At 58.8% G+C, this 57671-nt stretch carries 29 protein-coding genes and 13 pseudogenes (2 of these 42 cut by a window edge); 24 read left to right on the top strand and 18 right to left on the bottom strand.

The genetic code is table 11. From position 1 onward, the window contains the following. Positions 1-151 (bottom strand): annotated as a pseudogene (locus AB3L03_RS11725) (transposase); its annotated part reaches 128 nt to the left of the window's first position; the annotation flags it as partial. Between the two features lie 71 nt (positions 152-222). Here AB3L03_RS11725 and AB3L03_RS11720 point away from each other — a divergent pair. Beyond that, positions 223-1221 (top strand): IS110 family transposase, encoded by a 999-nt coding sequence (locus AB3L03_RS11720; protein WP_368509039.1) that lies wholly within the window; start codon positions 223-225, stop codon positions 1219-1221. Positions 1222-1478: 257 nt separating this feature from the next. On the opposite strand, the pseudogene AB3L03_RS11715 reads toward AB3L03_RS11720, so the two are convergent. Continuing rightward, positions 1479-2370, bottom strand: a pseudogene (locus AB3L03_RS11715) (IS3 family transposase); the annotation flags it as partial. A gap of 246 nt (positions 2371-2616) precedes the next feature. Continuing rightward, positions 2617-2832, bottom strand: coding sequence for a hypothetical protein (locus AB3L03_RS11710; RefSeq protein ID WP_368508629.1), 216 nt, complete (start codon positions 2830-2832; stop codon positions 2617-2619). A 1057-nt stretch (positions 2833-3889) separates the two neighbouring features. Between AB3L03_RS11710 and AB3L03_RS11705 the strand changes: the two genes are divergently transcribed. Beyond that, on the top strand, positions 3890-6973 hold the full coding sequence (locus AB3L03_RS11705; RefSeq protein WP_368508628.1) for an amidohydrolase family protein: 3084 nt from the start codon (positions 3890-3892) through the stop codon (positions 6971-6973). A 1092-nt stretch (positions 6974-8065) separates the two neighbouring features. On the opposite strand, the gene AB3L03_RS11700 is transcribed toward AB3L03_RS11705, so the two are convergent. Together AB3L03_RS11700 and AB3L03_RS11695 are read right to left on the bottom strand one after the other, a co-directional pair. After that, complete coding sequence (locus AB3L03_RS11700) at positions 8066-8491, bottom strand: cytochrome c (RefSeq protein ID WP_368508627.1); 426 nt, start codon at positions 8489-8491, stop codon at positions 8066-8068. A 7-nt stretch (positions 8492-8498) separates the two neighbouring features. Continuing rightward, the gene (locus AB3L03_RS11695) at positions 8499-10094 is read right to left on the bottom strand and encodes an NAD(P)/FAD-dependent oxidoreductase (protein WP_368509038.1); all 1596 of its coding nucleotides are present in this window, start codon (positions 10092-10094) and stop codon (positions 8499-8501) included. A 1931-nt stretch (positions 10095-12025) separates the two neighbouring features. On the opposite strand from AB3L03_RS11695, the gene AB3L03_RS11690 reads away from it, so the two are divergent. The 5 genes and pseudogenes from AB3L03_RS11690 to AB3L03_RS11670 form a co-directional block, all read left to right on the top strand. Further along, the gene (locus AB3L03_RS11690; RefSeq protein ID WP_368508626.1) at positions 12026-13111 is read left to right on the top strand and encodes an acyltransferase family protein; all 1086 of its coding nucleotides are present in this window, start codon (positions 12026-12028) and stop codon (positions 13109-13111) included. Positions 13112-13459: 348 nt separating this feature from the next. Next, positions 13460-13787: pseudogene (locus AB3L03_RS11685) on the top strand (transposase); the annotation flags it as partial. Positions 13788-15121: 1334 nt separating this feature from the next. Next, positions 15122-15307, top strand: a pseudogene (locus AB3L03_RS11680) (response regulator transcription factor); the annotation flags it as partial. A gap of 317 nt (positions 15308-15624) precedes the next feature. After that, positions 15625-16602 (top strand): annotated as a pseudogene (gene istA, locus AB3L03_RS11675) (IS21 family transposase); the annotation flags it as partial. Next, positions 16602-17171: pseudogene (locus AB3L03_RS11670) on the top strand (ATP-binding protein); the annotation flags it as partial. The pseudogenes istA and AB3L03_RS11670, both read left to right, overlap by 1 nt. An 11-nt stretch (positions 17172-17182) precedes the next feature. On the opposite strand, the pseudogene AB3L03_RS11665 reads toward AB3L03_RS11670, so the two are convergent. Then, a pseudogene (locus AB3L03_RS11665) lies at positions 17183-18171 on the bottom strand (IS3 family transposase); the annotation flags it as partial. Positions 18172-18259: 88 nt separating this feature from the next. Here AB3L03_RS11665 and AB3L03_RS11660 point away from each other — a divergent pair. Genes AB3L03_RS11660 through AB3L03_RS11650 form a run of 3 tightly spaced genes read left to right on the top strand, consistent with a single transcriptional unit; the run spans position 18260 to position 20715 of the window. Then, on the top strand, positions 18260-18661 hold the full coding sequence (locus AB3L03_RS11660; RefSeq protein WP_085357272.1) for a transposase: 402 nt from the start codon (positions 18260-18262) through the stop codon (positions 18659-18661). After that, complete coding sequence (tnpB, locus tag AB3L03_RS11655; RefSeq protein WP_085357271.1) at positions 18658-19005, top strand: IS66 family insertion sequence element accessory protein TnpB; 348 nt, start codon at positions 18658-18660, stop codon at positions 19003-19005. The genes AB3L03_RS11660 and tnpB overlap by 4 nt, the downstream gene beginning before the upstream one ends. A 45-nt stretch (positions 19006-19050) precedes the next feature. Further along, positions 19051-20715, top strand: coding sequence for an IS66 family transposase (locus AB3L03_RS11650; RefSeq protein WP_085357270.1), 1665 nt, complete (start codon positions 19051-19053; stop codon positions 20713-20715). A 78-nt stretch (positions 20716-20793) separates the two neighbouring features. Here the strand turns inward: AB3L03_RS11650 and AB3L03_RS11645 are convergent. Further along, positions 20794-20997, bottom strand: a pseudogene (locus tag AB3L03_RS11645) (transposase); the annotation flags it as partial. 65 nt (positions 20998-21062) lie between these two features. On the opposite strand from AB3L03_RS11645, the pseudogene AB3L03_RS11640 reads away from it, so the two are divergent. Next, positions 21063-21418: pseudogene (locus AB3L03_RS11640) on the top strand (ATP-binding protein); the annotation flags it as partial. Between the two features lie 1134 nt (positions 21419-22552). On the opposite strand, the gene AB3L03_RS11635 reads toward AB3L03_RS11640, so the two are convergent. The 10 genes and pseudogenes from AB3L03_RS11635 to AB3L03_RS11590 form a co-directional block, all read right to left on the bottom strand. Next, positions 22553-23179: a transglycosylase domain-containing protein gene (locus tag AB3L03_RS11635; RefSeq protein ID WP_368508625.1), complete on the bottom strand. Its 627-nt coding sequence runs from the start codon at positions 23177-23179 to the stop codon at positions 22553-22555. A 1274-nt stretch (positions 23180-24453) separates the two neighbouring features. After that, complete coding sequence (locus AB3L03_RS11630) at positions 24454-24681, bottom strand: hypothetical protein (RefSeq protein WP_368508624.1); 228 nt, start codon at positions 24679-24681, stop codon at positions 24454-24456. Positions 24682-27183: 2502 nt separating this feature from the next. Beyond that, positions 27184-28377, bottom strand: a pseudogene (nodC, locus tag AB3L03_RS11625) (chitooligosaccharide synthase NodC); the annotation flags it as partial. A 14-nt stretch (positions 28378-28391) separates the two neighbouring features. Continuing rightward, positions 28392-28708, bottom strand: a pseudogene (locus tag AB3L03_RS11620) (chitooligosaccharide deacetylase NodB); the annotation flags it as partial. Between the two features lie 956 nt (positions 28709-29664). Next, a complete protein-coding gene (locus AB3L03_RS11615) occupies positions 29665-30009 on the bottom strand; it encodes a hypothetical protein (protein WP_368508623.1) in 345 nt (114 codons plus the stop codon). Between the two features lie 1229 nt (positions 30010-31238). After that, entirely contained in the window at positions 31239-32273 is a 1035-nt protein-coding gene (locus AB3L03_RS11610) for an LLM class flavin-dependent oxidoreductase (protein ID WP_368508622.1), read from the bottom strand. Between the two features lie 214 nt (positions 32274-32487). After that, positions 32488-33564: a histidinol-phosphate transaminase gene (hisC, locus tag AB3L03_RS11605; protein ID WP_368509037.1), complete on the bottom strand. Its 1077-nt coding sequence runs from the start codon at positions 33562-33564 to the stop codon at positions 32488-32490. A gap of 671 nt (positions 33565-34235) precedes the next feature. Then, positions 34236-35348, bottom strand: a complete 1113-nt coding sequence (locus tag AB3L03_RS11600) for a branched-chain amino acid ABC transporter substrate-binding protein (protein ID WP_085383209.1) — start codon at positions 35346-35348, stop codon at positions 34236-34238. 651 nt (positions 35349-35999) lie between these two features. Then, entirely contained in the window at positions 36000-36719 is a 720-nt protein-coding gene (locus AB3L03_RS11595) for a MerR family transcriptional regulator (protein WP_368508621.1), read from the bottom strand. Positions 36720-39326: 2607 nt separating this feature from the next. Beyond that, positions 39327-40271, bottom strand: a complete 945-nt coding sequence (locus tag AB3L03_RS11590) for a LysR family transcriptional regulator (protein ID WP_007605762.1) — start codon at positions 40269-40271, stop codon at positions 39327-39329. Positions 40272-40736: 465 nt separating this feature from the next. On the opposite strand from AB3L03_RS11590, the gene AB3L03_RS11585 reads away from it, so the two are divergent. The 13 genes and pseudogenes from AB3L03_RS11585 to AB3L03_RS11525 all read left to right on the top strand — a co-directional run bounded on the left by AB3L03_RS11585 (position 40737) and on the right by AB3L03_RS11525 (position 56177). Then, on the top strand, positions 40737-41129 hold the full coding sequence (locus AB3L03_RS11585; protein ID WP_368508620.1) for a response regulator transcription factor: 393 nt from the start codon (positions 40737-40739) through the stop codon (positions 41127-41129). Continuing rightward, complete coding sequence (locus tag AB3L03_RS11580; RefSeq protein WP_085383207.1) at positions 41126-41758, top strand: NodA family N-acyltransferase; 633 nt, start codon at positions 41126-41128, stop codon at positions 41756-41758. Before AB3L03_RS11585 ends, AB3L03_RS11580 begins: the two co-directional genes overlap by 4 nt. Continuing rightward, positions 41755-42414, top strand: a complete 660-nt coding sequence (gene nodB, locus AB3L03_RS11575) for a chitooligosaccharide deacetylase NodB (RefSeq protein ID WP_085383206.1) — start codon at positions 41755-41757, stop codon at positions 42412-42414. Before AB3L03_RS11580 ends, nodB begins: the two co-directional genes overlap by 4 nt. Before the next feature lie 14 nt (positions 42415-42428). Next, on the top strand, positions 42429-43787 hold the full coding sequence (gene nodC, locus AB3L03_RS11570; protein WP_368508619.1) for a chitooligosaccharide synthase NodC: 1359 nt from the start codon (positions 42429-42431) through the stop codon (positions 43785-43787). A 23-nt stretch (positions 43788-43810) separates the two neighbouring features. Further along, complete coding sequence (gene nodS / locus AB3L03_RS11565; RefSeq protein WP_085383599.1) at positions 43811-44440, top strand: nodulation methyltransferase NodS; 630 nt, start codon at positions 43811-43813, stop codon at positions 44438-44440. An 11-nt stretch (positions 44441-44451) separates the two neighbouring features. Beyond that, positions 44452-46164, top strand: coding sequence for a nodulation protein NodU (gene nodU / locus AB3L03_RS11560; protein ID WP_368508618.1), 1713 nt, complete (start codon positions 44452-44454; stop codon positions 46162-46164). A gap of 4 nt (positions 46165-46168) precedes the next feature. Then, on the top strand, positions 46169-47083 hold the full coding sequence (gene nodI, locus AB3L03_RS11555; RefSeq protein ID WP_007605792.1) for a nodulation factor ABC transporter ATP-binding protein NodI: 915 nt from the start codon (positions 46169-46171) through the stop codon (positions 47081-47083). A 3-nt stretch (positions 47084-47086) separates the two neighbouring features. Continuing rightward, a complete protein-coding gene (locus AB3L03_RS11550; protein WP_085359115.1) occupies positions 47087-47875 on the top strand; it encodes an ABC transporter permease in 789 nt (262 codons plus the stop codon). A 198-nt stretch (positions 47876-48073) separates the two neighbouring features. Further along, positions 48074-50087, top strand: a pseudogene (locus AB3L03_RS11545) (carbamoyltransferase). A 120-nt stretch (positions 50088-50207) separates the two neighbouring features. Next, the gene (locus AB3L03_RS11540; RefSeq protein ID WP_368509036.1) at positions 50208-51227 is read left to right on the top strand and encodes a nodulation protein NodZ; all 1020 of its coding nucleotides are present in this window, start codon (positions 50208-50210) and stop codon (positions 51225-51227) included. Between the two features lie 886 nt (positions 51228-52113). Next, a pseudogene (locus AB3L03_RS11535) lies at positions 52114-52880 on the top strand (SDR family NAD(P)-dependent oxidoreductase). 246 nt (positions 52881-53126) lie between these two features. After that, the gene (gene nifA / locus AB3L03_RS11530) at positions 53127-54881 is read left to right on the top strand and encodes a nif-specific transcriptional activator NifA (RefSeq protein WP_368508617.1); all 1755 of its coding nucleotides are present in this window, start codon (positions 53127-53129) and stop codon (positions 54879-54881) included. A gap of 438 nt (positions 54882-55319) precedes the next feature. After that, positions 55320-56177: a nitrogen fixation protein FixA gene (locus AB3L03_RS11525; RefSeq protein WP_368508616.1), complete on the top strand. Its 858-nt coding sequence runs from the start codon at positions 55320-55322 to the stop codon at positions 56175-56177. 620 nt (positions 56178-56797) lie between these two features. Here the strand turns inward: AB3L03_RS11525 and AB3L03_RS11520 are convergent. Beyond that, positions 56798-57671 carry the 3' portion of an MFS transporter gene (locus AB3L03_RS11520; RefSeq protein WP_368508615.1) on the bottom strand. It continues 443 nt past the right edge of the window, so the window shows 874 of its 1317 coding nt (coding positions 444-1317); its start codon lies off the right edge, out of view; it ends in the stop codon at positions 56798-56800.

Genomic DNA, 57671 nt, shown 5'->3' with positions numbered 1-57671 from the left:
TCATCGCGAACTCGGACGGGGTTCTCCATCCGAGCTGCGAGTGCGGTCGCGTATCGTTGTAGTCGGCGCGCCAGCATCCAAGCGCGACGCGGGCTTGTGCCAGTGACGTGAACAACGTCTCGTTCAACAGCTCAACCCGCAGCCGACCGTTGATGGGGAAGACGGCCCCGCTCCCTCGGCGCCGGCGCTATGCTGGCGATATCTGTCTTAACAGGAGCAATCATCATGGAACCCGTGACAATTGGCTTGGATATCGCGAAGCACGTATTTCACGTTCATGCGGTTGACGCTCAAGGTCGAGTGACCAGCCGCCAACGCCTCCGGCGCGGTGAGATCGCGGCCCCGCCTGGTTGGGATAGAGGCTTGCGCCACCGCCCTTACTGGGCGCGCGAGATTCAACGGTTTGGACATGATGTGAGATTAATACCGCCAGCATATGTGAAGCCCTATGTGCGGCGGGGAGCAAAGAACGATGCCGCTGATGCCGCCGCAATCTGTGAAGCAGTTAGCCGCCCGAATATGAGGTTTGTTCCCATCAAAAGCGTTGAGAACCAAGGCTTCTTGATGGTTCACCGTGCAAGAGGCCTGCTGGTCGGCCAGAGAACCATGACGGCCTGCGCTATTCGAGCTCACTTTGCGGAGTTCGGAATCATTGTTGGACAGGGCCGGCAAAGGGTGGATGGTCTAGTGGATTTGTTGGATGACGAGGAACTCGCGCTACCTGCCACTGCCCGTATGTCCCTGGCTGTTCCTGTGAACCAACTGAAGGAATTGGACCGGCAGGTCGACGTTATCGAGCGTGAGCTGGCTCAGATCCAGAGAGTAAATCCGATGGCGAGGCTGCCGTCCTCGATTCCCGGCGTTGGTCCCATAACGGCCACGGCCGTCGCCGCGACGGTGCCGGACCCGACCATGTTCCGCTCCGGGCAAGGATTCGCGGCTTGGCTGGGCCTGACGCCTAAGCAGAATTCCACCGTCGGGAAGGACCGGCTCGGCCGCATAGCAGGGCGTTCCTATCTCCGGCACTTGCTTGTCATCGGGGCGCGCAACGTCGTTCGGTATCCAAAGGCACGGTCCCGCGTCGGAGGTGGCTGGATCGAAGATCTGCTCGAACGGCGTCGGCCCATGGTCGTCGCTATCGCCGTCGCCAACAAGTTGGCTCGGATCATCTGGGCGATGATGACGACCGGTGAGTTCTATCGGGCTAAGGCTGCTGGATGAACTGCTTAGCAGGCTGGCCACTTTAAGATGTGAGGGCAAACGGCAGCATGATGGAAACCGGCGGCGCTGGGGATCGAGAAAGCCCGAAGAGCTTTAAGCGCAACAAGCGCGACCCGTTGATGAGGCCTCGATCCGCGATCGCCATCAGGGCCAGCGGCCAAGTTATCGGTCGCAATGACAGGCCGTATACATGAACGCACCCGACCGATCTCCAAAACGCTGTCGAAATCTCTTGCGCCCGCGGGGCGTCTATACATGAAGCTCTCGATGAAGGCGTTCTGCATGGCTTGCCCGGTGCGATGTACTGCCACGCGACCGCTCTGGTCTGCTTATGCCAGAATGGCGTGGCTGGTGAGCTCGCTGCCGTTGTCGCTGACCCATGCTGAGGTTGCCACGCTCGATCATCAGCCGGTCCAGTTCCCGCGCCACGCGGATGCCGGAGAGCGAGGTGTCGGCCACCAGTGCCAGGCACTCGCGGGTACAATCATCGACGACGGTCAGGATGCAGAAGCGGCGGCCGCAGGTCAGTTGGTCCGACACAAAGTCGAGTGACCACCGGTCGTTCGGCATCATCGGAATCAGCATCGGCGCCCTGGTCCCGATCGCCCGCTTGCGGTCGCCGCGGCGGCGCACCGTCAGCTTCTCTTCCCGAAAGAGAAGAGCTTCTTATGGTTGACCAGATACCCCTCCCGCCTGAGCAGAACATGCAGCCGCCGATAGCCGAAGCGGCGGCGCTCCTGGTAATCACCCTCATGCGCTGGCGAATGCTCGCATCGTCAGCCCGGGTCGTCTGATATCTTCATGCGGCAGCAGCCGATGGCCTTACGCGCCCGCCTTGGGCATCCACCAGATGGGCGACAGCTTTCCGCTTCCCCGCGGGCGTCGCCACTTCTTTCCCAAGAGATCCTCCAGCGCTGCATTATCAAGCGTGGCGTCAGCCAGCAGCCGCTCGAGCTTCGTGTTCTCGTCCTCGAGCGACCGCAGCCGCTTGGCCTCGGAGATGTGCATCCCACCGAGTTTAGCCTTCCATTTGTAGATACTGGCATCGCTAACACCATGCTTGCGGCAGAGATCGGCGACCGAGACCCCGGTCTCGTGCTCCTTCAAAATCCCCATGATCTGTTCTTCCGTAAACCGCTTGCGCTCCATGCTCTGGTCCTCGTCTTGGGCCAGACGAACTTCAAAGTGGATTAAGCCCAACGGGCAAGGTCAGCCGCACAGATCGGCAACCGAAACGCCGGCCTCAAGCTCCCGATAGGAGCTGCTCTTCGCTAAAACCTCTCATGCCGCGGTTCTCTTCATCGGCCAAAGCGTTCAACATGGCCAAACCCTAGGCACACTTTGTTTCTCGTCGGACCGGACTCAAATCGTTATGAGCGCAAACGGGTTGAAGGATTAGAAGATGTCGAGCTCGATCTCTTCCGCCAGCTCGACAATACCTCCTGAAACTTGACCAATGCTGCGCGCGTATTTTAATGCTTGGGCGCGGTTCACGAACACTCCGCCAAAACTGCCATTCTGGTCGCGAGCAACCCAGGTGCCTTGGCGATTCCTGCCAAGAAGGACCCTGCCCGCCGCAGGGATGCGCGAAGGAATTTCACCCAACTTCATTTTCTGTCCAGGAATGTGAAATTGTGCTCTGCTCTTCACCCGAGTGCAAATCTTTGCGTGTTTTTTTCATCGCGGGTGAGCTTGCTAGACACTGGACCAGCATCTCCAAATTGGGGGCATTATCAGTGCGCTTCGGCGGTCGGCGAAACTAAGGACCCGGTGGCCCCTGCCGCCGTTACAGCGGCCTGCGTGCAGCGATTCACCTGCAGCGATGATCATCTTACGGCGTGGTCCCATTCCAAAGCGTCCTAACCTCTTTCGTGAGTGCGGCCAGTTTCGCCCAATCGGTCGAAGTCGCCGCTCTATGGCCATCAGGAAGGGGCCTCCTTACGGGCAGGTTGTCCCGGCAACCGATAGTCGCAACAAGCGCATCGCATATTGCTGTGTCTTGTATCAACTGTTTCGGTCGGTAGTTGACTGACGGCTAATTGTGCGCGTCGCCATGGATCTGCAACAGGCAGGCAAGGGATGACGGCCACGTAACCGTTAAGCAACTACGTGGTGCCAACAGGGGGAGCGAACACGCAGGCTTGGGTGACACGTATGACGCTGAACTGATGCGTTGGACGAGTGCGCGCGTTGGCGAGGCCTGGCGACCTGTTGTCATAACGTTTGGGGGATCCTGGTATTTAGAGAGGCTGACATTCTATAGAAAACGTCCGGCAGCGTCATTGGGAAGTGGACTGGCCCGATATCTGCTTGGCCTGGGCGCAACAAACGCAGGAGAAGTTCTATGCCAGAGGAGCCCAGAGCACTTGGCCAATTGTTTCGCGCTCACCTGATCGGAAGCGGTGGTATTTTGCCGAAGAGCAGCGTGAGCAATACGGGTGCTTCTTGGAGCCGCCCCAGCCATCGAATGTCATCAGGGGCGAAAGCTCCGAGAGATGTGGCTGCCTCCCGTCTTCGTTGATGCCGAACGACTAAAGCTCTTGGGGCGCAGTAGTCCATTCAAAGCCACGATAGAACGGCACACCAGGAAGAAGGTTGTTGTGTAATGACGATAAACTCGCGGCGCGCTATCAGTCGTCGTAAATTATTGTTGATGGGGGGCGGTGCGATGCTGGCCCCTTATGGCGCTTCTCTAGTCCCCACGTTCCATTCTAGGGCCGAACACTACGCGACCGTTGCCGAGGGAACGAACATCTCTGCTGCCGTTTCGCCGGACGGGCGTAAGATCGCATTCGACCTGGCCGGGAGCCTCTGGCTTGTTGGCATCGAGGGCGGCGTCGCGCGGCGGTTGACTGATGATTTCGGCGAGGTCGCGCAACCGCACTGGTGTCCAGACGGGAAGGAGATCGTTTTTCAGTGCTATCGCGACGGAAACTGGCATCTCTGGACAATCTCTGCCGATGGGACCGCGTTGAGGCAGCTTACGCGTGGTCCGCACGATCATCGTGAGCCAAGCTACTCTCCGGATGGTCGACGCATCGCATTCTCGTCGGATCGCGGCATGGGCTACGGCATCTACGCTTTTGACCGGGATACGGGCGCGGTGGAATCGTTGGTTGATTCCGCGAGCGAGGAGACCGACCCGGCCTGGTCCCCAGACGGACGAACGATTGCGTTCGTCACCAACCGGTCATTACTGGAGGTGATGGACGAGTTGGGTAACCGGACCACTCTTGTCTCCGTTCACAGCTCAACAGACATTCTCAAACAAAAGGAGATCCACGCTCCCTCCTGGTCTCCCGACGGGGATCTCATCTACCTTATCCTGAACAAGGGGGCGGCGCAGTTGCATGGGCCCCGCGGTATTATCGTGCAAGGCGAAGACATTTTTCCTTTTCGGGCGTCGTGGTTGCCGACTGGCGAGTTCGTATACACGTCGGGGGGCAAGATCCAGCGGCGCGCCCTGAAAACCATGCAGTCTTCCGTTATTGAGTTCTCCGCGCAGCTTCCAATCGTCAAGCCGAAGTACAAGAAAGTGCGCCGGGACTTCGATTCGGTCGCATCACGCCCGGTCCTCGGAATCGGCAGCCCGGCCTTGTCGCCCGATGCCCGCAATATCGCGTTCCGCGCTCTCAACGATATCTGGACGATGACGATAGGAGACCGGCCGCGCCGCGTTTGCGGCGACGGATTCCATAAATCCGATCCGGCATGGTCGCCTGACGGGCACTGGCTGTCTTATTCAAGTGACCGCGGCGGCAAGCTAGATATCTGGTTGCGCGACCTGCGCACCGGCGAGGATCGCCAACTCACACACTTGTCCGATGCTGCGTTATCCGGTTCATGGTCGCAGGACGGCAGATTGATCGCTTTTTTGGATCAGGCCGGCAACCTTTATACGATTGAGATCGAGAGCGGCACTGTTCAGAAAGTCTATGGTCCTTTATGGGAACCGGGCAGGCCAAGTTGGGGGCCTGATGGGCGGACAATCGCCCTTGCAGCATTCAAACCTTACTCTACTAGCTATCGAGAGGGGCTGAGTGAAATCCTGACCGTCGATCGGATAACCGGTGAGGTCGAATACCAGTCCGCTCTTCCACACCGATCACTCAGTACGCGCGGCGACGACGGACCTGTGTGGTCACCTGACGGGACGAAGGTCGCTTTCGTGCTGGCCAGTCTGCTGTGGATCGCTCCGGTCAATGCCCGATGCAGGCTGACCGGCCCGCCACGTGTGATCAATGCGGAGGTTACGGACGCGCCGACGTGGAGCGGTGACTCCAAAACCTTGCTTTATCTATGTAATGGAAGTTTGCGGTTGCTTGCGGCCGACGGGGGAGAGCCGCAAAGCGTGCCGCTTTCGTTGCATTGGGCAATGGCCAAACCCGCGGGCCGGACAGTACTCCGCGTCGCACGCTTATGGGATGGCCGCAGTCCGGACCTTCGGGAGAATGTCGACATCCTCATCGACTGCAACAAGATCACCGGTATTGTGTCCCAGAGCGGCGATGCTTATGGCGACGCCAAAATCGTCGATGCTCCTCGGTCCACAGCCATGCCTGGGTTGATGGACATGCACACCCATCGCCAAATGCAGGGCTATTCATATGGCGACCGGCAAGGCCGGTTGTGGCTTTCTCTGGGGATCACGACGACCCGCTCCGTCGGCTCGCCCGCTTATCACATGGTGGAGGACAGGGAATCCATCGACTCCGGGGCACGGGTGGGTCCGCGTCATTTTGCGACGGGGGAGGCGATCGACGGGTCCAGGATATTCTACAATTTCATGCGCCCGGTCACCGAGCAGGGACAGATCGCCCTCGAGTTGCAACGCGCGGAAGCCTTGTCGTACGATCTCGTCAAAACCTATGTCCGATTGGCGCCCGAGACGCAACGCGATGTCATTGCCTGGGCGCATGCCCGCGGTCTGCATGTCACGTCGCACTACCAGTATCCCGCCGCGGCTTTCGGCGCCGACGGGATGGAGCATCTTGGCGCCACCAGCCGGCTCGGTTACTCGCGAACCATGAGTCGATTGGGAGTCGCCTATCAGGACGTCATCGAGATATTCGTGCAGAGCGGCATCGCGTGTACGCCGACCATCTTCACCGCAAACGCATTGCTGGGCGAGAATCGTTCGTGGATCGATGACGTCCGGATTAAAACGTTTTATCCCGCGTGGGAGTATGCGCGACTCAAAGAACGTGCTAGACTGATGGCAGGTCCAAATGGGCTGACCACGATGGCCGAACTCGAACGCAATGTCGCGCAAGTCAAGAGGCTGTTGCGCGATGGCGCCCGAATCATCACTGGGACCGACGCACCGATCGATTTCCCTGCCATCAGCTTACATCTCAATCTGCAGGCGATGGTTCGCTATGGTGTGAGTCCATATGAAGCGCTGTTGACGGCAACCCGCTATCCTGGCGAATTTCTGGGCCAACCCTTGGGGACGATTGCCAAGGGGGCCCTTGCCGACATCGTCCTCGTCGATGGAAATCCGCTGCTGCATATCGAGGATGCCGCAAATGTCAGGCGTGTGGTCAAGAACGGTGAGGTTTCGAGCATCGAGGATCTGCTCGCGCCCTTCGTTGCAACGCAAGTTCACCAGCACGGAAGTAACACGATTTTGCCGCCAGTTCGGACCAGCGTGAATGACGCGCGTTTCTGGTGGCACGGGCAGGAATTCGTTGAAAACAGCAGGGCATGTTGCTGCTGTACGGCGATGCCGCGGTTTCGCTGCACGGATTAAGGCTCGAATTCTTGCGGAATTGACGAGTTGGAGCGGCAGTCCGATTGAGGCGACTGAACGTCACGCCGTAGGCTCACGGAGTCGTGGTCCCTGCAATGAGGCTTCCCGCGACTGAAAGCTTGCCAGCATATCCGCAGCATTCGTCACGGTCACGGTTCGGCAGCGACCGCCCCGGATGGGGGCGGTCGCTCAAAGGCGCACCTTGCGGCCCTTGTGGACCAGCTTGCGCTTCCGTGGTTCGGCCTCTCTCACTAACATCCCGCAGATGGGGAAAGGAGGGCCTTTTCATAAACCGGAACCGACCACACGTATGCGCAGGCGAGGATCGGTATAGGAAAGAACCTTTCCACCTTCTCGGCTCGTCGGCTTTATAGCTCTGCTGACGTTGTTCGGCGTTTCAAGCTGCCGCCGAGAGACTGCTGCAGTCCTTCGAAGACCATCTCGAAATCCCGTGAGGATGAAGCCTCAGAGCGCGGTCCATGAATTCGGCGGACTCGTCCTCAGCACTCCTTCCGGAGGCGCAGTTCCCACAGCTTCTTCAACTTGCTGTTGTGTTCGATCTGCTTCAATCCCGTGCTGTCCGTCGGCGGCTATTATATTTTATCCAGCCGACGCGTCGTGCCGCAGATTCCGAAGGTGCGGCGGATCTCCGCAACTGAAATCTGATATCCCGCCTGCTGTAAAGGCGACGGGGGATCTACAGATTCGAGAATTTCGAGGTTTAATGGCCTTGCTCCTCCCACGGCGATCATAGCTGCAAGGCTTTCACTCTGGCTCAAGGTTCCCGGAGCAGACTAGCCAACAGCCGCGGCGTAGTTGGTCCGCCACTCGGCTATGAAGACGTTGGAACCCCAGCCCCCCATAGTGAACGTCGTAGTGGCCGGTGCTTCTGAATGGTCTGCCCGACTTACGTCCTGCGCAAAACTGGGCCCTGGATTCTAGCGAAGGTTCCAGAGGGGGCCGTGTGAGCCGAATGACGGTTTGCAAGAAGCAGCCACAATCCGCTCCCGAATCTGGTCGACTGGTCTCTGACGGCTAGCCCTCTCAGTACCCGCGAGCGGGAGAACGTCGCTTTATCGTTCTCTTTCCGCCTCACCTTCGCGCCGCTTGCACGTCACTTGCCATGACTGCATCAGAGTAGCTGTTTCCGAAATGGGTGCGGAGGTAGTTCACGACTGCCGCGATCTGGTCGTCGTCCATCATTCCGCCGAAGGAGGGCATACCGCGGCGGCCGTTGAGGACGACATCGATCGCATAAAAGCTCGCGTCGAGATTGCGGTTGGCGACTAGCGACGGATAGCTGGCGGCACCGCTCGCCCCCATCGCATCGATCATGTGGCAACCGCGGCACACATTAATATATAGCTGCTCGCCAGTCGTCTCGCCAAAGCGATCGCTGGAGGAAAAATAGTAGGTTTTTGGCGCCTTGGGATCGTTTTGCTCGAGCAGGGGATGCGACGACCGCAACAACAGCGCCGCTATGGCTGCGAAGATGACATGCTTAAAGCGCCGACGCATCTTCGCCTCATGGCTTGACCACCCGCTCATGCAGCCGCGCGATGGCATCAAGTGAGGAGAGGATTGCGCCCTCCTGCCAAGCCGGCAATGCCGACGCGTGCTCGCCAGCGAGCAAAATGCGCCCGTCGATCCCACATAGATTGCTATAATGCTGCTTGCGGGTCTCCTCCGACCAGTGGCCGCTACACCCAAGCGTGAATGGCACCCGGTGCCAGGCAACCGCGATGCCGTTCTCGAACTCCGTCCGGTATTGAGGATGGATGACGGCGCCGAACTCGACCGCGCGCGCCACGCGCTCATCCGGCGGCATGGCGGTGAACTCGAAGGCATTGGCGTCCTCGAAAAGATAAGCACCGAGCAAGATGCCGCGGCCGGACTTGTTGTAGTCGGTGTTAGGATAGCCGATCTCACGGATTGGCAAATCCGTGTAGCTGATCCCCCCGTAGATCGCGTCGTCCTCCTCCCAGAATCGGCGTTTAAATTGCAGCCCGACTTTTACCGATGCCCCATAAGGCACGGCATCTATAGCCGCCTTCATCGCGGCACCGACATTGATCGGCAATTGGCTCAGGATCGACAACGGGATCGCGCACAGGCACCAATCGGCAGTGACCTTTTGCAACTGCGTGGGATTATTGGCGTCCACATAGGTCACGGTAACGCCGCTATCGTTCTGCCAAATTTCTGTGACCTTTGCATTATAGCGGATGAGTTCGCCGAGTTCGCGCGCGAACGCCTTGCCGATCATATCCATGCCGCCGACCGGCTGGAACATTGTGGTCTGCAATTCGTACCTCGCGAAATTCCAAAAATAGCGCCACAGTTGCGACTTCAGGATATCCGAGAGCGCTACCGGTTCGCTCGGAAGGGGAGTCGCGGACAGCCCTCCGCCGGGCGGTTTGGCGTAGCCGCGATATCCGGAGGCAATCAGGCCCTCTCTGTATTTGTAATTGTGATCAAGCGCGCCCCACGATTTCAATGCAAGCAGCAGGATTTCCTTGTCCTTCACGGAAACCGCCTGATCCAAGTCGCCCTGGTTTGCAACTTTCGCAAGCAGTTCCGAAATCTGGCCCTGGAAATCTGCCTTTACTGCGCGGATTCGCTGCGGCGCCCCACCGAAAGCGCCCGAGGCGTGTAGATACGCGTTGTGATTGACCTGGACAAAGGGCTCGAGCGCAACGCCAAGCCTCTTGCAATAATCCAACAGCGCGCGGTGATGATAGGGAATCCGCCATGGCCCCGGATCGAGATGAAGGCCCTTCTCGAAGGCGCAGGTCTGCTTGAAGCCGCCGAGTTCAACAAAACTATCGCCACCGCGCAGGGTCCAGTTTCGCCCGCCGGGGCGATCGTTAAACTCCAGCACCAGGACCTTGTAGCCGGCCTGACGGAGCTCCAGTGCCGCCGTCATGCCGGCAAGGCCCGCACCAATAACGAGCACAGAAGCGCCTTTGGCATCACCGTCCAGGTGGATCGGCCCTGTGTAACGAGATTCAGAGGCAACGCCAAGGGCCGTCATCGTTTGGTACATCGCGGCGCTGCCGGCCACGGTACCAATCAACGAGAGCAGATCGCGTCGTCGCACGGTGAGAGGCTCGTTCTGCATAGGCATTCGATCGCCCCAAAACGGCTCAGGCCGCGTCTGCCAACGAAACGCGAGGCTGCTCCGCATTAGGTATGATGTTGACGGGAAGTTCTTGCTGATGGCCGTGTTGATTCGCAGCTTGTAACTCGCGCTGCAAACGGACGTTCGTTTGGCAGGCGGCTATCGCTGGAAGATCAGCGGCGGGGCATAACTGGCTGCAATAATGGCCGTGCGGCAAAAGCGCATCGGAGTTGTTGGGTGCGACGCCTGGCGGCAAACATCGAGTCGACGCTGAAGGGGCCGATCCAAATTGTTGAGAGCCATAGATAGGCGTCCGGCGCCTCACTGAACGTGGCATAGCGTCCTCCTGGTTTGCGTCGAAGACAAAAGCAGGATTTGCGCCACCGAAAGGCGCGACAGGCGGACAGCTCCATATGAGAGCAATGTGGCGGTTCACACGGAGTGGCGTGTTTCCAGACGCGGGCAGCGTCTGCTCTCCAACGAGATACGGTGCGTCCGAAATGCGGTGCCGCCTCTTACAATCGACTGGGTCGACGCGGTTTGTAAGCAGCCCACTCTGTTTGATAGGTTGGATGAAGCGAAGCGGGCGGCACCCGGAATTCAGTTCTCTTTCTCCTTCCGTTGGCGTGTCAGTTTTCCGGCCACTGTTCGATCCCTGCGTTGGCGTGCGTTAAGTGCTTGGGCAGGGTCAAATATCCTCGCGGCAGATCGTGTCGTGCAGCAAAGAAGCGGAAGGCAAGCTCCACCTTAGCCTAAAGGAGTGTCGTCTGGAGTTTCTCAATTGTTAATGAGCGTTTTGACTCATCACCTATCCATTCATTCCCGCTCTCCATGTTCACAGGCGTACTTTAATCCGGGGTCCGTTCTTCAACCTGAATTGCCCTGTTTCATCGCTGTCAGACCGAAGGAGACGCCGTTTGAACAGCCTGCCTCTCCGTCACACAAACCCAACGTACAGCTTTCCCGTATCCGGCTTTCGTGAAACAACTTTCGCGATCGAAGCGACGACGGTCTACGAGATGCCGCAGCTTGGAGTCCTTGCAACTGGTTGGTGGGATATGCCCCGCCACGCTCAGGGAGGTTCATGATCCCTTGTCCGGTTTCCCACAGCGGTACGACGACTGTCGCATTCAAAACACCCCCGCCGTTTGCGACTGTCGGAATACGTCTTAAATGGCATTGGCACGGCTGTTGCTTTTCAGAGAGGCATCAACGCTGACCGAGGTCAGATGCATTCAATGTGGGGTTGGAGTTCCGCCCGCTTTGCGAAGAAGCCAACCCGCAACAAGGGAGATCTCGGCCGCAATCGACGATCCCGTCCCACAACTGAACCGGCTCTTTGCATGGGGCGACCGTGAGGAAGATGCTTCATGCCTTTGCTATCTGTATGGGCTCCAAACGGCAAGGAGTTGTAGATCGTTAAGCATTTTCACTCCCTAAGCCGCTGAAGGTGGTTCTGACTTTTGCGTCTGTCTGCGTCTGGGAACTCGCAGTCGTCGAGCGCGAAGCCGATGCCCATCGCAACCAGCGTCACCACGATGCACGCGTGCGCGGTGTGTACGACAAAGGCGCGATCATTCAAAACGAACTCGTCCTCGGAGAGTACAGAAGTTGATAAGGTTGTCAGGATCGGTCGGTGGACCTTTGCGCAAGCGAGCACGTCCTTGGCGGACCATCGGAGGGAGTGCCAGAGCCGCGCGAAGTACGCATCACGAGCGCTAGATAGGTTGATCGATATGTCGATCCGGCCTCGCCAGGCACTGATCTATTGCCTGCCGGATGTTCGAAATGCTTCGCCGCGATCCGGAATTCGCGCATCGTACCGGCTTTGCCACGTCAATTATCCATGCATTCCACCGATGTACAACGACGGCAGGGCAAAAAGCATCACGGGGGATCGGCGAGTTATGAACAGATGATTACCTTTTTGCTTGGGCAACAAGACGATCTCGGCTCAACTGATGCGAGCGGAGAATCGGCCATCGGGTTTTGATTATCTTCGGCTTTTTCTGGCGATCAGCGTCATAGCCGTCCATAGCATATCAATATGCTACGGCATGCAGATTCATCTGGAGATGTGGGGTGGTCCGCTGCACCCAATCTTGAAATTTATTGTTCCATGCTTCTTTGCAATGAGTGGATTCCTCGTCGCGGGAAGTCTGGAACGTAACACAGTCTCTGCATTTCTGACCCTCAGATTTCTACGAATTGTTCCGGGCCTTTCCGTTGAGACGCTAATTTCCGCACTGCTATTGGGCGCGCTGTTAACGTCGCTGTCTCTAACAGACTATTTTTCCCATGAAGAATTCTGGCGCTACATGGCCAGTATCGTAGGCTGGGTGCACATCTACCTTCCCGGCGTTTTCGAGAACCGATCTTCTCCGAACTATGTGAACGGGTCAATTTGGACTATTCCTTTTGAATTGGAATGCTATGCTGCAATGGCAGCTTTGGGAGTAGCTGGGGTCGCCAAGAGACCGATCCTTTTCACGAGCGTAGCCATTCTTGCGATGCTCGCTTTGTCCGCAAAGGGAATGACGTCCCCCAGTTACGGCGTTAGCCACGGAGAGATGGTCCTCCCCTTCATGTTCGGAGTTGCAATCTATCTACTCCGGAACATGCTGCCGTTCTCGTTTCCTCTATTCGTTCTGAGCTTAACACTGTCCTTAGGGCTCTTCTACTTCAGAGTGATATCTTACCTCGAGGCACCATTCGTCGCCTACTCAGCAACTTACGTCGGACTACTGAATCCAAGGCGAGTGCTTCTGGTGCGTGGCGCCGATTACTCATACGGCATCTATATCTACGCCTTTCCTTTTCAACAGGCAGCCTTTGAATTGCTTCCAGGCGGGACTTTCTGGCTTTTGAACATCGCCTATGGCGTCGTCTCTTCAGGTGCAGCCGCGTATCTCTCCTGGACTTTTGTTGAGAAAAGAGTTCTGGAACAGCGCGCAGCCGTGCTATCGCGCCTCGCAAAATTCATAGAGTGGCTTCGTTTGCGTTTCGGGGTTCTGTAAATGCCCTTGGCAGTTTATCTTTCCGAAGATACTCGGCAGTGGTCCACCGCCGTGACTGCTCTGGATCGCACAAAACCGTAACCGTCGCCACGTTGCTCATTTGTTTGCAATTCAATGAGCAAATCATTTCTTCCTCGAGCACAGTCTCCGGGAAGGCCGACGTCACCGGAGACCTTTACGGTGTCCCTGGTCAGCCATCCAGTCGAGTTCCGCAAGGACATCGATGGCCTTGTCGCGGTTGTGCGCGGTGCCGGCTCTGTTCCGGTCGAGGCCGGGTTTTGTGTGTTCCGGGCTGACCGTGCCCCCGGATGTTATGCAGTTCTGAGTTGGTCCCGAGAGTTTGGATTAGATAAATGACAAGTGAAGAAGTTTCTCGCCCGCCCGATCGAGGGCGACTGGCTGCATCTGTGGATCCACGCCACCTACGTGATGGTGCGCCAGAATGGGGCACATCATATCTGTCGCGTTGATCATTGCGGTCGGCTTCGACAGCGACGGCCGGCGCGAAGTGCTCCGCATGGATATCGGTCCTACCGAAGCCGAGACGTTCTGGACCGCGTTCCTGCGCAAGCTCACCAGGCGCGGCGTCAAGCTCGTCGTCTCCGACGCCCACGAAGAGATCAAGGTGACCGCCATCAGAGTGCTGAACGAGAGTTGGCAGCGCTGCCGCGTCCATTTACGCGCAACGCTCTGCCGCAAGCCGGCAGCGCGTCATCTCCGTCTTTCGGCGATGCCGTCGGCGGGCTGCACGGGTCTCTGCAGTTCTGATTGCGCTCATCCACGGCGGAAAAGGGGACAAGGGCAGTTCATTGATCTGCCGCAGATCGAGTACATGCCTCCCGCTTTTAGCATCATGGCTCACCGCTCACTCGATCGAAGGTAAGGCGCCGCCAATTTATGGTAATGGACACACTCATCTCAAATGCGGATCTAGGGGCCCCGGAGGAAGCTCTGTGACGATTGGTTGGTCGGGCACAGGGGCAGAAGCACGCTATCTCACTGCTGTCATGACGATGAGAGAACCTATAAGATCTGTTGCTGTCGAGAAGGATAAAGCATAACCAAGCCTTGTCGCCTTTAGAGCACGATATCTTCGGTATGATGCGGCGGTCGAAGTGACGGTTGCGCCTGCCTCTCGCTTCCTTGTAATTCAATCCATCAGGTAGTCCATTAGCGCGCTTGGCGCCTCGTTCGCCATATCGGGCTCAGGCGTCGGTGGTGTCCCTGGGGAAGACAAACAACTTCCATCGAGCTGAACTCGTTGCGAAACGCCTTCCTCTGTTGGCAAACACGATGGAATCCTCACCTGGTCCCTAGCCGCGCGATGAAAACTTCGGTGCAGGCGATGCCATATTCACGTCCCGCCTCGAGAAGCACTCGATCGCGAGCTAGCGCTGCGCGCAAGACTGCCGAACGCGGACAGCGGCAGGGGCGCGATAGATAGCATGTAGATCGGCGCTGAAGCCAATCCGGACGACAAAAGTCAGTCTCGTCGGGGACAGAGTGAGAAGCACACTACAAGATAATGCGGACGGAACGAAACAAAGAGAGAGCACATGGGAGATCGTGTCGAATTCAGGTATTCTTTCCTCCAGAAGGCACAAGAAGTGCGAAAGAGGTGCAAGCGGAGACCTGCGGAGAGCGGTGATGCAAACGAAGCGAGTAGAGTTCGCGAGGCCGAACCGTCGTTCTCACGTGAGCGATCCAATCAGGCCTAGGAACCTCTAGTTGACGACAGATCCGCGGAGAGCGGAAGCGCGGACGTAAACGTCAAGTGTCGCGATTATTGCAAGTGCTCTGTCGCATTGACGACGCATGTCACGATGCGCTCGACAATCCTTGGTGCCGCCCTTCGAGTCGAGATCTTCCGGGCTTGTATCGACATTTTTTTCGAGGTCTTGCGGTGCAAGATTTTGCGATCGGTATCGTGTGGTATGGGATTTGCTCTTCTCGATCCCTAGATCGTCTCGGCTCCGGGAGAAACACATGGTCGATGTGCAAGACGTTGTGCTGTCCGCACGGGAAAAACAGTGCTTGCGGTGGGTAGAGGAGGGCAAATCATCCTGGGCAATCGGAGTCATACTCGAGGTTAGCGAGAATACTGTCAACTTTCACCTTAAGAACGCGATGCGAAAGCTGGAAACAACCAGCCGCACCCAGTGCGTTGTGAAGGCGCGCCGCCTCAGGCTTATCTGAGTTACAGCGCCTGCTGCCATTCAGCGCGTGCGCGGCGACCCTATCGTCACGTACCGGAATCAATCCGTTGCAATCCGATCTCGTCTCCCTGTCGCGCGCCATGGAAAACTGCCCCTCGGCGCCATGAGGAATTGCCCCCTCCTTGGATAGCCAAGGAGAGAGCAAATGAACGAGGAACAGAATCACTAGAGGCTCGTCGTGGAGTGATCCACGGGGGCAGGTAATGAAGACGCCGGTTGACGTGGCGGAGATGTCGCGCCTGAGGGCGTGCGGATGGGGGCTGAAGCGGATTGCGCGCGAGCTGGGCTGCAGCCATCACGCTGCAGCGCGCGGTGCAGCCTTATCGGCAGGCGCTGAAGGCGGAGGCGCTTGCGACGATGCGGTTCGAGACACCTCCGGGTCGCCAGCTGCAAATCGACTTCGGGGAGCGTCTGGTCGAGATCGGCGGAACGAAGGTCAAGGCATTCGTGTTCGTGGCGACGCTCGGACATTCGCGACGGCTCCATGTGCGAGCGTTCCGGGCCGAGAAGCAAGAACACTGGTTTGGCGGGCTCGAGAGCACATTCACCACCTTCAGCGGTGTACCCGAGGAAGTGCTGATGGATAACCCACGCGCACTTGTGGTGCGCCACGACGCGGTGAGCCGGTCGGTTCAGTTCAACGACAGGCTGATTGCCTTCTCGAAGCACTTGGGCTTCCGTCCTCGCGCCTGCGCACCATATCGGGCACGCACAAAGGGCAAGACGGAGAATGGCGTTGGCTATGTGAAGAAGAACGCGATCGCAGGTCATTCCTTTGCAACTTGGAACGCGTTTGAGGCCCATCTCGCCAGGTGGGAGCGAGAGGTTGCGAACGTCCGTATCCACGGCACGACCGGCGAAGCACCGATCATCCGCTTCGCACGAGACGAGGCCCACCGGTTAAAACCGCTCGGCGGGCGGCCCTCGTTCGGATCATTGCGCGAGCTAACCCGGATCGTCGGCAATGATTGTGCCATCGAGATCGACACCAACAGTTACTCGGTACCGTGGCGCCTTATTGGTGAGCGGGTCGCGGTGACCGTCGCGGCCGGCGAGGTGCGGATCCGCCATGGCGTGCACCAGGTCGCGGTTCACGAGCAATCGAAGGGGCGCCGGCTGCGGATCGTCGATCCGATCCATCTCGCTGGTGTTGCCGGGCGCAATGGCGCGGTCCGCCGCCCGGAGATTGCAGCGGCGGTGCAGGAATCGTCTCCCCCGCATTCGTTGTTGCGTCCGCTTGCCGAATATGAAGCCGTGATCGGGGGAAGCTTCTGATGACGCGCGCAAAGAAGCCAACCGAAGCACCGACTGATCCCCTTGATGCCATGCTGGCGCGATTGCAGCTCTCCGGCATCCGCGATCAGCTTGATAGTTTGCTCGACGAGGCGGCGCGCGCGAACCTGTCGGCGCGTGAGACGCTGATCCTGCTGTACGAACGTGAGATCGCGCGCAAGGATCATCGCCGCATCGATATGGCGCTGAAGCTTGCACACTTCCCGGCCGTAAAGGAGCTCGCAGGCTTCGACTTCGAGGCGCAGCCCTCGATCGATCCCAAGCAGATCCGCGACTTGGCCGCGTCACGTTGGATCGCCAACGGCGAGAATGTGCTGCTGCTCGGACCGCCGGGCGTCGGTAAGACGCACTTGTCGATCGCACTCGGGCGAGAAGCGATCCTAGCCGGTTATACCGTGCAGTTCACCACGGCGACGACGCTCGTCGCGGGCCTGGCCAAGGCGCATGGCGACCGGCGCCTGGACGAGAAGCTGCTCGCGCTGGCGAAGCCGAAGCTGCTCATCGTCGACGAGCTCGGCTATCTGCCGCTGGAGCCGGACGCCGCTGACCTGCCGCTGAACTTTCATCCATTGGCGATTAGAGTCTCGGCGGATGTTACGCCGTTTGGCGCGGGGTGAACAACGTGCGATCGGCGGAGCTGGTCGGGGTTGCGCAGCCGGTCGCACGTTGCGGTGAGGTTGGCGGAATAGGCCGCGGGTGTTAGATAGCCCAGCGACGAATGCGGGCGGTGGCTATTGTAGTCATCGGCCCACGCCGCAATCCTGGTTCGGGCGTGATCAAGGCCGAAGAACAGGGTTTCGTTGAGAAGCTCGTCTCGCATCCGGCCGTTGAAGCTTTCACAGAAGCCGTTCTGCATGGGTTTGCCTGGCGCGATAAAGTGCCAGGCAATCTGGTTGTCCTCTGACCAAGTCAGAATGGCGTTGCAGGTGAACTCGGTGCCGTTGTCCGAGACGATCATGCCAGGCTTGCCGCGGCGACCAATCAACGCCGTCAGCTCGCGCGCCACCCGCCGTCCCGGGATCGAAGTATCGGGGATCGCCGCCAGGCATTCCCGGGTCACGTCATCGACGATGTTGAGGATCCGGAACCGGCGCCCATTGGCAAACTGGTCATGGACAAAATCCAGCAACCAACGGGCATTCGGCCGGGCCTCGAGCAGGATCGGCGCCCGGGTGCCGACCGCGCGGCGGCGAGCCCGGCGCTTACGCACGCTGAGGCCTTCCTCCCGATAAAGCCGGTAGATACGGTTCAGCCCGGACGGCTCGCCATGCTGACGCAGCAGCACGAATAACCGCCGATAGCCGAAGCGCCGGCGGGCGTTGGCCAGTTCGCGCAGTTGGACCCGCAGTTCGGCATCGGGCGGCCGGCTCGACCGATAACGGATCATCTTGCGGTCGGCGCTGACGATGATGCAGGCCCGCCGTTCTGACAGTCCCAATTCGGCCTGCAGATGCGCGACAGCTTCGCGCTTGGCGGCGGGCCCTACCATTTTTTTGAAAGAAGCTCACGCAGCGCCGCCGCATCCAGCATCTGCTCGGCCAATAGCTTCTTCGTACGCCTCCGATGGGGGCCGTCTTGCGTGAGGGTTGGTAATTCGCGAAGCGTGTGACCTTAAGTCTAGCTTTAAGGTCATCAGGCGATGCGGGTCGAGGTTTTAGGCGGGCTGGAGCGGCGGCGGCGTTGGTCGCAGGACGACAAGGCACGGATTGTCGAGGAGACGTTGGCACCGGGCGCGAAGGTAACTGAGGTTGCGCGGCGCAACGGAGTAGCGGCCAGCCTGGTGTTTACCTGGCGTCGACAAGCACGGACATCGGAACAAGTTGCACCATCTTTTACGCCGGTGCAGATCGCCGCCGTAGCGGCTTCGACTGAAGAAACTGCGAAGCTTTTGCCTACGGTTGATGGCCGAGTTCGCTCGGCGGCAGCCGCACGTACTGGATTGATAGAGATCGATCTCGGCAACCGACGGTGCATCCGGGTGGATGCGCACGTCGATCCGGAGGCGCTGGCGCGGGTCCTCGATGTGCTTGGACGCCGATGATTGCTGTACCAGGGAATGTGCGAGTGTGGCTGGCGACAGGCTACACGGATATGCGCAGAGGCTTTCCGTCGCTGGCCCTCCAAGTGCAGGAGGTGCTGCACAAAGAACCGCTCAGCGGTCATTTGTTTGTCTTCCGCGGTCGCCGCAGCGATCTTGTGAAGGTGATCTGGCACGATGGTCAGGGAGCCTGCTTGTTCACAAAAAAACTCGAGAGAGGAAAGTTTATCTGGCCATCGGTTGCCGGTGAAGCGGTAACGATCTCGCTGGCGCAGTTGAGCTATCTGCTGTCCGGGATCGATTGGCGCAATCCGCAAGAAACCCAGCGGCCGACGCGGGTCGGATAATCGTTTTGGGTTTGAATCTGATGCTCGATCTGATTCAATGGCGTCATGACATCGAAGCCGGACGACCTTCCTTCGGATCTCACGAGAGCCTACCTTGCTCTGCTGGCCGAGCGCGAGGCGTTGCAGGCTGAACGCGATGTGGCAGTCGCGGATGCCGCCAACGCGCGGGCGGAGCTATCGGACAGCGAGGTGCTGATCGCTCATCTTGAGCTACGGATCGAGAAGCTCAAACGCGAACTGCACGGGCAGCGCTCCGAGCGCACGGCGCGTTTACTCGAGCAGTTGGAATTGGAGCTCGAAGAACTCGCCACCACGGCGACCGAGAATGAGCTTGCCGCGCAGGCCGCAGCAGCGAAGACGCAGAACGTTCGCCCCTTCATGCGCAAGCGGCCGGTTCGCCAGCCATGGCCGGACGACATCGAACACGAGCGCGTCGTCATTGAGGCTCCAACGAGCTGCGCCTGCTGCGGTGGATCTCGGCTGGCGAAGGTCGGAGAGGATGTGACCAAGACGCTGGAGGAGATCCCGCGTCGCTTCAAGGTGATCGAGACGATACGCGAGAAGTTCACCTGCCGCGATTGCGAGAAGATCAGCCAGCCGCCGGCACCGTTCCATGCCACGCCGCGCGGCTTCATCGGTCCGCAATTGCTGGCGACAATGCTGTTCGACAAGTTCGGCATGCATATCCCGCTCAATCGCCAGAGCGTGCGCTTCAAGGCTGAGCGGATCGACCTGCCGCTGTCGACGCTGGCCGACCAGGTCGGCCACGGAACCTTCGCCGTCATGCCGCTGTTCCAGCTGATCGAGCGTCATGTGCTCGCGGCCGAGCGCCTTCATGGCGACGACACCACTATCCGCATCCTGGCGAAGGGCAAGTGCACGACCGGCCGGATCTGGACCTATGTGCGGGATGACCGGCCGTTCGCCGGGCCTGCGCCGCCGGCGGCGGTCTATTATGCCTCGGGCAACCGACGGGGCGAACATCCTCAGAAGCATCTGGCCGCCTTCGCCGGCATTCTGCAGGCGGATTGCTATGGCGGCTTCGAGCCGTTGTTCGACCCAAAAAGGAAAGCAATGCCGATCACGCCGGCGTTTTGCCTGGCCCATGCGCGGCGGGGATTCTTCGAACTGGCTGACATCGAGAAAGCCGCCCGGGAAGGCCGCAAGGGCAAACCGGTCTCCCCGATCGCGCTGGAGGCGGTCAGGCGTCTGGATGCGTTGTTCGAGATCGAGCGCGCCATCAACGGCCGTAGTGCCGACGAGCGGCGTGCCGTGCGCCAGGAGCGGAGCAAGCCGCTGCTCGACGACATGCATGACTGGCTGCTCCGCGAGCGAGAAAGCCTCTCGCGCTCCGCCGAGGTCCTGAAGCCCATGAACTACATGCTCAAGCGCTGGGACGACTTCGTCCGCTTCCTCGACGATGGCCGGATCTGCTTGACCAACAATTGCGCTGAGCGTGCATTGAGAGGCATTGCCTTGGGAAGGCGCAACTGGACCTTCGCTGGTAGCCAACGTGGCGCCGACCGTGCCGCGATCATGCTGACGATGATCACGACCTGCCGCCTCAACGACGTCGATCCAAAGGCCTGGCTCGCCGACGTCCTCGCCCGGATCGCCGATCTTCCCGCGTCGCGGCTGCGCGAACTGCTGCCCTGGGAATGGAAGCTCCTGCACCAAGCCGGCAAGTCCGCCGATCAGCAAGCCGCCTGACCTTCACGCAACGCCATCGTAGAACTCGCCGCGCTCGCGCGCATGTGTCAATCAGGCGGCCTTCGTCGTATGCGTACGCTTCTTCAGCTTGGCGTTCTCGTCCTCAAGCTGCCGTAGCCGCTTGGCATCCGAGACGTCCATACCGCCGAATTTGGACTTCCAGTTGTAAAGCGTCGCTTCCGAGACGCCGTGCTTGCGTGCCAAATCGGCCGTCTTCGCACCGGCCTCATGCTCGCGCAGCACGCCTATAATCTGCTCTTCCGTAAACCTGGCTCGCTTCATTTGTCCGTTCTTCAGAAGGCCGGACTCTAACTTCAACTGGAGGAAATCGGCAGGGGCAGGTCACCGCGCATCTGTTCTTCCAGCTGGTCAGCCGCCGTTACGAAACCGGTGCCATGCTGATCACGTCGAATCGCAGCGTTGCCGAATGGGCACCGTATTCGCCGATCCCGTGGTCGCCACCGCGATCCTCGACCGGCTCCTGCACCACAGCCACGTGCTGACGATCCGCGGCGACAGCTACCGGCTCCGCGCCAAACGGAAGAGCGGCCTCATCAAGGCGCCGCCCGCCGGTGACGGCCCTCCGGTCGGCCGCCTCCCTCCTGCCCGTCACCGGCGGAAACGACCATCAAACGACATCATGAAACCCAGGGTGGGAGCAGTTCTTCATGACGCAAAGGGGGCAGTTCCGGATGGCGTTTGACACTCCCGAGAGCAGCGGGTTGCTCGACCCACGATCTGGCCGTTGCGGGGCGCGATTGCTCCTAGTCATCGCCGGTCTTCTGGCGTTGGATCCCGCAACTAGGCCTAGCCGCGGCCGAGGAAGCCGCCCGCGAACGGAGCCGTGATTCACTGGAATCGTCGACTGGGCCTTCGGCAAGAAACAGCGCCAGGGGACGATCGTGTACGGCCTGGAGAGCCGCGGTATGCCGTGCTTGCGAATGGCCGCACTGTGATGCTGCGGGTTTAACTTTCTGGAGCATCCGACGGTGTCGCCGCCATGATGGCGACTACCGACAGGGGCGCCGCTCTTATCGTCCACGCAGCTGAGCGTTTGTGCTTGATGGAGCAACCCGCGCTCAGCTCTCGCTCATAGCACGCGTCCTTTCTTGCGGCCGGTCCGAATTGTGTTGGGTGCGCCGCCGAATTCAAAACGGCTCGGGGCCGCGAAAAACGCGCATCAAGATCGGTATCTCGAGCGCAAGCAGACCGACGCCGCAGTTATCGAGCTCGTCAGGAATTGGTGGACTGTCATCGAGATCGGACAGGATCGGAATGTCATTCTATTCACAGCGAGAGGGCACAGTTAACCAGGGTCTCCGGTCCTCCACTATGTTGTCGCCACGAAGCAAGTTTATGAAGTGTGGCACTTTGCCCATTCAAGCCGTAAAGTTCTTATCGCGCCGTTTGCAAGACGCAGCACATCCCGCTCGCCGGTCTCGACCGAGCACTCCGAACGAGTTCGTAACTGATCATAGAGCAGGGTCCGAGGGCTATGTGCCAGGATCGGATCTATCTCCAAAAGGCGCCAGGCCTTTATAAATGCGGCGCTCACAAGAGCCTCATGAGGCGGGATACGCTCGGGTTGAATCCGATGCATGATGAAAAGAGGCCCCAGACAAATCTGACAAAGAGCGCAACAGTTATGCCGGAGCTCGGGTTCTTTGGAGGTGTAAACGCGATCCGTGCCCTCACACCCTCACACGACCAGTGATGCAGCGGATAGTTATAGAGGCGGTTTCTTAAAGCTACAATGACGGACGTACGGCTTTGATCCAGCAAGTTTACCCTCGAGTTTCGCGTAGTACTGTCTGTGAGAACCTCGTTGTCGATTGCCCTAGTTTAACGACCCCTCGTCGGGCCTGAGCATTAGCTGTGCCGGATAGTGCCTTGCACCAAACACCTGGTCATCAGTCATGAATCCGGTCTGGACCAGCTTATCGAGAACCAGGCTTGCACGCTGACGCACATTCCGAAGACCAATGTGCGAAGCGACATCGAGCGGCTCATTTAGCAAGCCGGCAAGGGTGGCCGCTTCGCTCAGGTCGATGTCCTGAACGCGCTTGTTGAGATAGAGCCGTGCCGCATCACTCACGCCGAAGATAGCGGCTCCGATCTGCACCCGGTTCAAATAGATCGTTAGGAGTTCTTCCTTGGTGAGCCGCCGTTCGAGCCAAATCGCGACAAGTGCCTCGTGAATTCTGTCCTCGACAGCGGCTCCATTTGACGGGAATAGAATCCTCGCAACCTGCTGGCTAACGGTCGAATGTATGCCGTCTAGGTTCCAATTAGCATGGAATGAACGGGCGATAGCAGCAAGGTCAATCCCGAAATGGCTGTAGAAGCGGTGATCCTCGGTCGCAAGCGTCGCCTTGATTAAGACGTCCGGAAGCTCTTTGAGTCCAATCGAGATGTACGTAGCGCAAGCGCTGGTCTGACCCGCGCGGCAGTCCGGAAGACACACAGTAGGGTCAGAGTCGTCGCTCTAATTCTGACCTGCGGTCTCATGAAAAACCGGCATTGTCAGGATCAATCAGTATCAGGCTGATGATCCCGAATGTTAAAGCCTCCGAAAGCGGGTCGACAATCACCCAGCGTAGCGGTCGGCCAACACCCAGCGCACCCCGCATCAGCTCCGTAACCATACTGGTGATTGAACAGATACGCCTGGCTGTTCCCATTATACGCTCTTGGATCGCGGCGGTCCGGCTTCGCGGCATCATCTGATTCACTTGCTTCTTTCAATTACCTGGAGTTCGCGCGGCGAAACGCGTGCCGCTGTCGGCATGCCGCTCGGCCTTCATGTTTCATGTTTTTCATTGAAAGCGCCGAAGAAAAGCTTGTGTGGGGCAATCAGACAAGTCACGAGATGCGATACGCTGCGGCTAGAAGCACACACGCAAGCTTGCAAATCGAGCATAAGCTCTGAGGGGATGAGGCCAGTACGCCTGCAGTTATGAGGGTGATCGCGGGTCGTGAGTCGTTCAGCCGTCACGCTGTATTCTCGATGGCATCTAGTCTGCAGCACCCGATGCGTCTTGCCAGCAAGCGAGTCGTTGAAGCAGCTTCGCTAGTCGGCATCACAACTGAAGCTGTCGCTTTGGTACATCATTGCTCGCGCCTGCGGGACATTTAAGTGATGGTTTCGCAGGAGCAGCGGAGTGGGCATAAGCCATATACAGCCGCGCGCGCTCTCGCCGCCTGCGAGAATGCCAACTGCGGACGGCATATCCGGCGCCAGAGCCTGCGATAAAGATCAGAGCGAGAAGAACAAATGCCATCATCAAGATATATCCATTTCCAGCACCGCCTCGCGGATCGTAAATGTGCTGTGCCGTCGTCATGAGGCGGGCTATGTCTCAGTTGAGCGAATCGAACCGCTAGTTGGTACAACTTGACGCTGGGTACGATTCAAGTGTTTAAGAGGTCTTGGGCGACATGGTTGCTTGATCACTCAGGACATTGTGTAAGACCAATGCTCGATTGGCCAGGTGTTCGGCTGTTGCAAGCTGTGTGCTCTCGGCGTGGTGCCCTAGCATATGTCCCTCACGCCAGAGAGGCTGACGTCGTCGCCGCCGCGGTCATCCCCCTTATCTGCGCAAATCCATGCCAGCTTTCGATCTGAACACCATGTGAGTGCACGCGACTGAGAGCGGTATCTGCAAAGGCCCCCCCGAGCTTCCTAAGAAAGGCGCTTGTCGATACGGATTTGCCGAATTTGTCTCGCCAGCCCTTGCTCTACTGGCCCATCTGCCATCTAGCCACAGTTACGCCGGTCGCATCATGACCGCCCTCGGCCGTGCCGCAATTGAAACCCCAGCAATTCGAGCTTGAGCCGAAGCCACCGTCCATGCCGATATAGTAGCTGCTCCAGTCGTACATCGCAGCCGCGACAGGCTGCGGAGCTTTGGTGTAGAGAGGTTGGACGGCCTGCGCAGGCAGATCCGCGCCGAATGCGGGCGTCACCGCGCCGGCGCCATATTGCTTACAGTCTCAGGCAACAAGGTCTTTTTCTACTCTCATCCCTTGGGCGCCCCCAGCCTCGTGCGTCTTTAACAAAGTCCGCGCGATTTGCTGTAACTGCTTCGCAACATTTGCGTCCTAAAACAATGTACGAACGAACGCTGCGTCAGGTTGCGGCTTTCCAGGTCATCTCCAACTGCGCCCCAATGCTCGGACGCATGCGGGCACAGCTATCCTACGTTAGGACGAAAAGTGGGCTGCTGATCTCAGCGGATAAAGCACACCGCAAGCCAAATGATGACCAGCCACACCGCAACGGAGAAGAGCAAGGCGCTTTGCAACGTCCTTGCTCGTATCCTGTGGCGCCATCGCAGGAGCTGAGATGAGCAACCGGTGAAGCGCCGACCGCGTACAACAGCTATCACGTCATCGTAATCTGAAAACCGGAAGTGAGACCGATGTTTGCGAATATACGCTAGCCGGTCAGTGGGTGAGAGGCACTGTGTCCACACCTCCCATGCCTCATCATCAAAACATGCGCTATTCTCAACGACTTCGGCGAGGCGCTCGTCAGGCTTCATGATGCATCCGCTGTTCTGCCCGTCGCAGATCGAGTTCTAGGAAGGAAGCCCCACCTTCGAAACTACCAGTTTGGGTAGGCTGCTTCAGGGAATCTAGCTCGGCCAGGACCATTGCTCATGGTCAACGCGAGCTTGATCCTGACGCGAGATCAGATCTGAGGCGTCGGAGCGCTCTGCATCTCGCGTTTCACGCAGTGCAGATCGTGAGGGGCATCGAAGCGCCGCAGATGCTGGGTGAAATTGAAAATGCTCCTCACCGACGCTGCCGCAATCGCGCTCGCGTCCAATTCAATTCAAGCGCTAGCTCGCGCGCGAATTGTCTACGATCTGTGGTGGAAGTTCTGCCCGGCAATAGCTTCCGCACATGCTAAGACCATACAGATGCTGCTGTCGGACTTGACTCTACGCGAGCACGCGCGTAGCCGCCAGTCTAGGTTGCGCATCTATGCTCGTCGAAGCGGCGGCGGAAGGCGTTCGCCCTCACGTGGGGGATCGGCAATTTCCTTGCTCGAGCGAGGCCGAATGCGATGTTAGAAACCGGGCGTGCGGGAACTCGGGGCGGCAGCGTAGCAGAAGGCGGAAGGAAAGAGAGCACCATAGAGCCGGGCGCGCTCACCTCCTTTGCGGGAACGCCAGCTCGGCACGTCGTTGCCAAATCCAAAGCCGGCGAAGAAGATCGTAAGAAGAGAAGTGCTGTCGTCATCCTCAACCTCTAATCCCGAGAAGTGCCTTGATGTGCTACGTCACGCTCCTGCATCGCTGGTCGACAATTGGTCGGCGCGATTCGGCAGATGCTTGATTCCGAGGACGAGACGCTACGTATGAGCCGAGTCCCTCCGGCCACTTCCATCCGAAATGCATTCTAGCTCGATGTGGCGTACAGCAGCGGTGTGCGTAGCGTGGCACAGCTTTGCGGATGCCTCCCAGAGCAGTCCACGCCGCGATCGTTGCATGAAGCGTTGCGATATGCCGGCCGATGTGGCTTGTCAGACTGGTGCGCTTATTCCGACGGCATTGCCCATGTTCCCTGCTGGTGGGCAACGGACAAAGCGTTTCAGGTGGCATCTGAAACGTGGAGGAGGCTAGCCAGCTGGCTGCGCAATCGGCGCGACGCTCGTGACACCCGGGTTGTTTGCGCGTCGGCAGGCTGTCGGCGGGCCAATGAAATGCAAGGGTGGCCGCACTCATCCTTTGAAACCGAGCGCCTAAATCATGCGGTCGTCGCCTAGATGCCTGTGAAGGTGGCGCGGCGATCTTTTCCCGCGGCATGCCTACTGACCATGAGACAAACCCGCTACCAGAACGACGCTGTCTTACATGGACCGCTCGGCAATCTCGAAAAATTGACGGCGATGTCTTCTAGTGAGTGAACCTGCGCCTTAAGCAGAAGTTCGCCAGGTGTTAGCCGAAACCTAATTTGATTGGGCGAGGAAGAGATGAATGTCTGATCGATGAAATCGCCAAAGATGCGGGCTACATCATTTGACTTGAGTTCACTTGTCACTGCCCGAGCGAGAACAAGTTTGGCGATTTGCATACGATCGGCGATGGTCCGGCGATCTGGCGATAAAGCTGCGAGCGTCTCGTTGAAGATGTTGGCCAGAATGCAGAGCTCTTCTGGATAGAAGAGGTCACCGTGCCCTTTCGCTGGGACTGTTCGCCTGCTCACGCTCCTGGCGCTAGCCTCGATCATGGTGCTTAACCAGTCTGGCCGCGATGAGTTTGCTTGTGAGTTCGTCCAGCAGCTTGACGGCTCGGAGCGCCGTGTGTCCTGGCAGATCAGCTGAGCCACGAGCTCCAATTGGAGAGCAATCCGGTTCTCTAGATGCTGAATGCGCGACGTGCAAACAATCTCCTCCGTTTTCGAGGTTCTGGGAGCCGGGCACAAAAGCTGGCCATTCGTTCCACTTGCGTCGGCAGAATCGGATAACTTGCGCGAGAGCCAATCGCTGTTGCTCAAGGTACAGAGCGCATAAGCGGTCATCGGGAGCAGAAGGAAGATGTTGATCGGGGTGTGCAGCGAAAAGCCGAGAAATCGAAGCTCACCGGCGCGAACGGCTGCCACGCTGCATCGTATCATCGTCATCGCGATGATGGTCAGACCGGTCCACCAGGGCACGGTGCCCGTGAGCGCGAGCTGAGCGAGCGCGGCAATCGATGAGATGGCGAGCCGCAGCGGGCCGAGGTTCTGTCCAACCACGTCCAGCGTGAGGTACCGGTCGAGGCCGGGCAGCAGGTGCAAACCGAGCAGGGTGTCGCGGTAGGTGCTGCGCGCCCAGCGGAGCTGTTGGCGCAGATACGGCAAGAGCGTGTCCGGGACCACCGTGGCGGCGATGGCGTCCGGAACGTACTCCGTTCGGAACCCTGCCTTGAGCATGAGGATGGTCAGATGACGGTCCTCACCGAAGTCGCTGGGTTTTCCCCGGAAGAACTGCGTCTCGTATTGCTCGAGCAGCAACAGCAGCGCGGAGCGCCGGTACATGGCGCACGGCCCACAGCAGCACATGACGGCACCAAACCGCGTCTGCGCCGCGCGCTCCTCGTTGCAAGCCAACCAGTACTCCATGTCGATCAATCGGGTCAGCCAGCTGTCGTTTCGGTTGCTGGCCTTCAATTGGCCCATGGCCGCGCCGACGGCTCGATCCTGCATCTTGCGCACGAGCTTGCTGACCACGTCGCTGTCGATTTCCGTGTCGGAGTCGACGTTGAGCACGAGATCGCCGAATGAGCGGCGAATCGCTGCGATCTGCGCCTTGCGTTTTCCAACATTGCTTGGCAGCAGAATGATGGTGAATCTCGGGTCATACGCGTAGCTCGCGTGGACCGCGGCCACTGCGCCGACATTTGCCGAGCCGTCGTCGACCACGTAGACCTGCAATCGCCCTGGGTAATCCTGACTTGCGATAGACTTCAGGCAAGCCGCCAGCGTGCGCGGGTCCTCGTTGAAGCAGGGCACGATGACATCGACGCTGGGCAGAGCATCGGCGTCGACCCGGTCGTACGGCGGCAGTGGAGCGTCGCTTCGCAGCGCATAAAGCGCCTGCGCGCTGTTGTGGACGCTGGAGAGCAACGCGTAGGAGGCAACAGCAGCGGTGCTGATGGTGGCAAGCAGGCTCATGGGAATCGATCTATTCAGTGAGGTTGAGGAAGCGACCGGATTGCAAATCCACGGTCATGCAGTGCTGGAATGAGTTGGGCGAGCGCCGTCACGGTCTGGTCGCGCCGACCAGCATGAGGGCAGCGTCCCAACTCGTCGGGAGGGCATCCGTCGTGCAGGAGCACGATTGCGCCCGGCTGGACCGAGGCCAGCACCGCGGCAACAATCGCCTCGACGCCGGGACGCGACCAGTCTTGCGGGTCGACTGACCAGTGCAGGGCTGCCAGTTGGGCCTTCGCCGACGCGGCGAAGGCCTCCTTGCTCCAGTCCCGTACGGCGCACGCATGTGCCGCGGCCTCGAGCCCGCATCGAAAACACTCTCCAGTTCCCTGTTCTCGCCAAGCGCTCTCGAGCGGCGCGACGCCTGACCGATGCGCGTAAAGCGCAGCCATCCGTAATCTCAGCTGACAGAGAGCTGCACCCAACGGCGCATATCGCCCTTGTCGTTACTGGCGTTTGCTGCGCCGCTCTTGCTTGGCCAGAGCTCTGAGCGCAAGCTGCCCATGCTGCTTCATTATTGATGTTCGATCCAGATTGATGTATCCCGCGCGCCGGTGGCTCGCTGACGCAATACGATACCTCACGCTGCGCCCCAGTCAGGATAGCCAAACCAAGAGGGGGCCTCGATCTGGGCGCAAGAGGTGAACATGTGCTCGCGCTTGCACGTCATCCGTCAATTGCATTGAAAATAGCGAATACGTCATCGCGCGCCTTGTCCTCAATCGTCCTTGCGATTGCAGGCGGCTAGCTATGTGGATTTGTAGATTATTGTTAAAATCTATTCTTTTGATGTGAGGTATCCATGCTGCGGGTGGGCCAAGAGTGATCAACGCTCGGCGGGCAAGCCGATGCTCTTGATCCACTTGATCAGGCTAACGCGATAGAGTGGCTCCGCATGCGACCGTCCTTTCAGTGCAAGGTCCTGGCCGAGCAACGAACCCATCGTCGGGAAACGCGAATCATGGTGCTTGAGCTGGATGACCTCAAGCGAGCTTCACACGAGCAAACTCGGGCGATTGCCAGTGGCGATGACGACGAGTGGCCGGCCCTTTCGATGATTAAGTTGCAGAGCTGAAGGGGACTCGCACTTGTTCGATGCAGCGGGCCGTTGAGGCTGGCCAGAGAAGCGTGTTTCGTGATGCACCACCAGGCTGATGGCTGCTCAGCAGCTCAATCGAATCGCCTCGCTTAACATCAACCGTGCACAGCCAAATGTCGCGGCAAGGGATCGACCGAGCGGGGCATGCATCAATGCATCTTGCGATGAGCGCTCAACATGCCGATCTCGCTAAGGAGATCCTGGGTGCGGCGGGGTTCGCTGGCCATGAACATTGTCATTGCAGAATCGAGCGAGCTGTATGCCCGCTCGCGGACTGCCTGCGGCAAATCAGGAGTTGCGTCGATCGCAGCGCGCGCGTCGCTCATAATCTTATCTTTTGCGGAAAGAAGCTTCGCGTCTAAAATCACATGGAGCGTCTCTCGAACGTCAGGTAAGATTGAGCTATCGCCATCGATCAATTCTCGAAGTTTCCAAAACATACGCTCGACTGCTACCATCGACCCCAGGACTGACATCAGTGTTGGTGACATCATAGGCGATCTCCTTCTCCAGCCAGAGTCTGGCGGCCATCCGCCAAATCAGACACGTCCCCGATTGACACCGACGTGCGAGGTGTCCTGAACAGGGCAATGACTGGGATTACATTTCCGCTGCTATGCCCCGGCGGGCGTGAGACGGACCTTCAAAGGGCACTTATTCAGGCCGTAATTTGGGTGCGTGAGATGGCGTCCAAAGCCGACATGGAGGGCGTGCGCCGTCTTCGTTTTGCCATACGCTGCAAGAGGTATTGGAGGTGGACATCTACTGCCAAGCATCCGTGCTGTTCCGCTTGTGCACTGCGATGGCTCTGTTGACGACGCCGAATCGGCTGAGTGGTCCCGCTCACGCAAAGCTGGTGATCCGATATCCCGCTGCTCGGAGCGTCGACGCGTTTCGTGATTGCGTGGGTGCATCGAGATCGACCCTCCCGAGTCGGCGATCGAGTGTGTTGGTCGTGCGCCACGTTGACCTCGATCAATCTATTGGCTCTCCATCGACCGCCCGGTCGAGCCCAGCCGTGATAGTAGGTTATATGCGCAGATCATTTTCATCTGCCGGAGTCCGTATCTCGGATTGATTCACTTTGTCTGTCTTACTGTCCTGGTCACTGCACGGCTATGCTGTGCAAACCGTGCATTTCACCCACCAGCGGCCCCCGCGTTTCTCCGCACGCAGCTTGCCGCGGCGGATCCGAGAGAGCACGGCTTCGGGGCTTATGTGATTCGTCGCCGCGAACCGCTGAACTGTGAGGTAGTCCTCATGGAGAGGTGGAGGGGTGCTAATGCCGTGCGCAGCCAGCAGAATGCGCAGTGCAGCCAACTCCGCCAGCACGATCTCGAGCTTGCGCGCGATCTCCTCCGTACGGTCGGAGCGCTGCCGGGACCGTGTCACGACAGGCCCGCTCTGGCGATAACCCACCACACCTTGGGTTCGTCTGGAATGCGATCGACGAGCCGGCGCGCCAAAGCGGGATCAGCCTGAACCAACTCACGTGTCCAGGCAAACCAATGCTCGGGCATTCTCAACGCGTGCAAAATGAGAGATAGGCGATTTATTGCCGTTAAGCCTTCTGTTTGCTGATGCAGCCGAAAGGCTCGCTTGGGTGTAAAAGCCATTTGAACGATAGCAGCGGCTGATCGAGCCATTCGGCAGCGGTGCTCATCGGCGTCGCTATTGCCATTTACTATCGGGTCAACCGCGAACTTATCGGAACAACTGTGGGTCATAGCCCGCGCTCTGCCGCTATGAGCTCGGAGTGAATCGCAGTGGCGGTGTTGAGGCAGGCCTCCAGTGGTAGAGATCCGAAGGCGAGCTGGCAAAGGAGATAGTTGGCGCCTGCCTCTTCGACGTGATCCAGAAGAGTTCGGCGCACCGAAGCGCTCGTTCCGACAACGCACAGTTCACTCTCAATTGCAGCATCCAAGGTCAGGGGCAGGTTGGAAGGAGGCGGGATGTCATTGAGCTCGTACAGGAATTTAAAGCTTTTGAGCCATGTTTCGTAGGCAGGCGCGGCGAGGGAGCGGGCCGCGGCTTCAGAGCTGGCGATCACGACCATGCGGAGCAACGCGAGAAATGGTGCTGAACTGTTGGCGTCACCCTCGGCGTTTTGATGAGCGCGATAGACATCGGTTATCTTGCGAACGGCAGAAGAAGGGCCCATGCACGCGAGATGGGCGCCATTTGCCGCCGCCCAGCGGGCGGAGTCTGGCCGATTTGTCGCAATCCATGTCGGGGGACAAGGACGCTGGTGAGGTGAAAGCGTCAAAGGGACGTCGCTCAGCGCAAAATGCTGCCCTTGGTACGAGAGCGGGCCCCCATTCATCGCGCCAACGAAGATTTGGGAAGCTTCCTCGTAACGGCTCGAGGCCACATCGGCTCCAACGCCAAAATAGCTCAATTCGATCGGCAGAGAGCCGCGACCAAGGCCGATCTCAACCCTGCCGCCGCTCAGGTGATCCAACATGCAGATCTCCTCGAATGCACGCAGCGGGTGGTATAGGTTGAGCAGCATGACCAAAGGACCGACGCGAAGTCGCCGTGTGCGTTGTATGACGCTTGACAGAAACAAGTTCGGTGATGGACCCAGTCCATGCGGAGTGCAGTGATGCTCCGCCAGATGATAGGCATAGAAACCGAGCCGGTCGTAGGCCTCCGCCAGCGTAAGGCGGTCCGCGTATTGCCGGGTGATATCGCGGCCGTCCTCGTCAAGATGATCAAAGATGCCGCACGTCAGGTTTGAGGGAACAACGTTTCTCACTCACTCATCTCCTATATAGAGCACCGGAGGCCGGCGGGTTTTGGGGGGCAAGAGGCGCTCCCTGCGAATGCGATGCATGTGCTGTGAAGCGGTTCTCCACAGCTGGTATTCCGGCAATTGGACAAGGACAGAGTCCGCTGCGTCGCGAAACTGCATCCTGTGAGGATCCGGATCGATTACGAACGGAGATGTGTGACGTGAGTGGAAGGGACCATTAGCCACGACATCCCACTTTCCTAAGAATGCTGCCGACGGCGGCAAGAAACGCATCCATCTGGCGCTTTGTACCGATGCTAACCCGAATGCACTCTTCCAGGCCGGCATCCGGAAAGAAGGCAACAAGGACTCTCTGGTCTTGCAACGCCGCCTGCCACCATCTGCCACCCTGGCCTACCGGCACACGGGCGAGGAGGAAGTTCGCGTGTGAAGGCGTTACGCAGAATCCGAAGTCTGCGAGGGCGGCCGTTACACGTTGACGCTCAAGCCTGACGTGGCGATGGTTCTCCTCATAGGCGTCCCGATGCGCAAGGACGCTCATGCCCACCGCGTGAGCGACCACATTCATGTTGAAAACGTTCTGGATGTTGCGAAGCCGCCCAATCAGCTCGGGGTGGCCGAAACCGAAGCCGACGCGAATGCCAGCGGCCGAATAACTCTTGGAAAATGTGCGCAGGACCAGAAGATTCGAATGGCGCTCAACGAGGCGTAGGCCGTCCTCAGGTGCGAAATCGACGTAAGCTTCGTCCAATACAATCAATCGGTCAGATCGTGTAACGAGGCGCTCGATCTCAGCGAGCGGAACAAAGGTTCCGGTCGGGTTATTCGGATTGGCCAGCAGAATGAACTTGGAGTTTTTAGCGGGACCGACAAGCAGCTGGTCCATCGGCAAGCAGTGAGGTGCAGACCAGGGAATTTCTATAAAGCGGGCCCCTTGCAACATGGCAAGCTTGCGATTGAAGGAAAAACCCGGCGACATCATTGCGACCTCGTCGCCCGGGGCAAGGAAGGCTCTGTAAATCAGGCTGAGGAGTTCAGACGATCCATTGCCAGCGATCACGCGATCAGTTGCAATGCCATACGCAGCTGCGGCCGCTTGCCTCAAGCTGACATTGTCGTCTTCTGGGTAGCGGTATTGCAGCTCAAGAGCTGCAATTGCGCTTCGCATCACGACGCCTGGCAACGGAAAGGGGTTCTCATTCGTGTTTAGTTTCACGCAATTGTTGTCGGTGGTGGGACGCCCCGACGGTAGAGCATCCAGTTCGCGAGCCACCGGCGAGAGCGAGGAAAGCATAGTCTGCAGCTTTGCATCCAAAGTGGCGTTCTCCCTTGTTATCGACGAATAGTTGAGGGCGTTCGGCGAGCGTACGTGGTGCGTGCGCTTTGTTCGGACCCAAGAAGGGCGAGGCCTGCATGAATGTGAGTGTTGGGAGGCAGACCTGGCTCTAAGGGCCGTACCGGATCAGACTCCGTCTCAAGGCCGGATAGCCATCAGCACGGATCAGGCGTCGCACGGCGTTTTCCGAACCAATACCTGTTTCCAGGAAAGAGATGGAAGGCCACGTCCCTCGACCGAACGGCCCAGCTAACGATTGGCTCGAACCCGCGCAATCGGCAGACGGACTGCGCGTGACTGACATCGTTTCAAGACGTACGTTCGTTCTAAAGAGGCCCTGACAGCTCACTCCCGAGAGCGAGGCGCGCATCAATTTCAATAGCTGGAAGAAGACACGGATATTCGTCGGCCTTCCGAATGTGGAAGTGATGCTCACTGCAGTGGCACCAGGCGAATGGGAACGTACTCTTCGGGCGGCACTGCGGGCGCGCACGATAGCTGTGATAGCATTGCTGCGAGGGTGAGAAATGCTGCGACTGCGGCGATTGCGAGGCACGTGAGCAGCGCGTACTCGCTATATCGAGGATGGTTCATCATTCGAACGCTCCGTGCGGTGTTGGGACGGGCGGTCAGTTCTGCTCGACCGCTTCGACGGTATTGTCGCGCCAGCGGTAAACGATGAAGCCAGGAGCGGCATTGTCTCCCTTGGAGTCGAATGCAACAGTGCCGATAGCCGTGTCGATTGACTCGGAGCGGAGGGCCGCAGCGACCCGCGTGGCATCTAAGGTGCCGGCCCGTTTGACGGAGTCGGCCCATGCTTGAACCGCGGCATAAGCGTAGAGCGTGTAACCTGCGGCGGTTAGGCTCGAACCCTTGAGCTTGGCGACAGCAGCTGCGCCTGCAGCATTCTTCGTCGGATCCGGCATAAAGGTAAAGAGCGTGCCGTTCGCGGCCTCGCCGGCAATGGCCAAAAAGTCGGATGTCATCAGCGGATCGTTGGCGATCACGGTCAGACGTGCGCCCGCCTCCGCGGCTTGACGCACGATCAGGCCGATCTCGTTGTAATAGCCGCCGATATAGACGAGCTGGATTCCCTCTCTCTTCAGTCGCGAAACGAGAGCGGTGTAATCCTTCTCGCCTGCAACATAGCTTTGTCGAACGGGATGCTCGCCGGCTGCACGAAGGCGCGATTCAACGATATCGGCGATACCGCTGCCTGCTGTGCTCTTGTCGTCGAGGACTGCGAGCTTTGCGCCTTGGTGGTGGCGGACGATGTAATCGGCCGCAACCCTGCCTTGTTGGTCATCGCGGCCGCAAATCCGAAACAGCGTGGCTAGGCCACGCTCTGTCAGACGCGGATTCGTCGAGCCGGGCGAAATCTGAATTACCTCGGCTTCGGCGTATATGTCTGAAGCCGGAATCGACGAAGATGAACAGAAGTGACCAACGACGAGCTTGATCCCGTCACTTGTCAGGCGATTGGCAACAGCGACGGCCTGCTTGGGATCGCATGCATCGTCCGCGATCTTCAATATGAGCCTTGTGTCAGGCAGCAGACCCGATGCATTTATCGAATCCACGGCTGCGGCCGCTCCATCGCGTATCTGCGCGCCGAGCGCCGCAGTGCTTCCCGTCATTGGACCGGCTACGGCAATGTAAACATCTTTTGCCCTGGCGCTGGAGCTCAGGGCCAAAGAAAGGAGCGCAGCAGCTGCAAGCCTGTGAACACGAAGGACCGACATGTAGGGCTCCCGATGTCTCGCGCTACGACTTGGTCTGCTTCGCCATCCTGGTATGACGGCGACCAACAATCCGGCGCAATGATGTTTGAGTCGAACTCAGGTTGGGTACGGATGGGCTCAGGTTGTTGCCAGGTTGGGCATAAGCATCGGGCGGACACGGACGAATGGACGTTCCGAAACTAGTCAGGAGAAGCGGTCTAAGGCTGACAGCCCCAATATCGAACATCCCGCCGATACCCGGTACTCGCGCCAACCTTCCGTGCTCGACAGACGTGTGCCGAGGAGACGCTTGGACGGCGCGGGACGATCATTGAGCGACGGGTTCTCGTGGAGAACTCTCACCGAGAACGTCCGTAAGTGGTGCCGGTCATCGGAGTATCCCTTAATTTAGCCGACGCTCTGTCCGTCGCCCCGCTGCTGCGTCGATGCGTTTAGAAGGTACAATGTGACGCTACGTACGAATCAAGTACTTTGAAGCGTGCTCGTCGAGGTTGATTGCCAAAGCTCCGCAGAGCGAAACACCAAATAGTGGGACAACGCAGCTTTGGAGGCGAACTGCTAGGGACCAAACGATCCTGGCTCAGACAAGGATCACCATGAGCTCATTGGGTTTGGCGACATTGCAGTGGGAGGGCGTCGCAACGGGTGCGCTCAATTCTTTCCCAGCTGGTCCTCCAGCGCGGCGAGGGCGAGATCGAGGTATCGCATGAGGCTCGCATCCCAGCCGGCGAGATTGTGTGGTTCAGTCAATCGCGTCAGCACCTTAAGTATCATCGAGACAGTCGAATCAACTCCTGCGATCTCAGTCAGCAGCGAACGGGCCTGACGCGCGATTGCATTTGCCCGCTTGCAGCACGGAGGCTCACCCTGGTCCATGCAGCTTCGCAGCTCGTCCCGAATCTTTCGCCACCGATCTTCGCGGCTAGCGTTAGAGGCGCACGTGCAGATGGCAGAGGGGGTACGCTCCTCAATCCGCGACATGGCATCTAGCGTCGCCGGCAGCTCGTCGACACTGACTTCTGTCTCACCTTGCGTCGTCATAGTGCGCAATCGATCCCGTAATAATGTCGCGCGCGCGACTTGAAGCTCAATCCGCTCCAGATGGTTTCGCAACAGGTCCGTGAGAGATGTCCGCCCCTCGATCGCCTTGCGGATCTCAGGAAGCGAGAAGCCGAGCTCACGTAGAGCGCGAATCTGGGAGACGCGTTGTAGGCTTTCCCGATCGTACATGCGGTGACCGCCACACGTACGTTCCGACACCGTCAATAACCCGGTATGTTCGTAATGATGCAGAGTGCGTACGGTTACACCGGTCGCCTCTGCAAGTTCTCCAATGCGCCATCGGCGCCGTCGTGGTATCGCGTTTGTCATGATCCTCAATTTGCAAGCCTACAACCTGACGTCACGTGAGAATCAAGTTATTTCAATGATCTAGATGATGCGTCTCTTGCTGCAGGCCCCAGGAGGTTAGAGTGCATGCCGGTGCTCAAGCGGCCGAGACAAGTGCAAGCATCAAGTACGCTAGCGACGCCAATTCGTCCCTCGCTGCGCGTTGCATGACCAGTCTGGCGATCGCCACGCGATTCTCGCTGGTTCGCATGCATGACGGTAAAGACGCGATCGCTTGATCGAACAGCCTTCCCAAGCTCGCGAGATCATCCGGATCGTAGACTCCGCTCGGCTTATCCAACAGAAAGCTCCCTTGATGATTGCACTCGCGCCGCACGTGACGAAGCCGTTTGGCTGTGGTGGGGCAAAAAGGAGACGGAGCGGCGACGTGTGCGAAAGATTGTGACGGGTGCGTCCACGTGGTGCCGTTGTGCAACACGGCGTTTGCTTCCCTTTTGCCAAGAGCGCACTAACCGAAACTGTACAATGTCTCCTCGATCCTGCAGCAGCGGTGCCTATTTGCGGCCTGATCATCAGGAGAAGCGAAAGCATGTGCGTGGCAACCCGCTGAGACACGGCCTCCCGAAACGGGAAGCCCAGACACAGCACTGATCTGACCAGATGGCTCTTTTTCAGTCGCAATCCTTGCTGTGACGTCTATTACCTACGCGCGCGGTGCGGTTGATTGGGTTGATTATCGTAGATCAGTCGCGCGATCACGTGCGCGGCGCGGCGGCCGGCTCGGCGCCTAACAGCTTTTTCGACCGTCGGCTAGCCCTCTTGTGTTGGCAATGTGGGCTCGAAGGCGTCGCTCGCGCGATTGCTCCCAGGTTTTGAGTGCCGGAAGATGATGGCTGCTCTTCAACGACGCAGGTCCGCCGCCGTAAACGTCGGGAGAATGAGGGGAGACGGAGCTCAAGACCAGTCCTGAAGACATCATCTCAACGCAGGCGCATCTGAAGCGCCTGGCAAAACGTTGCTCCCAATTTAAGGACCGGGTCTCGAACAATCGTGCCATATCCGTCGCATGTGGCGGCACTCAAAACGCGTCTACGGCCGCCCCAGGTGCCGCGCGCTCACGCCCGGGGAAAGCCTTGGCATAACTAATACAGCAATAACTTGCGTGTTTAGGCTTGCGCCGGCTCGGTGTCGCGGAGCGCAGTACATCGGACGGCCCTCGGCAGATGTAATCCACCCGAAGTGCAAGGATTCCTAGCGACACTGCCTTTGCAGAATCACTTGGCAAGCCTTTGGTAGCCTCGCTATACGGGTCCGCAATAGCAAAGCAGAGATGCTGTAGCTTGGTGGAGGAGTTTAATGCGCGTCTTAAGACCGTGCTCAAGTCAAAGCGACTTCCCAGATCGGGGGGCAGTGTCTGGCGGATTCGCCGTAAGGATCCCATCGAACATAAGGCTCGACGGCGAGCTGTCGCGGTATTGGCTTGCTCGTCCGGCCGCTCACTCACTCAATTCCAGCCTCTAACAGTATCGCTTTGGCAAGCGCGCTGGACATAGATGCTTCGGGTAAGATAGGCAAATCATCTTGCCGCAGCAAAGGAGCCCTTCGGGGTCAGCGGTGCGAGGCAGCAGCTCGAGATGGACGGCGGTGGCGCGGTGTGAGTCACGCCGCGATCTTTCGAAAAACACGATTGTTGCGACATCGGAAAGAAGGACCCCGCGCCGATGATCCGATTTGGCTCGGGTGAACATGTCGGCCGAAATGATCGAAAGCTGGAGGAGGAGCAGGCTTGGCGAATGCGAGCGGCGAGCGCTTACGCGGGCGCACCTTGGCACAGTTGCGGTCCTCTCATCATGAGCACTCCTCACCGCAACACGCGCGCAGCCGGAAAAGTGCCGCCAGCTGATGTCACTTGATCCGGGTTGGTCCTGCGGTCTGCAAGCTTGCAGTTGCACTCGATCACGCGGCATCGCTCGCATCGAGAGGAAGATAAGCGCCGCCGAGAGAGGAAGTGTTCCGAATTTCCATTGTGACATTGTGCAAAGACACGCAGTCTTCCCCGCCCATCCGGGTTTGCGGTTGGCTTTGGGGTGCGCGATCGTGGGCGGCGTTTGCGTTCAGCTTTCATGTTGATTCGACCTGAACGAGCAGGAAGCGCCTCTGCCGGTCATCAGCCATTTGTATCTAGTGGCGCGCTTCGGGACTAACTCCATCGCTGTTGAAGGCAATGAGATCCACCAGTTCAGGCAAACAGCGATGCGGGTTCGCTACCAGGTGAAGCCTGCAACTTCGATCGCAGGTGCTGGCCTTGAACCTGACGCGGCGTGCGATTCAAGCGAGTTTGGTGCTGAGGCCGAACATTGTTCGCCGGACAGGCCACATAATTTTTGCGTACTCTGAAGCTGGCGCATGCACCTGTGATGCGGTCCCGTCCGAATCAGCGGAAAGTCCTTAGCCGCCAAGCGAGCTGTGTGATGCGCAGGATCGTCACGGCACCGCGAGTCAATCGGCTGCGACTTACGCTTAAGCGCGCTTTTTTTCACTGTGCCAAACGTCAATCAGAGGACCGGGGGCTTCGGGCCTGGCGTAAGTCCGGTTAGCGGGAGCAGGCCGCAACCGGCCCGAACAGTCCTAGGACGGGCCGTGACATTGGCTGATCTCGGACGGAGAGACCATCGTGGATGCCTGCTGCAAGAATATGTTGCGCAACCACATGCTTGCAGGATCAGTATTATGAATGGCGGGCCATTGGACGGCCTCTGTGAATGTGAGAAGTCGCAGGGGAGGTTCGACAACCCGCAGCGGCATCGTCTGTGCGAAATGGCTGACCAATCTTGAGGGCATGCTCGCTATACGGTTGGTGCCCAATAACATAGGCGGAATCATGCCAAAACCCTGCACCGCGACCTCGGTGCGTATCTTGAAACCATGCTCGAGCAAGAGCCATTCGTGGAAGGAGGGCCTCAGGGAGCGCCCGAACTGGGCTTCCACGTGCCCGATCGAGATGTATTTCTCGAACGTGAGACGCGAAGCGAGCTGCTTGTTCATGGGGCAGCCCACGCAGACGAAAGTGTCCTCGAACAGAGCCGCCTTCGGATGCGCGCTCGACATGAACATCTGCGGATACATGAGAAAATCGACTTCACCGCGCCGGAGAAGCTCATCAGGTTCCTCTGCGGGCGGCAGCAACTCGAAACTGATTGTTGGTGCTTCCCGCGCGACGCGGTCCACGACCCCTCGAAGAAACACGACAGTCATGAAGTCGGACAGGATGATCCTAAATCGCCGATTCGATTGAGACGGATCGAATCCGTCTGGAGAAATAATGGAGTGCTGAATGTGAGCGAGAGCCTCGCGAATCGGGGCTGCGAGCGCTTCAGCCCGCGGCGTTGGGACAAGCTTCCGTCCTTTCATGGTGAATAGCTCATCGCGAAAGTAAGTGCGAAGCCGCGCGACGGCGGCACTCATGGCAGGTTGACTGAGGTTGATGCTTCTTGCCGCCGTAGTGAGATTGCCTTGCGTCACCAGGGCGTCGAACGCGACGAGGAGATTCAGATCAAGGCCCTTGAAACGCATAATCCGGAGCGATCCACGCTGTGAATGTGTTCTATCGATATATTCGATTTTACCATTTGTACCGAATGAGGATAGCAAACGATAGTTTAGCGAGATGTCAGATCCATCAGAATGGTTACAAATCGTTGCGCGTCTCAGCCCTGCGCTCGGTATCAATCAAGACGTCTCGATCGTGGCGTCGCAGTTTCGCGCGTGTTGCGCAAGCCATATCGGCGTGAGCTAGAACGATCGGAATCCGTAAAGTTGCGTGGGCGTATACGACGAGCAAACCATCGTATGGCTTCGCCAACCCATTCTATATCCACCGTGTACCGCCGTAGAATTGAGCGAACCCTCAACCAGGCCGTAGATTGCCGTCCGGTCGCACCCCTCCGGTTGCGGGTGCCAAATGTGCCTTGGTCGCATCCGATTGGATTGCGTCCTTGCGACGGTGAAATCGTGCGGAACATGCAAGCGAAGGCGTCCTTGGCGAATCTGATGAAAGTTGCGCACACGCGCGATGTGGTCGCGATTGTGAATGCAGATCAGTCAGTGCGTGAAGATCTGACGGATATGGTCTTTTCCGCAGGTTACGTGCCTGAACCATTCGAGAGCGCAGAGGGTTTCTCGAAATCAGACCGCCGTTCGATCACGTCGTGCTTGACCGCGGACATGCACCCGAGCGCGATGAGTGGCCTCGAGCTCCTCGATCATCTGGTTGCATCCGGAGGCGCGATTCCCACCGTTCTGCTCACAGGCCATTCCGAACACGATGTGAGGCGAGGCCCTGGACTCCAGTTCATGAGCAAGCCTTTCGAAGGTAGCGAACTGCTGGCCTGCGTCAGGAGCCAGATAGCGAACAGGAATGACGCCCTATGAACATGATCGTGCCCGAATCCAAACGAGGTGTTTCGGCGCGCCCTCCGGTCCGTTGGAGGTTGTGCTGGGAGAATGACCTTGAACTTGCTGACCATATTGAATTATCCGACTTCTTCCGGAAGACCTATGGTCCGACCGGGGAATTCAATGCAAAGCCCTTTGAAGGTCATCGAAGCTGGGCCGGCGCAAGGCCTGAAATTCGGGCAATCGGCTACGATGATCGTGGCGTTGCGATTCACATCGCGGCACTACGCCGCTTCATAAAAGTTGGTCAGACCGATCTGCTCGTGGCTGAACTCGGATTGTACGGGGTTCGCCCGGATCTGGAGGGGCTTGGAATAACCCACTCGATCCGAGTGATGTATCCCGTATTGCGAGATCTTGGCGTGCCGTTCGGCTTTGGCACGGTCCGAGCTGCCCTGCAGAAACATATTACCAGGCTGCTCGGGCGACAGGGATTGGCGACTGTTCTGCCAGGGCTTCGCGTCCGGTCCGCTCGTCCGGACATCTACCTCACTGTGCCTCCGACGCGTGTGGAGGACGTGGTCGGCCTCGTTCTGCCGATTGGGAGACCCATGAGCGAATGGCCGGCGGGTGACACGATCGAACGGAACGGGCCAGAACTGTGAGGTCCACAAACGACGCGACTGAAGCGCGGAGCGACTACGCCGATGCCGGCGGAGAGCCTTGCGTCTATCTGAGCTTTGATGATGGTCCCAACCCGCTTTGCACGCCGGCTATCCTGGATGTTCTGGCGCAGCATCGGACGCCCGCCACCTTCTGCGTGATCGGTGCATACGCGGCGGCCCAGCCACAGGTGATCCAGCGCATCATTGCAGAAGGGCACGAGGTCGCAAACCACACAATGACGCACCCGGACTTGGCCAAATGCATAGCCGATGAGGTGGAATACGAGATCCTCACGACGAATAAGGTCATTGGAATGGCCTGCCCCGGGGCCTCTGTGCGGCACATGCGTGCGCCGTACGGGATCTGGAGCAAGGAGGCCTTCGCCGTGTCGGCGAAGGCCGAACTGGCAGCCCTGCACTGGTCGGTCGACCCGCAAGACTGGTCGCGTCCCGGCGTCGAGGCGATTGTTGCCGCGGTGCTGGCCTCGGTCCAGCCGGGCGCAATCGTGCTCCTGCACGACGGATGCCCTCCCGACGAGTTGGGACGCCGCCCTCATGCTGGTCGGCGCGACCAGACCGTGACGGCGCTCGCCCAACTCATTCCAGCACTGCATGACCGTGGATTTGCAATCCGGTCGCTTCCTCAACCTCACTGAATAGATCGATTCCCATGAGCCTGCTTGCCACCATCAGCACCGCTGCTGTTGCCTCCTACGCGTTCCTCTCCAGCGTCCACAAGAGCGCGCAGGCGCTTTATGCGCTGCGAAGCGACGCTCCACTGCCGCCGTACGACCGGGTCGACGCCGATGCTCTGCCCAGCGTCGATGTCATCGTGCCCTGCTTCAACGAGGACCCGCGCACGCTGGCGGCCTGCCTGAAGTCTATCGCAAGTCAGGATTACCCAGGACGATTGCAGGTCTACGTGGTCGACGACGGCTCGGCAAATGTCGGCGCAGTGGCCGCGGTCCACGCGAGCTACGCGTATGACCCGAGATTCACCATCATTCTGCTGCCAAGCAATGTTGGAAAACGCAAGGCGCAGATCGCAGCGATTCGCCGCTCATTCGGCGATCTCGTGCTCAACGTCGACTCCGACACGGAAATCGACAGCGACGTGGTCAGCAAGCTCGTGCGCAAGATGCAGGATCCAGCCGTCGGCGCGGCCATGGGCCAATTGAAGGCCAGCAACCGAAACGACAGCTGGCTGACCCGATTGATCGACATGGAGTACTGGTTGGCTTGCAACGAGGAGCGCGCGGCGCAGACGCGGTTTGGTGCCGTCATGTGCTGCTGTGGGCCGTGCGCCATGTACCGGCGCTCCGCGCTGCTGTTGCTGCTCGAGCAATACGAGACGCAGTTCTTCCGGGGAAAACCCAGCGACTTCGGTGAGGACCGTCATCTGACCATCCTCATGCTCAAGGCAGGGTTCCGAACGGAGTACGTTCCGGACGCCATCGCCGCCACGGTGGTCCCGGACACGCTCTTGCCGTATCTGCGCCAACAGCTCCGCTGGGCGCGCAGCACCTACCGCGACACCCTGCTCGGTTTGCACCTGCTGCCCAGCCTCGACCGGTACCTCACGCTGGACGTGATTGGACAGAACCTCGGCCCGCTGCTGCTCGCCATCTCATCGATTGCCGCGCTCGCTCAGCTCGCGCTCACGGGCACCGTGCCCTGGTGGACCGGTCTGACCATCGTCGCGATGACCCTGATTCGATGCAGCGTGGCCGCCCTGCGCGCTGGCGAGCTTCGATTTCTCGGCTTCTCGCTGCACACCCCGATCAACATCTTCCTCCTGCTCCCGATGAAAGCCTATGCGCTCTGTACCTTGAGCAACAGCGATTGGCTCTCGCGCAAAATAGCGGAATCATCAGACGGTGATGAATCGATTGCCTCGATCGAAGACGCGACAACAGGACCAAGCCTCAACCTCGCATCGGAAACGCCTGGCTCAATTCGCAGGGCAGGTCTTTCGCGCGCTCCATCGCAGCTGATCGCGCCGGATGGCATTGCGGCCGAGACTGAGTGAGCAGCTTTGTAGGAGATTAGGTCGTGAACGTGCATCAGACATATCAATCGTTGGAACGGGAGCTGTCCAATGAGGATCCGTGGCGGCTCGACGACAATCCGTTCGAACGTGAGCGTCACACCCAATTGCTGCGGCTGTCGCTGTCGAACAGCGTCGTCTCAAATGGCCTCGAAATCGGGTGCGCGGCCGGTGCGTTTACAGAGAAGCTTGCTCCTCACTGCAAACGGCTCACGGTCATCGATGTTATGCCGCGAGCGATCGGTCGCGCGGTCCAGCGTACCAAGAGGTGGTCGCATATCAGCTGGGCGGCGACTGACATTCTGCAGTTCTCGGCCGCAGAGCTGTTCGATCTGATCGTGGTCGCCGAAGTTCTCTATTATCTCGAAGACATGACACAAATGCGTACTGCAGTCGACAACATGGTCAAGATGCTTGCTCCAGGTGGGCATCTGGTCTTCGGATCCGCACGTGATGCGACCTGCAAGCGATGGGGGCATGTCGCTGGCGCCGAGACGGTCATCACGATTTTGACTGAAGCGCTCATTGAGGTCGAACGCGTGCAGTGCCAGGGGCAGTCGGCTGACGAAGACTGCCTGTTGGTCCGCTTTCGCAATCCGGAGCGATCTTCGATCCGACCCAACGACCGAACCTGAAAGGAGCCACTATGCGTATCTGCGGTATCAAGTTGACGCATGACGGGGCAGTCGCTCTGATTGAGGACGGGCGAGTGGTGTTCTGCCTCGAGCAGGAGAAGCTGAACAACAATCCGCGTTATCAAACCATCGACAATCTGGATTCCGTTGTTAGCGCCTTGGCGGAGCACGGGCTCAATCCGAGCGACGTCGATCAGTTCGTCATCGATGGCTGGGATGGAGAGTTCAGATCGCAGTTTGAAGTCCTTAGTGGGACGACGACCGTTAAGCTCAAGGGCGCGCCGTATGTCGAACGCCAAGGCGATAGCCCCCTCGCCTCCCGCGATCGCATCGGCCTTATGCTTGATGGGAAACTATATCCCTATCAAAGCTATCCGCATGTCACCGGGCACGTAGCATCCGCATACTGCACCAGCTCGTTTGCCAAATCCGCACAATCTGCTTTCTGCTTGGTGTGGGACGGCTGCATGTTTCCGCGCCTCTACTATGTCGAGCCGCACGGCATCCGGTTCATCGAGTGCCTGTTTCCGATGATAGGCCACGCTTATGCGGCGGCAGGACATCACTTTGGACCTTACAGGCGGGCAGACCGGACCAGCTGGGATCTCGGCATCGCCGGCAAGCTGATGGCCTATATCGCGCTGGGAGCTCCGGACGAGGAGATTATTGCGACGTTTCAGGAGCTTTATCAGGCGCACTTTGCCACGGATGCTGAGGGCGCTTGTCATAAGCTTGCACAGATCAACAGCTCACTATCACCACTTGAAGCTCTGCACGACTTCTTCGATGCGTGCGCACTGCGATTGAAGGCCAAGCAAGCCGAAGACATCCTTGCGTCATTTCACGTCTTTCTAGAGCGCCTGCTGGTTCGCACAATTGCTGATGTTGTGCAGCGACATTCGGATCTTGCGGGGGTGCGTAACCTCTGCATAGCCGGCGGCTGTGGCCTGAATATCAAGTGGAATAGTGCATTTCGTGCGACCGGCCTGTTCGACGACGTGTGGGTGCCGCCCTTTCCGAACGACAGTGGCTCAGCGATCGGTGCTGCTTGCTGTGCACTGGCGGCACAGCAAGGCTTTAGAGCTCTGGAATGGACGGTCTACAGTGGACCGGCCGTTCGTCCCAGCGAAGTCCCGCCCGGATGGGACGGCGCGCCCTGCACTATGGGCGAACTTGCGGCAATCCTCGCGAGTGACAAGCCCGTGATCTTCCTTGCCGGGCGTGCCGAGCTCGGACCACGTGCGTTGGGTGGCAGAAGCATTCTCGCGGCTGCGAGCTGGGAGGGAATGAAAGACCATCTCAACGACGTCAAGCTTCGAGAGCATTTCAGGCCGGTAGCGCCGATATGCCTGGAGGATCGTGCGGCGGAGATTTTTAGCCCTGGAGTACCCGATCCGTACATGCTGTTCGATCACCAGACGCGACCGGAATGGCGGGACAAAATTCCCGCGGTCGTGCATCTCGATGGATCTGCTCGCCTACAGACCGTTTCCAGAACATCTCAGCATAAAGTGGTCGAGCTTCTCATCGCGTACGAGAAGCTCACAGCCATTCCCCTGCTTTGCAATACCAGCGCCAATTTGCATGGACGCGGCTTTTTCCCGGATGCTGCCGCCGCGTGCCAGTGGGGACGCATCGATCACGTGTGGTGTGACGGCCTGCTTTGGACGAAAAAGCACGCGACCAAGGACGCGGTGCGAACAACGTCCGTCGCGGTCGCGTAAGCAAATGTCAACCCCGGCAATCGACCTTTTCGAGGTCAGCAAGTCCTACAAGGACCGGACCGTCGTGGACGCTCTTTCGTTTACGGTCTCGCCCGGAGAGTGCTTCGGTCTGCTGGGACCAAACGGCGCGGGTAAAAGTACGCTTGCGCGATTGATCCTGGGTGTTGCATCGCCCGACGCAGGTAAGATCCACGTGCTTGGCGAGCCGGTGCCGGCACATGCGCCGTTGGCGCGTCGGGGCATCGGGGTTGTCCCACAGTTCGATAACCTTGATCTTCAGCTCACCGTGCGCGAAAACTTGCTCGTTTTCGGTCGCTACTTCGGCATGAGCGCGACCGAGGTCAACGCGGTGACGCCGTCACTGCTCGAATTCGCCCGCTTGGAGAACAAGGCGGACGCCCGCGTCGCCGAACTGTCCGGCGGCATGAAGCGGCGGCTGACGCTGGCACGTGCCCTCATTAACGACCCGCAGGTATTGGTACTTGACGAGCCGACGACTGGCCTCGATCCGCATGGCCGTCATCTCATCTGGGAACGCTTGCGCTGGCTATTAGCGCGCGGCAAAACGATTCTTCTCACCACCCATTTCATGGAAGAGGCGGAGCGATTGTGCGACCGCCTGTGCGTGCTTGAGCACGGCCGCAAGATCGCCGAAGGGCAGCCTCATGCTCTGATCGAGCAGCAGATCGGGTGTCAGGTGATCGAGATTTACGGTGGTGACCCGCATGAGTTGCTGCCGCTGGTCAGAACCCAAGTGCAGCACGCTGAGGTGAGCGGGGAGACGCTGTTTTGCTATGTCAAGGATCCCGAGCAGGTGCGTCGCCGGCTTGGCAACCGTACGGATCTCCGCCTTCTGCAGCGTCCTCCAAATCTGGAGGATGTCTTCTTACGGCTAACCGGGCGAGAGATGAAGGACTGAACGATGTGGCAACGTTTTGCGTCCGCGCTCCCTGCCAATCCATGGAATTGGATCGCGGTATGGCGCCGCAACTTTCTGGTCTGGCGGAAAGTCGCTCTGGCGTCGATTCTTGGGAATCTGGCCGAGCCGATGAGCTCTCTGTTCGGTCTTGGTTTTGGCCTCGGAATGATCGTAGGTGGCGTTGAGGGGACTTCATACATTGCGTTTCTGGCGGCTGGTATGGTCGCCACAAGCGCAATGGTCTCCTCAACCTTTGAAACCATCTATGGGGCTTACGCTCGCATGCAGACAGGTTGCACGTGGGAGGCAGTGCTCTGTACGCCTCTTACGCTCGGCGACATTGTTCTAGGTGAAGTGGCATGGGCAGCGAGCAAGGCCTTGCTCGCCGGGACGGCGATCACGATTGTTGCCGTCGCGCTGGGGTATGCAGAGTGGTCGTCCATTCCCTATGCGTTACCAGCCATCGCCCTCACTGGCGTTGCTTTCGCGAGCCTCGCAATGGTCGTTTCAGCTCTTGCACCGAGCCACGACTATTTCATCTTCTACCAATCACTTATCCTAACGCCCATGATGTATTTGAGCGGGGCGATCTTCCCAATCAGCCAGCTGCCTGGTTCATTTCAACGCATCGCGGCCTTGTTGCCCCTGACACATTCGGTCGATCTCATTCGTCCAGCAATGCTCGGTCGGCCGGTCGACAGCGTCGGTTTGCATGTGGGCGCACTTTGCATCTACGCAGCCATTCCCTTCATCGTCTCAGCTGCGCTGCTTCGGCAACGCCTGATGCGGTGAGAGGAACAAGACTTAAAGCGAAGCGTCGCGCGTGCGAGATCAGACACGGGACGTAACGAACTTTCGGTTCGCGGCCGACGCTTATACGAGCCTCGTTTCGTTGGCGATGCCTGCGGCCCCGCGGCGACGTGCAGCCTACTCGCCAACCAAGCGATATGAAATAGGCCAACAGGCCTCTCAAAATGAACGGAGAACAAGATGCTGTGTCTAGGATTGAGTGGCGGGCTTGACAGGGTCTATGAAAACCCGCTGCAACTACCGAACACGTTTCTGCACGACGGCGCCGCGGTGCTCGTCAAGGACGGTCGCGTGATCGCCGCCGTTGAAGAGGAGCGCCTCAACCGCATCAAACATTCGAACAAGCTCCCGAGCAGTGCGATTGAATACTGTCTAGCAGCCGCGGGTGTGGAGTTTCGCGACGTCGATCGTATTGCGTTCTACGCGACTGAAGCCTACTGCAATTCGATGCTCGAACGGTTGTTCATTTCACAACCTGAGATCTCAATTCCGCTGGATGCGAATCTCCTGTTGCGGCACCTTCTCGCGGCAGAGTTCGGTACCCAAGTTGACCCTTCGCGGGTGTCATTCGTAGGTCATCATCAGGCCCATGCCGTAAGCGCTTTGGCAATGTCCGGTTTTGAAGAAAGCCTGGTTCTCGCGATCGACGGCTGTGGCGACTTCCTCTCGGGTCTGTTGGCGGTGGGGTCGGGCACCGAAATGACCGAGCTCATGACGTTTCCAGAGACCAACTCTCTCGGACTGTTCTATCTGGAAACGATCCGATACCTCGGCTACGGCCTGTTCGACGAATATAAGGTCATGGGATTGGCTCCTTATGGAGATCCCGCTCGCTATCGCGAGCTTTTCTCCCAATTTTATGAGCTCTCCCCCAACGGTGCCTACCGCGTTCACCTCGACCGTATCGGCCCGGCATTGCTGCGCAATATCGAGGTCCGGCGAAAGGGAATGCCGTTCACGCAACAGCACCGAGATGTGAGCGCTTCATTGCAGGAGGCGCTGGAGCGTATCGTCTTTCACATTCTTCGGCATTATCGTGAGCAGACCGGAATGAAACGGTTGTGCCTGGCTGGCGGGGTGGCCCACAACTGCACGCTAAACGGAAAACTGCTGTACTCAGGCCTGTTCGAAGAGATTTTTGTGCAGCCGGCCTCGCATGATGCCGGATGCGCATTGGGTGCGGCGCTGATGGTATCGAACGAGGCCGGGCAGGCTCCGCCCCGCGAACGACTACAGGCGGTTTATTGGGGGCCCGATGTCGGCAGCGACGACAGCATTGAACAGGAACTGAAGGGATGGGCCGGACACCTCGAGATTGAACGGACCGCTGACGTCGCAGCAAGAGCAGCCGAGTGGATCGCTGATGGCGCTGTGATCGGGTGGGTACAGGGCCGGTCCGAGTTCGGCCCTCGTGCGCTCGGCAACCGCAGCATTCTTGCGGACCCGAGGCCCGCGGCAAACAAGGACCGGATCAATGCGATGGTCAAGAAGCGCGAGAGTTATCGACCGTTCGCGCCATCGGTTCTCGAGGAGGATGCGGGCGCGTTCTTTGAGTTGCCGGATGGTCGTGCAGAATATCCCTTCATGAATTTCGTCGTTCGCGTGCGCGAGATCCATGCGTGCGTTGCTGGGCGCGATCACGCATATCGATGGTACGGCTCGGCTGCAAACGGTGTCCCGCACGAGCAATGCCGCCTATTGGGAACTTATCAATGCGTTCAAAGCTCGGACGGGCGTCCCGATTCTGCTTAATACGTCGTTCAACAACAATTCCGAACCGATCGTAGATTCCGTTGCCGATGCGATTACGGCGTTCTTGTCGACCGAGCTGGATGGCCTTGTGGTCGGGTCATTCCTCATCAAAAAGCGGGCAACAACGCTCGAAAATTGGACCGCGCTTGCTGTATCACTGCCGCCCCATGTATCTCTTTACCGGGTTCGCGCTCATGCGGGCCGAGACCGCCAGGAGACAATCTGCGAGATCCGCATGGGTCACTCCAGCCATGACAGCGTACGCGTCTCGCACGACCTATTCGACATGCTGATGCAAATCGAGAAGGAAGCTGTTCTGGCCGATCTTCTCGCCAAGGTCACCTCTGACAGGACCAGGCGCGAAGCTCTCCTGAACGAACTGCGCGGGCTGTGGGATCAGCGTTGTATTCGGCTGCATCCGTCACAGACTGGGCCGTCGTAAAAGGTGCGTAATGTGACACCTCTAGCATGACCTGCCAATCGCAGTGCCGTGCAGGATGAGTTTGCGGGTTGGGTGACTTGCGTCCAGGTGACCAGCGCCCGGCGTGGATCGGCATCGCAGATGAGTTGGTGCGCCACACTCGCGCAACGAGAAGGGTTTGCTAACGTGACGAAGGAACGCTTTGTTGTTTCTCGGAGGCGCACCGGCTTTGGTGATTGCCTCTGGTCGTTGGCATCAGCCTGGTCGTACGCGCAGCGGACCGGGCGAACGCTCGTTATTGACTGGCGCGGTTCCTGTTATGTCGACCAACCGTTCAGCAATGCCTTTCCGGTGTTCTTCGAGCCGGTTGAGGAGATCGCTGGCGTGCCGGTGATTTGCGATGACAGGGTCAACCAGCTCTCGTTTCCCGGCCCGTTCTTCCCGCCGTGGTGGAATAGGCCATCGATCGACTGTATCAATCGTCCGGACGAGCAGATCTTCCGAGAACGTGACGAACTGACTGAGCTGTTCCAAGCAGGAGACGATAACGAGGCCAACACCATTGTCTGTGACGCTTGCCTGATGTGGCGTTGTGGTGAGGAAGCCGAACGACTGATCTTCCGAAACATCAAACTCAGGTCTGAGATTCGCGCGCGGATCGAGGACCTGTATGAGCAACACTTTAGCGGCCATAGTATCATCGGCGTTCATGTTCGGCACGGCAATGGCGAAGATATCATGGGGCATGCTCCGTACTGGGCCGATTCGGAGCTCGCTCTTCGTCAGGTCTGCATGGCAATCCGTAAAGCCATGGCTTTGCCATATCCAAAGCCTGTTAAGATCTTCCTGTGCACGGATAGCGCACAGGTGCTCGATCACATATCGGGTCTGTTTCCCGATATCTTCGCCGTACCAAAACGGTTCCAGGCCGGTCTGGCAGGGCCGTTGCATAGTGCGGAAATGGGAATTGAAGGTGGAGCTTCCGCGCTCATCGACATGTATCTTCTTGCGCGATGCGCCACCGTGATCCGCTTTCCTCCCACGAGCGCCTTTACGCGCTATGCCCGTCTGCTCGTGCCACGCATTATTGAATTCGATCTGAGCAATCCGGAGCAGTTGACCCTGGTCGATAATCCATGCGAGCATTTCGCGGCTTCATGAGGTGCCGCGAATCTGAACCTGAGCAATCGTCGCCTAGATCGTCGGCCTGATACTGCTGGCTTCCACAGCATCGGGTTTCGCAACGTCCGCAGCTGAGGGCTGACCGGCGCACTGCCGGGATGCAGTGGTACAGCGAATGCCCGGCGAAGCGTAGGCCAATGCCGGCGAGCGTCGGCGGCCTTGTCCCGGGATACGTCGGACCGCGACGTGTAAGTCGATTGACCGGAGAAAAGGTTAGGGTCCCGGCATCGCCGGGCCGAAACCGCCATCGGTGGCCACGCGGTGAAGAGCACGGCGATGGTGGCCCGGGCCGCCGAGGAATCTGACGTAGCAGACGGTCACGTCAGAATGTCCCAGCAGCAAGGACGCGCGTCAGGTATATCGCCGTTTCTGCGTTAATTCCTTCGCGGTCAGCTCGTCTTCTGGACGACGGCCTTGTTCATGCGCTGGTTGCGAAATACTTTCGACCGCATCTGATCAACGGCACGAGCCCCAGCCCACCGATGTCGAACCAGAGCCGCATCTGCGGCGGCGCGTCCAACCGAGGAAATTGAACGAACTGGCCATCGATCCTGATCTCCGCACAAAGGCAGCTAAACTATCTCCGCCAATTCGAATGAGCCACAGACCACCCCTGGAGTGCGACCCAGCCAACGCGCCCGGGGGCTTGACGCGGCGTTGCTGTTGTCGAAAAGCAAACAGGCCAGATGTTCAGAACCTGCCATTTGTCGCAAAAGTGCGCCCCTTATGCCCTGCGTCGCTTTGGCCCGGATCCTGCACCAGGTGCACAGCCGATGGGAGCGGAAGGGAGCCGCGTGTGAATCTAGATCTACCTGATGACAAAGCGGTCGTACCTCAATCGTCGGAAACGGACCCTAGCGGTCCAATTCACGCCGATCGAGCGGGCCGTCCGCTGCGCGAGCGAAAGACGCTGGTATTGACCGGGGCATCGCGCGGTATCGGTCGCGCCACCGGAAAATTGCTTTCGAAAGCCGGTTGGCGCATCATTTCTTGCGCGCGCCAACCATTGGACGCGGCGCGTCGCCCATCAGACTCAGAGGGCGACAGCTATATCGAAGTCGACCTGGGCGATCATCGGATGCTGCCGCGCGTGATTGCCGAGATCAAGGAGCGCCTTGCTGGCGCACCGTTGCACGGACTGGTAAACAATGCCGGCAACTCACCAAAAGCGGCAAACGGTACCAGGCTGACATCGCTGGCGACCTCAGTCGACACCTGGATGAGCGTGTTCCACCTCAATCTGGTGGCACCGATCCTACTCGCTCAAGGCCTGTTCGACGAATTAAAAAGGGCGTCAGGCTCGATCGTCAACGTGACGTCGATCGCCGGCTCGCGGGTGCATCCATTTGCAGGCTCGGCATATGCGACTTCGAAAGCTGCGCTCGCTTGTCTCACGCGCGAAATGGCGCACGATTACGCCGCGTATGGCATTCGGTCAATGCGATCGCGCCCGGCGAAATCAAGACGGACATTTTGTCGCCTGACACGGAAGCGCATCTTGTGCCAAAGATCCCACTCCGCCGAGTGGGTACACCCGAAGAGGTCGCCAAGGTCATTTTCTTCCTATGTTCAGATGCGGCAAGTTATGTCACCGGCGCCGAAGTGCCGATCAATGGCGGGCAACACTTATAATTCAATCAGCCCCTAAAGAGCCCTGGCTGTTCTGAGCTTCATCGATGGAAGTCATGTTGGCCGGGGTGAATCCGCGCAGCGAGTTGGAAAACAAAGCGGCAAAGCTAGTTACTCTAAGTGCTGCCGACGTGCCATGAAGACGGGTAATCTCTCGTCCCGCCCCGAGAACTGGATGTCAGATCGGGCATGCAACACGAATCCAACAAGTCCGATGGGGAGGATCGAGAAAGGAACGGAGAAGTCGTCATGCTAGACAGCATTTCCCTGCGCGAAAAGCCAAACTCAACCTCCGACGCGGACGCTTCCGCTTGTATTGTGCGGTCCCAAGAGAAATCGCTAAGCACGATTGTTGAAATAGCGCACACGCTCACTGGCCTATGTCGGCTCGAGGCTAAGCTGGCGAGCGTCATCGAGCGCCTGGGATCGCTCGTGCAGATGCGGCGCGGCATCGTATGTCTGTTCGAGCATGACGGCGGGCCGGAGATCATCGTAGAGGACGGCAGGAGCGAAGACCGCGATGCGCGCTGCCGGGTGCGCTTGCCGCAAGGAGCAATCGATCAAATCGTCGCGTCGGGGCAGCCGCTCATCGTGGAGAATGTAGCGCTGCATTCGGCCTTCAGTTCTTCGGACGTCGATATGCTAAATGCCGGCGGTCATACGCGTGTTGCGTTCATCGGCGTTCCCATAGACGTTGACGGCAAAGTTGCGGGTACGCTGAGCATTGACCTCATCGCGGACAATGGGACGCGTGCGCAGCTCGAGGACGACCGCCGCCTTCTGACGATGGTCGCCAGCCTGCTAGGCCAGACGACGAAGCTGCATTGCTCGTTTGTGCGCGATCGCGGGCGCCTTATGGACGAGGAGTTCCGGCTGCAGAAGCAACTCTCCGAGCTCAAGCCCCATGGGCGGGACCGTAAGAAGGTCCAAGTCGAGGGAATGATCGGCGACAGCCCGGCGCTGCGCGCGCTACTTAACAAGATCGAGGTCATCTCAAAATCAAATAGCACGGTTTTGTTGCGTGGCGAATCGGGGACCGGCAAAGAGCTGGTCGCGAAGGCTATTCACGAGCGTTCAGCGCGCGCCAAACGCCCCTTTATCAAGCTGAATTGCGCAGCCCTCACCGAGACCGTGCTGGAATCCGAATTGTTCGGACACGAGAAGGGGGCGTTTACGGGCGCATTCAACGCGCGCAAGGGGCGCTTCGAGATCGCCGACAAGGGAACGCTGTTTCTGGATGAGATTGGAGAGATCTCGGGCTCGTTTCAGGCGAAGCTTCTGCGCGTGCTTCAGGAGCAGGAATTCGAGCGGGTGGGCGGCAATCAGACGATCAAAGTCGACGTCCGCGTGATTGCGGCCACGAACAAAAATCTTGAAGAGGCGGTGGCAAGGAACGAGTTCCGTGCCGATCTCTATTACCGCATCAGCGTTGTTCCTCTGCTATTGCCGCCGCTGCGGGAAAGACGCACTGATATTCCGCTTCTCGCGGCTCGTTTTTTGAAGAACTTTAACAATGAGAACGGCCGTACTCTGGTATTCGATTCAAGTGCGATTGAGGTCCTCATGAATTGCGGATTTCCCGGCAACGTCCGTGAGCTCGAAAACTGCGTGCAGCGGACCGCGACGCTAGCCCGAGGATCGTCGATCGTAAGAGATGATTTTGCGTGCTGCCACGGGCAATGCCTGTCGGCTTTGCTATGGAAGTGTGGACCGGCGGAAATGGCCCGACAGCCGAGCCCGACAATCTCACTGCCCGCGAGGCTGAGCATGCCGCCAACACAAGCCGTCACACCCGTTCAGCCGGTGAGCAGCGAGCTGACACCGCTGGGGCCGCCCGGGCGCCCCGTGGTGGGTGCCGCGAAAGTCACCGATCGCGAGCGCGTCATCGCAGCCATGGAAAGATCCGGGTGGGTACAGGCGAAGGCGGCGCGCCTGCTTGGACTGACCCCGCGCCAGATTGGCTACGCCTTGCGAAGACACGGCATCGAGATCAAACGCTTCTGAGCCAAGCGCCGAGCTCGCTCCTCTCTCTCTCTCTCTCTCTCTCTCTCTCCTCTCTCGCTCGCGGCCGACTGGCATAGGAGAGCGTGGAAAAGAGGCGGTCGCCAGCTCGGATGCATGATCGGGATGCAGCGTTGTGCCTTGGGTTGGGATTTACTCGCCGGCGACGCGTAGGGCGTCTTCGCTTCGGCCAGTCTTGTCATCGTCTGTTTGCAACGTACGCGCCCTGAAAATGGCTTTGGCGTCGAAGCGGCGCGTGATCGCTGCGGCTCCGTTGCCGCCCCTGACTCCGATCAGCTTGAGATCACGCCGGTGCGTAAACCATCGCAGTTGCGACAACCGGCTCGTCGTCAGCCTGCATTCATTCCTCGTTGGCGAAATGCCTCGGATGGTATGACATTTGCTGCGTCGGGAGTCGGCTCGGCATCTTAGGAGAAGTACATGCACAGCATCGTCTGCATCAAACAGGTCCCCGACTCCGCGCAAATCCGCGTGCACCCTGTTACGAATACGATCATGCGCCAGGGCGTGCCGACAATCATCAACCCCTATGATCTCTTTGCATTGGAAGCTGCGCTCGAGCTAAGAGATCAATTCGGCGGCGAAGTCACCGTCCTGACGATGGGACCGCCGTCGGCCGAAGAATCTCTCCGAAAGGCACTGACATTTGGTGCCGATCGCGCTGTCCTGCTCACCGACCGTAGCTTTGCGGGCTCGGATACGCTGGCGACGAGTTACGCGTTGGCGAGCGCGATTCGCAACGTCGGCAAGGAATATGGCCCACCGGACGTCATATTCACCGGCAAGCAGACGATCGACGGCGATACGGCGCAGGTGGGACCTGGCATTGCAAGGCGGCTCGGGGTCCAGCAGCTCACCTATGTTTCCACGATCAAAGCGTTGGACCTCAAGCTACGGACCATCGAGGCCGAACGGCGCTGCGAAGGGGGCGTCCAGGTGTTGGGTTCCAAGCTGCCGTGTCTCGTCAGCATGTTAGAGGCAACAAATCAAATTCGCCGCGGCGCAATGATAGATGCGTTGCGTGCCGCCCGCACCACAATCGTAAAATGGAGCGCCCAAAGTGCTGGCGTGGATGACATGGCCAATTGCGGTCTGAGGGGATCGCCGACCGTGGTCAAGCGTGTGTTCGCGCCCTCCGCGCGAGCGGAGAAGGCGACGTGGGTGGAGGCGGCCGAGCAGCCGGCCCAAGCATTGATCGACGCTATGTTCAAGCGCAACCCTATGCTCGAAACGGAGCTCGCACAGCTCGCCTCATCTGCGCAAGCTCGCGGTGCGTGAAGTCACGGCTGATCGAGCGCAGCGAGCAACAGCCTGGGTCTGGTTACGCATTGGCCCGTCGCTCGTTGTACAGGCACGACCAAACTTCTCGACCACTCCCCGCCAGATGCGACAAGAAGGTGAACCTTCAACCTGGGTATCCGAGCGCCGAGAGGTCGGTATCGGACCAGGATACAAGACGGCCCGCTACGCTAACGTTTGTCGCTACCTGCGAGACGACCATTCCGCTGGGGAATTCACGCAGCCTGACGATGTGCGCGTTCGAGTTTTGTGGCGGCCGCACAGAATATCAGAGCGTGGAGCTCGCGCGACGGATCCCAGTCCTCGCGCGAAATCCGCCGTGTTTCACGCGACTGCAAGTGCGGGCAGCGCACCGTCCGACCACCGGACGGAATCGAGGTTGGCTGATAAGCTCAGCCTTTCTCGGTCAACATCACCGCCAGCTCGTCCCTACACTGCCCCAGATCACATAGGAAGAACCGTGATCGGCAGAACGGCCGCGCATCATCGTGAAAATCACCGCAGGGATAGTCGCGCACCAACTTCAGTTCAGCCTTGGGCCCCCAACGTCCCGCGGGCGCGCGTGCTAACGCGTGGTAAATTGCGCGTTTACCGCCGGGTTAGGCCGCTCGGGTCGCAACGGCTTTCGCAACTCTCTTGGTGTTTCCTGGATAAATCGTGAGCGCGGCGATAATGCCGAGCAAAGCCGCAAACATCAACCAGAAACCGGGCGACGCCTTGTCATCTGTCCGGTCGATCAGCCAAGTCGATGCAAGCGGCGTAAACGTGCCAAACAGAGCCGCGGCGAGTGCGAACGCCAAAGAAAAGCAAGTTGTGCGAATGTGCTTCGGCACGATTTCGACCAGAGCGCCCAACATGGCGCCGCTATAGGTGCCAAAGTAAAACGAGAACATCATCTCAACGATCAGCATCTTGCCAAAGCTTGGGTCCGTTACAAGCCAAGACAACGCTGGATATGCAGTCACCAAGGCAAGGCCGGCAATGGTCAGCAGGACCGGTTTCCGGCCGATTCTGTCGGAAATCGCGCCGCCAATTGGGTTCCACATGAAGTTCGTCACCGCGACCAAAAGCGTCACCAAGAGCGTGCTCTGCGAGGACAACTGCAATACGTGCCTGCCGAACGTAGGCGTGTACACCGTCACGAAATAGAATGTCGTGGTCGTCAGCATCGCGATCATCATGCCGAGAATGACGATGCGCCAGTTCGCAAGTGTGGAGGCAAAGACCTCGCGGGCCGTTGGGTGGTTCTTCATGACCAGAAACTCCGGAGTTTCCTCCAGCGTCCGGCGCAGGAAGAAGATAAGCGGTACGATCAAGCAGCCAAGGAAGAACGGGATCCGCCAGCCCCAAGCGGCAACCATTTCGGCCGGAAGTGCTTCGCTCAAAAAATATCCGATAAGAGCCGCGACAAAGATCGCAACCTGCTGGCTTGAGGACTGGAAAGATGTGTAAAAGCCGCGGTTGCCCGGAGTG

It is taken from the genome of Bradyrhizobium lupini (assembly GCF_040939785.1).
In the GTDB taxonomy this organism is placed as follows: domain Bacteria; phylum Pseudomonadota; class Alphaproteobacteria; order Rhizobiales; family Xanthobacteraceae; genus Bradyrhizobium; species Bradyrhizobium canariense_D.
The sequence above is the reverse complement of the archived record's forward strand: the minus strand, read 5'-3'. Positions and strand labels throughout refer to the sequence as shown.

Excerpts from the sequence above, each read along its gene's own strand:
- AB3L03_RS11710 (WP_368508629.1), bottom strand. The coding sequence starts at position 2,832 with ATGAAGTTGGGTGAAATTCCTTCGCGCATCCCTGCGGCGGGCAGGGTC.
- AB3L03_RS11705 (WP_368508628.1), top strand. The coding sequence starts at position 3,890 with ATGCTGGCCCCTTATGGCGCTTCTCTAGTCCCCACGTTCCATTCTAGG.
- AB3L03_RS11700 (WP_368508627.1), bottom strand. The coding sequence starts at position 8,491 with ATGCGTCGGCGCTTTAAGCATGTCATCTTCGCAGCCATAGCGGCGCTG.
- AB3L03_RS11695 (WP_368509038.1), bottom strand. The coding sequence starts at position 10,094 with ATGCAGAACGAGCCTCTCACCGTGCGACGACGCGATCTGCTCTCGTTG.
- AB3L03_RS11660 (WP_085357272.1), top strand. The coding sequence starts at position 18,260 with ATGCGGGTCGAGGTTTTAGGCGGGCTGGAGCGGCGGCGGCGTTGGTCG.
- tnpB (WP_085357271.1), top strand. The coding sequence starts at position 18,658 with ATGATTGCTGTACCAGGGAATGTGCGAGTGTGGCTGGCGACAGGCTAC.
- AB3L03_RS11650 (WP_085357270.1), top strand. The coding sequence starts at position 19,051 with ATGACATCGAAGCCGGACGACCTTCCTTCGGATCTCACGAGAGCCTAC.
- AB3L03_RS11615 (WP_368508623.1), bottom strand. The coding sequence starts at position 30,009 with ATGATGTCACCAACACTGATGTCAGTCCTGGGGTCGATGGTAGCAGTC.
- hisC (WP_368509037.1), bottom strand. The coding sequence starts at position 33,564 with ATGCTTTCCTCGCTCTCGCCGGTGGCTCGCGAACTGGATGCTCTACCG.
- AB3L03_RS11600 (WP_085383209.1), bottom strand. The coding sequence starts at position 35,348 with ATGTCGGTCCTTCGTGTTCACAGGCTTGCAGCTGCTGCGCTCCTTTCT.
- AB3L03_RS11595 (WP_368508621.1), bottom strand. The coding sequence starts at position 36,719 with ATGACAAACGCGATACCACGACGGCGCCGATGGCGCATTGGAGAACTT.
- AB3L03_RS11590 (WP_007605762.1), bottom strand. The coding sequence starts at position 40,271 with ATGCGTTTCAAGGGCCTTGATCTGAATCTCCTCGTCGCGTTCGACGCC.
- AB3L03_RS11580 (WP_085383207.1), top strand. The coding sequence starts at position 41,126 with ATGAACATGATCGTGCCCGAATCCAAACGAGGTGTTTCGGCGCGCCCT.
- nodC (WP_368508619.1), top strand. The coding sequence starts at position 42,429 with ATGAGCCTGCTTGCCACCATCAGCACCGCTGCTGTTGCCTCCTACGCG.
- nodU (WP_368508618.1), top strand. The coding sequence starts at position 44,452 with ATGCGTATCTGCGGTATCAAGTTGACGCATGACGGGGCAGTCGCTCTG.
- nodI (WP_007605792.1), top strand. The coding sequence starts at position 46,169 with ATGTCAACCCCGGCAATCGACCTTTTCGAGGTCAGCAAGTCCTACAAG.
- AB3L03_RS11550 (WP_085359115.1), top strand. The coding sequence starts at position 47,087 with ATGTGGCAACGTTTTGCGTCCGCGCTCCCTGCCAATCCATGGAATTGG.
- AB3L03_RS11540 (WP_368509036.1), top strand. The coding sequence starts at position 50,208 with ATGAGTTGGTGCGCCACACTCGCGCAACGAGAAGGGTTTGCTAACGTG.
- nifA (WP_368508617.1), top strand. The coding sequence starts at position 53,127 with ATGCTAGACAGCATTTCCCTGCGCGAAAAGCCAAACTCAACCTCCGAC.
- AB3L03_RS11525 (WP_368508616.1), top strand. The coding sequence starts at position 55,320 with ATGCACAGCATCGTCTGCATCAAACAGGTCCCCGACTCCGCGCAAATC.